Source organism: Curtobacterium sp. PhB136 (assembly GCF_004346855.1).
GTDB lineage: Bacteria > Actinomycetota > Actinomycetes > Actinomycetales > Microbacteriaceae > Curtobacterium.
Genome location: NZ_SMGH01000004.1, coordinates 290420 through 346747, shown reverse-complemented (window position 1 = coordinate 346747; position 56328 = coordinate 290420). Strand labels below are relative to the sequence as shown.

Annotated in this window: 55 protein-coding genes and 1 CRISPR repeat array (2 of these 56 only partly in view); of the genes, 40 read left to right on the top strand and 15 right to left on the bottom strand. The window is 71.4% G+C overall.

The features are described from left to right. Nucleotides 1-1449, bottom strand: the 5' portion of a protein-coding gene (locus tag EDF27_RS01685; RefSeq protein WP_123655360.1) for a threonine/serine exporter family protein. 69 nt of this gene lie to the left of the window's left edge; only the first 1449 of its 1518 coding nucleotides appear in the window; its start codon is at nucleotides 1447-1449; its stop codon lies off the left edge, out of view. Between the two features lie 70 nt (nucleotides 1450-1519). On the opposite strand from EDF27_RS01685, the gene EDF27_RS01680 reads away from it, so the two are divergent. After that, on the top strand, nucleotides 1520-2224 hold the full coding sequence (locus EDF27_RS01680) for a hypothetical protein (protein WP_123701196.1): 705 nt from the start codon (nucleotides 1520-1522) through the stop codon (nucleotides 2222-2224). On the opposite strand, the gene EDF27_RS01675 is transcribed toward EDF27_RS01680, so the two are convergent. Next, nucleotides 2202-2459 (bottom strand): hypothetical protein, encoded by a 258-nt coding sequence (locus EDF27_RS01675; RefSeq protein ID WP_123701197.1) that lies wholly within the window; start codon nucleotides 2457-2459, stop codon nucleotides 2202-2204. The genes EDF27_RS01680 and EDF27_RS01675 overlap by 23 nt on opposite strands. Nucleotides 2460-2559: 100 nt before the next feature. After that, nucleotides 2560-3000 (bottom strand): OsmC family protein, encoded by a 441-nt coding sequence (locus EDF27_RS01670; protein ID WP_123655363.1) that lies wholly within the window; start codon nucleotides 2998-3000, stop codon nucleotides 2560-2562. Between the two features lie 120 nt (nucleotides 3001-3120). Between EDF27_RS01670 and EDF27_RS01665 the strand changes: the two genes are divergently transcribed. Together EDF27_RS01665 and EDF27_RS01660 are read left to right on the top strand one after the other, a co-directional pair. Next, on the top strand, nucleotides 3121-3702 hold the full coding sequence (locus EDF27_RS01665; protein WP_132046926.1) for a DUF805 domain-containing protein: 582 nt from the start codon (nucleotides 3121-3123) through the stop codon (nucleotides 3700-3702). Nucleotides 3703-3825: 123 nt separating this feature from the next. Continuing rightward, nucleotides 3826-4869, top strand: coding sequence for an NAD(P)-dependent alcohol dehydrogenase (locus EDF27_RS01660; protein WP_132046924.1), 1044 nt, complete (start codon nucleotides 3826-3828; stop codon nucleotides 4867-4869). Between the two features lie 2 nt (nucleotides 4870-4871). Here EDF27_RS01660 and EDF27_RS01655 read toward each other — a convergent pair whose 3' ends face one another. Next, nucleotides 4872-5663 (bottom strand): sulfite exporter TauE/SafE family protein, encoded by a 792-nt coding sequence (locus EDF27_RS01655; RefSeq protein WP_123701199.1) that lies wholly within the window; start codon nucleotides 5661-5663, stop codon nucleotides 4872-4874. 77 nt (nucleotides 5664-5740) lie between these two features. Between EDF27_RS01655 and EDF27_RS01650 the strand changes: the two genes are divergently transcribed. After that, nucleotides 5741-6511: a helix-turn-helix transcriptional regulator gene (locus tag EDF27_RS01650; RefSeq protein ID WP_132046922.1), complete on the top strand. Its 771-nt coding sequence runs from the start codon at nucleotides 5741-5743 to the stop codon at nucleotides 6509-6511. A 6-nt stretch (nucleotides 6512-6517) separates the two neighbouring features. Here EDF27_RS01650 and EDF27_RS01645 read toward each other — a convergent pair whose 3' ends face one another. The 6 genes from EDF27_RS01645 to EDF27_RS01620 form a co-directional block, all read right to left on the bottom strand. Continuing rightward, nucleotides 6518-7219: a GntR family transcriptional regulator gene (locus EDF27_RS01645; RefSeq protein ID WP_243698172.1), complete on the bottom strand. Its 702-nt coding sequence runs from the start codon at nucleotides 7217-7219 to the stop codon at nucleotides 6518-6520. A gap of 31 nt (nucleotides 7220-7250) precedes the next feature. Beyond that, nucleotides 7251-8867, bottom strand: a complete 1617-nt coding sequence (locus EDF27_RS01640; RefSeq protein ID WP_132046920.1) for an ABC transporter ATP-binding protein — start codon at nucleotides 8865-8867, stop codon at nucleotides 7251-7253. Beyond that, entirely contained in the window at nucleotides 8851-10743 is a 1893-nt protein-coding gene (locus tag EDF27_RS01635; protein WP_132047767.1) for a gamma-glutamyltransferase, read from the bottom strand. The genes EDF27_RS01640 and EDF27_RS01635 overlap by 17 nt, the downstream gene beginning before the upstream one ends. 76 nt (nucleotides 10744-10819) lie before the next feature. Then, on the bottom strand, nucleotides 10820-11695 hold the full coding sequence (locus EDF27_RS01630; protein WP_123655370.1) for an ABC transporter permease: 876 nt from the start codon (nucleotides 11693-11695) through the stop codon (nucleotides 10820-10822). Continuing rightward, nucleotides 11692-12645, bottom strand: a complete 954-nt coding sequence (locus EDF27_RS01625; RefSeq protein ID WP_123655371.1) for an ABC transporter permease — start codon at nucleotides 12643-12645, stop codon at nucleotides 11692-11694. Before EDF27_RS01625 ends, EDF27_RS01630 begins: the two co-directional genes overlap by 4 nt. After that, nucleotides 12642-14300 (bottom strand): ABC transporter substrate-binding protein, encoded by a 1659-nt coding sequence (locus EDF27_RS01620; protein ID WP_132046918.1) that lies wholly within the window; start codon nucleotides 14298-14300, stop codon nucleotides 12642-12644. The genes EDF27_RS01625 and EDF27_RS01620 overlap by 4 nt, the downstream gene beginning before the upstream one ends. Nucleotides 14301-14568: 268 nt before the next feature. Between EDF27_RS01620 and EDF27_RS01615 the strand changes: the two genes are divergently transcribed. The 3 genes from EDF27_RS01615 to EDF27_RS01605 all read left to right on the top strand — a co-directional run bounded on the left by EDF27_RS01615 (nucleotide 14569) and on the right by EDF27_RS01605 (nucleotide 17650). After that, on the top strand, nucleotides 14569-15762 hold the full coding sequence (locus tag EDF27_RS01615; protein WP_132046916.1) for a peptidoglycan DD-metalloendopeptidase family protein: 1194 nt from the start codon (nucleotides 14569-14571) through the stop codon (nucleotides 15760-15762). A gap of 425 nt (nucleotides 15763-16187) precedes the next feature. After that, a complete protein-coding gene (locus EDF27_RS01610) occupies nucleotides 16188-17024 on the top strand; it encodes a sulfite exporter TauE/SafE family protein (protein ID WP_132046914.1) in 837 nt (278 codons plus the stop codon). Then, a complete protein-coding gene (locus EDF27_RS01605) occupies nucleotides 17021-17650 on the top strand; it encodes a DNA alkylation repair protein (RefSeq protein WP_165931312.1) in 630 nt (209 codons plus the stop codon). Before EDF27_RS01610 ends, EDF27_RS01605 begins: the two co-directional genes overlap by 4 nt. A 19-nt stretch (nucleotides 17651-17669) precedes the next feature. Here EDF27_RS01605 and EDF27_RS01600 read toward each other — a convergent pair whose 3' ends face one another. Continuing rightward, a complete protein-coding gene (locus tag EDF27_RS01600; RefSeq protein ID WP_132046910.1) occupies nucleotides 17670-18035 on the bottom strand; it encodes a nuclear transport factor 2 family protein in 366 nt (121 codons plus the stop codon). A gap of 45 nt (nucleotides 18036-18080) precedes the next feature. Here EDF27_RS01600 and EDF27_RS01595 point away from each other — a divergent pair, with 45 nt between their 5' ends. The 5 genes from EDF27_RS01595 to EDF27_RS01575 all read left to right on the top strand — a co-directional run bounded on the left by EDF27_RS01595 (nucleotide 18081) and on the right by EDF27_RS01575 (nucleotide 22381). Then, entirely contained in the window at nucleotides 18081-18968 is an 888-nt protein-coding gene (locus EDF27_RS01595; RefSeq protein WP_132046908.1) for an aminoglycoside phosphotransferase family protein, read from the top strand. A gap of 64 nt (nucleotides 18969-19032) precedes the next feature. Further along, nucleotides 19033-20235: a zinc-dependent alcohol dehydrogenase gene (locus EDF27_RS01590; RefSeq protein WP_132046906.1), complete on the top strand. Its 1203-nt coding sequence runs from the start codon at nucleotides 19033-19035 to the stop codon at nucleotides 20233-20235. Then, on the top strand, nucleotides 20232-21260 hold the full coding sequence (locus EDF27_RS01585) for an NAD-dependent epimerase/dehydratase family protein (protein ID WP_132046904.1): 1029 nt from the start codon (nucleotides 20232-20234) through the stop codon (nucleotides 21258-21260). The genes EDF27_RS01590 and EDF27_RS01585 overlap by 4 nt, the downstream gene beginning before the upstream one ends. A 9-nt stretch (nucleotides 21261-21269) precedes the next feature. Beyond that, complete coding sequence (locus EDF27_RS01580; RefSeq protein ID WP_123701211.1) at nucleotides 21270-21674, top strand: DUF6314 family protein; 405 nt, start codon at nucleotides 21270-21272, stop codon at nucleotides 21672-21674. A gap of 29 nt (nucleotides 21675-21703) precedes the next feature. Beyond that, on the top strand, nucleotides 21704-22381 hold the full coding sequence (locus EDF27_RS01575; RefSeq protein ID WP_123655384.1) for a pentapeptide repeat-containing protein: 678 nt from the start codon (nucleotides 21704-21706) through the stop codon (nucleotides 22379-22381). Here EDF27_RS01575 and EDF27_RS01570 read toward each other — a convergent pair. Continuing rightward, nucleotides 22366-23352, bottom strand: coding sequence for an NAD(P)/FAD-dependent oxidoreductase (locus EDF27_RS01570; RefSeq protein WP_132046902.1), 987 nt, complete (start codon nucleotides 23350-23352; stop codon nucleotides 22366-22368). The genes EDF27_RS01575 and EDF27_RS01570 overlap by 16 nt on opposite strands. 66 nt (nucleotides 23353-23418) lie before the next feature. Here EDF27_RS01570 and EDF27_RS01565 point away from each other — a divergent pair, with 66 nt between their 5' ends. The 8 genes from EDF27_RS01565 to EDF27_RS01530 all read left to right on the top strand — a co-directional run bounded on the left by EDF27_RS01565 (nucleotide 23419) and on the right by EDF27_RS01530 (nucleotide 29674). Continuing rightward, nucleotides 23419-24027: a helix-turn-helix transcriptional regulator gene (locus EDF27_RS01565; RefSeq protein ID WP_132046900.1), complete on the top strand. Its 609-nt coding sequence runs from the start codon at nucleotides 23419-23421 to the stop codon at nucleotides 24025-24027. A gap of 111 nt (nucleotides 24028-24138) precedes the next feature. Continuing rightward, complete coding sequence (locus EDF27_RS01560; RefSeq protein ID WP_123655387.1) at nucleotides 24139-24921, top strand: hypothetical protein; 783 nt, start codon at nucleotides 24139-24141, stop codon at nucleotides 24919-24921. Next, entirely contained in the window at nucleotides 24918-25361 is a 444-nt protein-coding gene (locus EDF27_RS01555; RefSeq protein ID WP_165931310.1) for a phage holin family protein, read from the top strand. The genes EDF27_RS01560 and EDF27_RS01555 overlap by 4 nt, the downstream gene beginning before the upstream one ends. Further along, nucleotides 25358-25930 (top strand): DUF3618 domain-containing protein, encoded by a 573-nt coding sequence (locus EDF27_RS01550; protein ID WP_132046898.1) that lies wholly within the window; start codon nucleotides 25358-25360, stop codon nucleotides 25928-25930. Before EDF27_RS01555 ends, EDF27_RS01550 begins: the two co-directional genes overlap by 4 nt. Before the next feature lie 139 nt (nucleotides 25931-26069). Next, nucleotides 26070-26756 carry an HAD family hydrolase gene (locus tag EDF27_RS01545; protein ID WP_123655390.1) on the top strand — a complete coding sequence of 229 codons (687 nt, stop codon included), beginning with the start codon at nucleotides 26070-26072 and terminating at the stop codon, nucleotides 26754-26756. A gap of 70 nt (nucleotides 26757-26826) precedes the next feature. Then, complete coding sequence (locus EDF27_RS01540; protein WP_243698171.1) at nucleotides 26827-27309, top strand: GNAT family N-acetyltransferase; 483 nt, start codon at nucleotides 26827-26829, stop codon at nucleotides 27307-27309. Nucleotides 27310-27365: 56 nt separating this feature from the next. Next, nucleotides 27366-27986 (top strand): TetR/AcrR family transcriptional regulator, encoded by a 621-nt coding sequence (locus EDF27_RS19520; RefSeq protein WP_165931309.1) that lies wholly within the window; start codon nucleotides 27366-27368, stop codon nucleotides 27984-27986. Beyond that, a complete protein-coding gene (locus EDF27_RS01530; RefSeq protein ID WP_132046896.1) occupies nucleotides 27983-29674 on the top strand; it encodes an MDR family MFS transporter in 1692 nt (563 codons plus the stop codon). The genes EDF27_RS19520 and EDF27_RS01530 overlap by 4 nt, the downstream gene beginning before the upstream one ends. Nucleotides 29675-30045: 371 nt before the next feature. Here EDF27_RS01530 and EDF27_RS01525 read toward each other — a convergent pair whose 3' ends face one another. Continuing rightward, on the bottom strand, nucleotides 30046-31044 hold the full coding sequence (locus EDF27_RS01525; protein ID WP_243698170.1) for a LacI family DNA-binding transcriptional regulator: 999 nt from the start codon (nucleotides 31042-31044) through the stop codon (nucleotides 30046-30048). Nucleotides 31045-31207: 163 nt separating this feature from the next. On the opposite strand from EDF27_RS01525, the gene EDF27_RS01520 reads away from it, so the two are divergent. The 15 genes from EDF27_RS01520 to EDF27_RS01440 all read left to right on the top strand — a co-directional run bounded on the left by EDF27_RS01520 (nucleotide 31208) and on the right by EDF27_RS01440 (nucleotide 49477). Beyond that, nucleotides 31208-32227 (top strand): nucleoside hydrolase, encoded by a 1020-nt coding sequence (locus EDF27_RS01520; protein WP_132046894.1) that lies wholly within the window; start codon nucleotides 31208-31210, stop codon nucleotides 32225-32227. A 5-nt stretch (nucleotides 32228-32232) separates the two neighbouring features. Further along, entirely contained in the window at nucleotides 32233-33663 is a 1431-nt protein-coding gene (locus EDF27_RS01515; RefSeq protein WP_132046892.1) for an MFS transporter, read from the top strand. Further along, a complete protein-coding gene (locus EDF27_RS01510) occupies nucleotides 33660-34520 on the top strand; it encodes a ribokinase (RefSeq protein ID WP_132046890.1) in 861 nt (286 codons plus the stop codon). The genes EDF27_RS01515 and EDF27_RS01510 overlap by 4 nt, the downstream gene beginning before the upstream one ends. Nucleotides 34521-34550: 30 nt before the next feature. Continuing rightward, the gene (locus tag EDF27_RS01505; RefSeq protein ID WP_123701218.1) at nucleotides 34551-35486 is read left to right on the top strand and encodes a Ppx/GppA phosphatase family protein; all 936 of its coding nucleotides are present in this window, start codon (nucleotides 34551-34553) and stop codon (nucleotides 35484-35486) included. 436 nt (nucleotides 35487-35922) lie between these two features. Next, entirely contained in the window at nucleotides 35923-36828 is a 906-nt protein-coding gene (locus EDF27_RS01495) for an ABC transporter ATP-binding protein (protein ID WP_123701220.1), read from the top strand. A 50-nt stretch (nucleotides 36829-36878) separates the two neighbouring features. Beyond that, nucleotides 36879-37664: an ABC transporter permease gene (locus EDF27_RS01490; RefSeq protein WP_207909547.1), complete on the top strand. Its 786-nt coding sequence runs from the start codon at nucleotides 36879-36881 to the stop codon at nucleotides 37662-37664. Between the two features lie 51 nt (nucleotides 37665-37715). Beyond that, a complete protein-coding gene (locus EDF27_RS01485) occupies nucleotides 37716-40175 on the top strand; it encodes a lantibiotic dehydratase (protein ID WP_165931308.1) in 2460 nt (819 codons plus the stop codon). 2 nt (nucleotides 40176-40177) lie between these two features. Beyond that, nucleotides 40178-41308 carry a lantibiotic dehydratase C-terminal domain-containing protein gene (locus tag EDF27_RS01480; protein WP_132046886.1) on the top strand — a complete coding sequence of 377 codons (1131 nt, stop codon included), beginning with the start codon at nucleotides 40178-40180 and terminating at the stop codon, nucleotides 41306-41308. A gap of 4 nt (nucleotides 41309-41312) precedes the next feature. Next, nucleotides 41313-42899: a hypothetical protein gene (locus EDF27_RS01475; RefSeq protein WP_132046884.1), complete on the top strand. Its 1587-nt coding sequence runs from the start codon at nucleotides 41313-41315 to the stop codon at nucleotides 42897-42899. Between the two features lie 11 nt (nucleotides 42900-42910). Beyond that, nucleotides 42911-44605: a TOMM precursor leader peptide-binding protein gene (locus EDF27_RS01470; protein WP_165931307.1), complete on the top strand. Its 1695-nt coding sequence runs from the start codon at nucleotides 42911-42913 to the stop codon at nucleotides 44603-44605. 773 nt (nucleotides 44606-45378) lie between these two features. Next, nucleotides 45379-45840, top strand: coding sequence for a hypothetical protein (locus tag EDF27_RS01465; protein WP_132046880.1), 462 nt, complete (start codon nucleotides 45379-45381; stop codon nucleotides 45838-45840). Beyond that, nucleotides 45837-47546, top strand: a complete 1710-nt coding sequence (locus EDF27_RS01460; RefSeq protein WP_132046878.1) for a lantibiotic dehydratase C-terminal domain-containing protein — start codon at nucleotides 45837-45839, stop codon at nucleotides 47544-47546. Before EDF27_RS01465 ends, EDF27_RS01460 begins: the two co-directional genes overlap by 4 nt. After that, nucleotides 47539-47718, top strand: a complete 180-nt coding sequence (locus tag EDF27_RS01455; RefSeq protein ID WP_123701227.1) for a hypothetical protein — start codon at nucleotides 47539-47541, stop codon at nucleotides 47716-47718. Before EDF27_RS01460 ends, EDF27_RS01455 begins: the two co-directional genes overlap by 8 nt. Before the next feature lie 80 nt (nucleotides 47719-47798). Then, entirely contained in the window at nucleotides 47799-48896 is a 1098-nt protein-coding gene (locus EDF27_RS01450; RefSeq protein WP_165931306.1) for a M20/M25/M40 family metallo-hydrolase, read from the top strand. A 356-nt stretch (nucleotides 48897-49252) separates the two neighbouring features. Further along, nucleotides 49253-49477, top strand: a complete 225-nt coding sequence (locus EDF27_RS01440) for a hypothetical protein (RefSeq protein WP_132046874.1) — start codon at nucleotides 49253-49255, stop codon at nucleotides 49475-49477. Between the two features lie 10 nt (nucleotides 49478-49487). Here the strand turns inward: EDF27_RS01440 and EDF27_RS01435 are convergent, their stop codons facing one another. Next, nucleotides 49488-50108: an antibiotic biosynthesis monooxygenase gene (locus EDF27_RS01435; protein WP_123701231.1), complete on the bottom strand. Its 621-nt coding sequence runs from the start codon at nucleotides 50106-50108 to the stop codon at nucleotides 49488-49490. Between the two features lie 59 nt (nucleotides 50109-50167). Here EDF27_RS01435 and EDF27_RS01430 point away from each other — a divergent pair, with 59 nt between their 5' ends. Further along, nucleotides 50168-50671: a DUF6328 family protein gene (locus EDF27_RS01430; RefSeq protein WP_132046872.1), complete on the top strand. Its 504-nt coding sequence runs from the start codon at nucleotides 50168-50170 to the stop codon at nucleotides 50669-50671. On the opposite strand, the gene EDF27_RS01425 is transcribed toward EDF27_RS01430, so the two are convergent. Beyond that, complete coding sequence (locus EDF27_RS01425) at nucleotides 50668-51660, bottom strand: Ku protein (protein WP_123701233.1); 993 nt, start codon at nucleotides 51658-51660, stop codon at nucleotides 50668-50670. The two genes, EDF27_RS01430 and EDF27_RS01425, sit on opposite strands and share 4 nt — an antisense overlap. 103 nt (nucleotides 51661-51763) lie before the next feature. On the opposite strand from EDF27_RS01425, the gene EDF27_RS01420 reads away from it, so the two are divergent. From EDF27_RS01420 to EDF27_RS19515, 4 genes are all read left to right on the top strand, one after another. Continuing rightward, the gene (locus EDF27_RS01420) at nucleotides 51764-52321 is read left to right on the top strand and encodes a hypothetical protein (RefSeq protein WP_132046870.1); all 558 of its coding nucleotides are present in this window, start codon (nucleotides 51764-51766) and stop codon (nucleotides 52319-52321) included. Nucleotides 52322-52355: 34 nt separating this feature from the next. Then, nucleotides 52356-53246, top strand: a complete 891-nt coding sequence (locus EDF27_RS01415; RefSeq protein ID WP_123701235.1) for an SDR family oxidoreductase — start codon at nucleotides 52356-52358, stop codon at nucleotides 53244-53246. Further along, the gene (locus tag EDF27_RS01410) at nucleotides 53243-55807 is read left to right on the top strand and encodes an ATP-dependent DNA ligase (RefSeq protein WP_132046868.1); all 2565 of its coding nucleotides are present in this window, start codon (nucleotides 53243-53245) and stop codon (nucleotides 55805-55807) included. The genes EDF27_RS01415 and EDF27_RS01410 overlap by 4 nt, the downstream gene beginning before the upstream one ends. A gap of 148 nt (nucleotides 55808-55955) precedes the next feature. After that, the gene (locus tag EDF27_RS19515; RefSeq protein ID WP_165931305.1) at nucleotides 55956-56111 is read left to right on the top strand and encodes a hypothetical protein; all 156 of its coding nucleotides are present in this window, start codon (nucleotides 55956-55958) and stop codon (nucleotides 56109-56111) included. 64 nt (nucleotides 56112-56175) lie between these two features. Beyond that, nucleotides 56176-56328: direct repeats of the CRISPR family, unit length 31 nt; unit sequence GGGGAGTGCCCTTCTGGACACGTCCGCTCTG; it runs 93 nt beyond the window's last position.

Genomic DNA, 56328 nt, shown 5'->3' with positions numbered 1-56328 from the left:
GATGGCCGTCGTGTCGTTGTGGACCGAGTGCACCACCACCCGGCGCGACCGGCGGAGCGCACGTCGGGCACCCGGCGTCGCGAAGAGCCCGCCGAGCACGAGCCCCGCGCCGATCGCGAGTGCCACCGACACCGCGGCGACGAAGTCGAGCGCCGCACTCGACGTGCCGGACATGAAGTTCAGGAGCGCGTTCGACACGGCGACACCGGGGAGCAGTGCCCCGCAGAACGCCGGCACCGCGATCGCAGCGACGGCGGTCCGCATCCGCACGGCCGCGTAGGTCGAGAGCACGCCGAGCAGGACCGCGGCGACGAACGTCGCACCGAGCAGCGGGAACCCGAGCTGCCGCAGCCCCCAGAGTGCTGCCCCCGCGGCGACCGAGAACACCACCGCGACGGGGATGACCCGGGCGCTCGCCTGTTGCACGAAGCAGTTCGCCCCCGCCGACACCACCGTCAGCGAGAGCGACGCCCAGAGCGGCAGCGTCTGCGTGACGATGCCGGACGGGTCCACCTCGAGGTGGAGCCACTTCGTCAGCGCGATGCCGGCCGGTACCCCGACGACGATCGCCGCGATGATCAGCCCGATGTAGAAGGCGCGCGCGACGGCCATCGCCCGGAACCCCGAGATCGCGTCCTGCGCCCACGTCACGAGTGACGGGTGCGGGAGCAGCAGCACGACGAGGGCGGCGACCATCGTGGCCGCGCCGCCCGGGTGCAGGACCCCGACGCCGATCGCCAGGGTGCCGAGCGCCGACGCCACGGCGCCCTGTGCCCCGGAGACGAAGAACTGCGGGTAGCCGCGGCCGGTCAGCCATCGCCCGGAGACGATGATGCCGAGCATCAGCACGAACGCGCCGACGCCGGCACGCCATCCACCGCCGGCCTGCATCGCGATCGACGTCCCGAGGATCGACAACCCGACGTCGGCCGTCCAGGTGGGCCAGCGGGAGGGCATCCGCAGCACCGCGACGAGCGCGCTCACCGCCGAGGTCATGTCGCGTTCGTCGTGGATGACGTCGTCGACGATCTGGTTCGCCCACGCCAGCCGGTTCAGGTCCGAGCCGTCGGAGCGCACCGTGCGCATCTTGACGAGCATCGGGGCATCCGACGGCGCGTACTGGATCGTCACGGAGCTCCCCGTGAAGTCGAGTTCCAGCGGAGCCAGGTTCCACTTCGTGGCCACGGCGACCAGGGCGATCTCGACGCTGCGGGTGTCCGCGCCCGATGCGAGCATCACCTCGGCCAGGTCGAGACAGAAGTCGACGATCTGCGCAGCGGTGTACTGCGCCGCCGTCTGCCGGTCCGGTTCGACGTGCTCGTAGATCGTGCCGCGGAGGCGTGCGCGGATGTCCCGGAGGTCGTGCTGCGCGACGCTGCGGGCACGTGCGCGGTGTGGGGGACGAGGAGGGCGGCCCGTCCGGGGAGCAGGGTGGAGCGGGTCGGCCATCAGCCCATTGTGCCTGCCGCCTCCAGCCGAGTCCGGGTGCGCGCTGAACGCGTCGCCTAGCCTGGTGCGCATGCCGCTGTCGTCTCCTGATCCGGACCTCGCCGTCGTCGGCGACCTGCCTGCGGGCGCGACGCACGTCGATGCCGACCGTCTCCTCCGAGACGCCGGCTGGACGCGCTGCGGGACGGGCGACTGGGCGTGGGCGCTCCGCTCGCCTGACGGCCGTTCCGTCGCCAGGATCAGCCCGTTCGACCCGGCCGCGCCGTACTCCGCAGCGCTCTACCGGTCGGCCGCGACCACCGGTCAGGTCCCGCTCCTGCTGGGGCACCGCGTGCTCGAGGGTGGCGGTGACCTCACGCTGATGGAGCACCTCGAACCGGTTCGGGAGGCTGAGGCTGCCGCGTTCCACCGGTCGATCGCGGCGCGGATGCCCGACGTCGCGGCGCTCGCCGCGCACATCGCGGCCGTGCACGCGCGCGGTGCGGTCGAGCAGCCGTGGTGGGGGCCGCTCGACGACAACCCGGCGAACGTCATGCGGGGCCGCGACGGCCGGCTGGTCGTCACCGACCTGTTCTACGCCGACGGCCCGGACCTCTACCGGACCGTGCTCGACGACCCCGACCGGGTCGTCCGGGCGTACCCCGAACACCTGCGCCGCTTCATGACCGAGCTCCCGCTGGCGAGTTCCGGCAGTTGGGCCGAGGGTGAGGCCGAGCGGATGCGTGCGGCGCTCGCTGCCGCCGACGCCCGACTCATCGGGACCGACGGACGGTGAGGCGCCCCGCCGCGAACGCGGCGACGACCGCCCCGAGGACGGCGACGGCGACGCCCGTCCAGAAGTGCCAGTTCGTCGATCCCGCGACGAAGGCGTAGTCCGACAGCGGGGCGTACGCGAACCAGCCGAAGGACGCCGGTGGTGCGGTCGCGGCGACGACCACGCCGACCACCAGGGCCAGCAGGCCGAGCCACAGGGTCGCGTGCGTCCAGGCGCGGCGCGGTCGGACCGTCATGGCTGTCAGCGTACCGAGTGGCGGACGGGGGCACCGAATGACGGACGGGAGGCGCGGTGCCAGCTGGCACCGCGCCTCCCGTCCGATCTGGTGGTGACGTCTACTGCTCGAAGGTCGCGTCGAGCGTGATCTCGACCCCGGTGAGTGCCTTGCTGACCGGGCAGGTCGCCTTGGCGTCCTCGGCGGCCTTGAGGAAGGTCGCCTCGTCGATGCCGGAGACCTCGCCGTGCACGGTGAGGGCGATGCCGGTGAGCTTGAACCCGCCGGCGCTGTCCGGGCCGAGGGAGACGTCGGCCTTGACGTCGAGGGCCTCGACGGTGCCGCCGGCCTCACCGAGGACCGCGGAGAACTGCATCGCGTAGCAGGCGGAGTGGGCTGCGGCGATGAGCTCCTCGGGGCTGGTGGTGCCACCGGCGTCCTCGGCGGCGCGCTTCGGGAAGGAGACGTCGTACGTGCCGACCTTCGAGCTGGAGAGTTCGACCTGGCCAGAGCCGTCGTTCAGGCCGCCGTTCCAAGCAGTGCGTGCGGTGCGCGTGGGCATGGCCGCTCCTTTCGTGTGGGGGTTCGGCCACGGGGTGGGCCGACGTGTCCGAGTCAATCGGAGAACGCACGTTCTCGCAACCGGCTCTCGGCGAAGACGCAGTCTCGGTAGGGTCGGGGCATGGGGGAAGCAACGACGTTCCGTGCCCGCGTGCGCACGCCCGGCGCGGTCCGCGACGCCGGGCCGGTCATCGCCCTGGTCCGGTTCTGGACGCAGGGCTGGCGGTTCCACGGGCGGGCGAGCCGCTCCGAGTTCTTCTGGCCGATGGCGGTCGAGCTGCTCGTCGTCGCGGTGTTCGTGGGGCTCCCGGTCTGGATGGGGACTCCGTGGCGGTGGGACGCCTACGCCGACCCCTTCGGGATCGTGCCCTCGCCGTCCGTGCACTTCTCGTTGTTCGGTGACCCGGCGCGCGGCGGCGAGTTCGGCTACGGCGAGGGGCCCCGCGTCGCGCCGAACCCGTGGGACGTCGTCGTGCTGCTCGGGCTCGCGGTCACCGCGGTCCCGCGGTGGTCGCTGCTCGTGCGGCGCCTGCACGACCGCGACCACACCGGGCTCTGGGTCCTGCTGCTGGTCCTCACCGGGCCGCTCGGGTGGCTCGTCGTGTCGGGCATGGTCTGCAGCCGGCCCCGAGCTCGCGGCGCCCGCTTCGACCGGACCCTGTGGGACGCCTACAAGCCGACTGCACGCCTTCCGGCCGGATAGGCAACAGGTGTAGTCTTGATTTCCGGATCGAGACGATCCGATCGCGACGCCGCGCGCCCCACCACGACGCCCCGACAGGTCGTTCAGACCCCGTCAACACCCGTCAACGGAGGAGAGGCAGCCATGCGCGCCGTCGTGTTCGAGCAGTACCAGACGTTCCCGTCCCTGCAGGACGTCCCCAAGCCCACGCCCGGCCCGGGGGAGGTGCTCCTCAAGGTCGCCGGTGCCGGCGCGTGCCACTCGGACGTCGCCGTCTACCGCGAGTTCCAGGCCGGCCAGCCCGGCGCGCAGGACCCGTCCTTCACGCTCGGGCACGAGAACTCCGGCTGGGTCGAGGCCGTCGGCGACGGGGTCACCGGCTTCACCGAGGGTGACGCCTACCTGGTCTACGGGCCGGTCGGCTGCGGCCACTGCAGCTATTGCTCGAAGGGGCAGGACACCTACTGCGAGAACGCCGCGACGAACCCGTACATGGGCATCGGTCTCGGCCGTGACGGCGGCATGGCGGAGTACGTCACGGTCCCCGCGCGCAACCTCGTGCCGCTCGGCGACGCCGACCCGATCGCGGCCGCGCCCCTCAGCGACGCCGCGCTCACGCCGTACCACGCGATCAAGAACTCGCTGCCGAACCTGGCGGGTGGCGGCAAGTACGCCCTCGTCGTCGGGCTCGGCGGGCTCGGCCAGATCGCCGTCCAGATCCTCACCGCCCTCACCGGTGCGACCGTCATCGCGACGGACATGAAGCCCGAGGCGATGGCTCGCGCCGCCGAGCGCGGTGCGATCACGGTGCCCGGCGGGCCGGACCAGGTCGCGGCGATCCGGGAGATCACCGGCGGCAAGGGCGTCGACGCGGCGTTCGACTTCGTCGGGGCGACGCCGACCATCACGACCGCGCAGGCGTCGATGGCCGTCGGTGGGCGTTTCACGGTGGTCGGCATCGCGGGCGGCACGACGGAGTGGAACTTCTTCTCGACGCCGTACGAGTCGACGATCACGAACACGTACTGGGGCACGATCGCGGACCTGCACGAGGTCGTCGCGATGTACCGCGCGGGGCAGATCGTCCCGGACATCGAGCGCTACTCGCTCGACGACGCGCTCGAGGCGTACCGCAAGCTCGAGGCCGGGGAGCTCTCCGGTCGCGCGGTGGTCGTCCCCTCCGCCTGACCTCACCCCACGGCGACCGCGACGCCCGCCGCACCCAGGAGCAGCACGTACCCCCACGCGTGCACTGCCTCCGGGATGCGCGGCGGGCGTCGCCGCAGCGCCACGATCACCGGCATCGCGCCGAGCAGGAGCGCCGCGGCGGCGGGCACGTCGACGGCCCCGACGAGCCCGGGGCACGCCGGGACGGCTCCGTGCACGAGCATCGTGACGAGGACCGCCGGCGCGGCGATCGCCAGGGTCAGCGGGTTCGCCAGGGCGGTCGCCACCGACATGGTCCCCCCGGCCCGCCGCAGCATCGGGACGGTCATCACGCTGCCGCCGACCCCGAGGAAGGCCGCGACCACACCGACCGGGAGGCCCAGCACCGTCCGCACGCTGGCGCCACCCGGCCTGCTCCCGGGCCCCAGGGCGTCGGGTCGGAGGAAGCCCGGCCGGACGAGCAGGTCCACGATCGTCGCGCCGACGTAGACGACGAAGCCCCAGCGGAGCAGCCCGTCCGGAGCGAACCGCGCCGCCGCCGCTCCGAGCGCCCCGCCGAGCACGAGCAGCACGAAGAGCCCGGTCCGGCCGCGGAGCCGTGCGAGCACGTCCCGGCGCGTGGACGCCGTCGCGACCGCGGCGTTGACGAGCATCACGAGCGCGGAGGTTGCCGTCGCGACCCGGACCGCGTCCCCGCCCATCGCCGCGTCCGCGACCGTGATGACGGGCACCGTCACGAACCCGCCGCCGAAGCCGAACAGCACGGTGGTGAGACCGACGAGCAGGCCGATGAGCGTGAGCACGAGGAACGTCATGGGTCCAGTCCACCGGTCGTGGGTCACGGCGAGCAATCGATGTTCGGCCCGAGACCTTCGAGCGTTAGCCTCGGTGCGTGCGCAACGTCCGGGTCGAGGAGCACGACCACCTGTCACGCGACGTGCTGCCCATCGGGACCGAGTACCCGCCCGACTTCCTGCTCGCTCGGCACGCGCACCGGCGGGCGCAGGTCCTCTACGGGGCGAGCGGCGTGATGCTCGTCGAGACGGACGAGGGCTCGTGGACCGTGCCGACCGACCGGGCGGTGCTCATCCCGCCCGGCGTCGAGCACAAGGTCCGGATGCTCGACGTCACCACGTGGAGCCTCTACGTCGAGCCGGACGCGGTGCCGTGGTGGCCGACCTCCTGCACGGTGGTCGAGGTCGGTCCGCTCCTCCGGGAACTCCTCCGCGCCGCGTTCGACCTGCCGCTCGAGTACGACCCCCACGGCCGGGACGGCGCCGTGCTGCGGCTCGCCCTGCAGGAACTGCAGCGTGTCGCGCCGCTCCCGCTGACCGTGGCGCTGCCGACGGCGGGCGCCCTCCGCGACCTCTGCCGCGCCTACCTGGCGGACCCGGACGTGCACGTGACGAACGCGGACTGGGCGCGCAGCGCCGCGGTCAGCGAACGCACCCTCGACCGGCGGTTCCGCGCGGCCCTGGGCGTGGGACCCGCGGCGTGGCGCACGCGCGCCCGACTGCTGGCGAGCCTCCCGGCGCTCCGCGACGCGACCGTGACGGAGGTCGCGAGCGGACTCGGGTACGCCTCACCCGCAGCGTTCACGGCGGCGTTCACGAAGGCCTTCGGATCGCCGCCGTCCCGGTTCCGCCGCGCAGCCCAGGCCTGAGCCGTCTCAGACCGCCGGGCCGTTCACGCGCAGTTCCGCGGCACGGTCGGGGGAGGACCGCGCGACGTAGCCGATCCGGCTCTCGCGGACGTGCCAGCCCATCTGCTCCGCCGCGGCCTCGGCGTCCCCGGCGTCGATCGCCCCGAGGATCCGCCGGTGCTCCGGCCACAGGCGCTTCCCGCGCGAGGACGTGTCCATCGCGTAGAGCCACTCGATCTTCCGGGAGAGCTGCCGGAGCAGGGTCGCGAGCGTCGCGCTGCCGGACAGCTCCGCGACGAGGAAGTGGAAGCGGTCGTTGAGGCCGACCAGGAGCGCGAGTTCGCCGCGGTCGACGGCGCCGTCCCCGGCGTCGAGCACCTCGCCGAGCTCCCGACGGACCCGCCACCAGTCCTCCGGCGGGGCATCGCCGTCGAACAGGGTGCGGGCGCGTGCGGCGGCGCGGCGGGCGGTGGCGATCTCGAGCGCTTCCCGGACGGCGAAGAGGTCGTCGGCCTCGTCGAACGGGATCGCCGCGATCCGGGATCCGGCGTTCGGCCGCGACACGACGAAGCCCTCGCCCTCGAGGCCTCGGAGCGCCTCGCGCACCGGCACCCGGGAGACGCCGTAGCGCTCCGCCAGGAACGCCTCGGTCACCCGGGTGCCGGGCGTCAGCTCGCCCGCCACGATGTCGCGGCGGATCGCGTCGAGGACTCCGGCACCGTTCAGCACGTGCACCAGCGTCTCACGGGCGGGCCTTCGCTCACGCGGTCTGCTCCGCGAGCGCCCGCCCGGGGATCGCGTCGAGCAGGTCGCGCGTGTACTGCTCCTGCGGTGCGTCGAAGACCTCGGCCACCGAACCCCGCTCGACGACCTTGCCCCGGCGCATCACCACGACGTCGTCCGCGATCCGGCGGACCACCCCGAGGTCGTGGGTGATGAACAGGTAGCTCAGCCCGAGCCGGTCCTGCAGGTCGTCGAGCAGGGCGAGGATCTGCTCCTGCAGGAGGACGTCGAGTGCGGACACCGCCTCGTCGAGGATGAGCACCTCGGGTTCGAGCGCGAGCGCCCGGGCGATCGCGACGCGCTGTCGCTGGCCGCCGGAGAGCTCGTTCGGGCGGAGCTGCGCGGCCGAGCGGGGCAGCGCGACCTGGTCGAGCAGCGTCGCCACCCGCTCGGTGCGTGCCGCGCGGTCGCCGATGCCGAACACCCGGAGCGGCTCGTCGATGATCCGCTCGATCGTCGACGTCGGGTCGAGCGAGCCGTAGGGGTCCTGGAACACCGGCTGCACCCGTCGGCGGATGGCCCGCCGCTCGGCCCCGCGTGCGGTCCCGATCGACGCCCCGTCCACCAGCGCGGTGCCGGAGGTCGGTGCCTCGAGCCCGAGCAGGATGCGCGCGACCGTCGTCTTGCCGGACCCGGACTCCCCGACCACCGCGGTCGTGGTGCCGCGCCGGACCGAGAACGAGACGCCGTCGGACGCCCGCAGGGTCCCCGCCCCACGGCCCCGGAGCCGGTACTCCTTCACGAGGTCGGTCACGACGAGGACCGGCTCCCCGGGGTCGGTCGGCTCCGGGGGCAGGCCGGAGAGCGCGGGCGCGGCGGCGATGAGGCGCTTCGTGTACTCGTGCTGCGGGTCCCGGAGGATCGTCTCCGGGGAACCCTGCTCGACGATCTCGCCGTCGAGCATCACGATCACCCGGTCGGTCCGGTCCGCGGCGACCCCGAGGTCGTGCGTCACGAACAGCAGCGTGGTGCCGTGCTGGTCGACGAGCGTCTGCAGGTGGTCGAGGATCTGCCGCTGCACCGTCACGTCGAGCGCGCTGGTCGGCTCGTCCGCGATGAGGAGCTCCGGCTGACGGGCGAGGGCGATCGCGATGAGGATGCGCTGCCGCATCCCGCCGGAGAACTCGTGCGGGTACTGGTCCGCCCGGCGCTCCGCCTCCGGGATGCCGGCCTCGGTCATCAGCGCGACGACTCGCTGCCGGATCGCCGCGCGACCGCGGACCCCGCCGGCGCGGAGCGTGTCGGCGATCTGCGCGCCGACCCGCATCGCCGGGTTGAGGTTCGTCGACGGGTCCTGCGGCACGAGCCCGATCCGGCCACCACGCACCCGGCGCATCGCGGTCTCGTCGGCGTTCGCGACGTCGAGGTCGCCGAGGCGGATCGACCCGCCGGTGATCGCGCCGGCGCCGGGGAGCAGGCGGAGCACCGCGGCGATGAGCGTCGACTTGCCGGAGCCGGACTGCCCGACGATCGCGACGCGCTCACCGCGCCGGACGTCGAGGTCGACACCGTGCAGGACCTCCCGGCCGCCGAAGGCGACGCGGAGGTCGCGGACGGACAGCAGCGGGGTCGTGGGGTCAGCGTCCAGTGGCATGGCCCTGTGCTCCTCTCGGGTTGGCGGCGGCACCGAGCACGCCGGTGGCGGGGTCGCGGGTCACGCACGACAGGCGTCCGAGCGCCCAGTCGCCCGCACGGGTGACGACGTGGCCGAGCTCCTCCAGCCCGGCGATCACGTCGTCGCCGAGCCGGTCCTCGACGACGACGCCGCCGGGGGTCCAGGTGCGGGGCCAGAACGACCCCGGGAACGACGTGGTGTGCAGCGCGGGTGCGTCGATCGCCTGCTGCGGGGAGTACCCGCCGACGATCGTGCGGAGCAGGAACAGCAGCTGCCACTGGTCCTGCTGGTCGCCGCCCGGGGACCCGAGTGCCATGACGGGCTCGCCGTCGCGCAGCACGAGCGTCGGGGTGAGCGTGGTGCGCGGGCGCTCACCGGGGCGGAGCGTCGACGCGGTGCCCTCCTCGAGCCAGGTCATCTGCATGCGGGTGCCGAGGCAGAAGCCGAGCTCGGGGATCGTGGGCGAGGACTGCAGCCAGCCACCGGACGGTGTCGCGCTGACGATGTTGCCCCAGCGGTCGACGACGTCGATGTGGCAGGTGTCGCCACGGGTCTCGCCGGTCTCCATCACGATCGGCTCGCCGCGGTCCTCGGTCAGGGGATCGTCCTCCGCGGGGACGGCGACGGGCTGGTCCCTCTCGGCGCCCGCGACGGGCTGGTCCCTCTCGGTGCCCGCGACGGGCTGGTCCTCCACGGTGCCCGCGACCGCGTCGCCGCGGGCACCGGGGACGGTGGGCTCGCCGACGCCGGCGACCGGTTCGCCCCGGGGCGTGTACGTCTCGCGGAGCGGCGGGAGCTCGCCGGGTGCGACGGACACCGACCCCGGACGGAGGTCGTGCGAGGCGCGCTCGCCGATCAGCGCACGACGGGCGTCCGTGTAGGCGTCGGAGAGCAGCTCGTCCATCGGGACGTCGCCGTCGCCGTAGTACACCTCGCGGTCGGCGAGCGCGAGCTTCTGCGCCTCGACGATCGTGTGCGCTCCCGCGACGGTGGACGGGTCGAGCAAGGCGTCGTCGAGCGGCTCGAGCAGCCGCAGGGTCTGCAGCAGTGCCGGCCCCTGGCCCCACGGCCCGGTCTTCGCGATCGTGCGACCACGGAACTCGGCGGTCGTCGCCGGCTCGTACGACGCCCGGAACGCGGCCATGTCCTCGGCACGGATGACGCCGGCGTGGTCGGTGCCCGACGCGTGGCGGTGCGGGGACCGGACGAAGCGGTCGATCGCCTCGGCGACGAACCCCTCGGCCCACGCATCGCGAGCCGCGTCGATCCGAGCCACCCGGTCGGGCCGGCCGGAGCCGGCGTCGACGAGGCGGTCGAGCACTGATGCCCACGTCTCGTTCCGGATGACGTCCCCCGGGGCCGGCACCGAGCCTCCCGGCAGCCACCGGTCCGCGGAGGACGGCCAGTGGTCCTGGAACAGTCCCCGCACCGTCGCGATCGTCGCGACCACGCGCGGTGCGACGGGGTGGCCGTCACGGGCGTACCCGATGCCGAAGGACAGCACGTCGCCGAGTTCCCACGTGCCGTGGTCGCGGAGCAGGAGGAGCCACCCGTCGACCGCTCCGGGGACGGCGGCGGCGAGCGCCCCGGCACCGGGGACCAGGTCGAGGCCCTCCGCGCGGAAGTGCGACGGTGTCGCTCCGGCCGGTGCCGGGCCCTGGCCCGTCAGGACCGTGGGGACCTGCTCTTCGGCGGTGGCGAACACCGCGGTCATGTCCCCGCCGGGGCCGTTGAGGTGCGGTTCGACGACGTGCAGGACGAAGGCGCCCGCGACGGCGGCGTCGAACGCGTTCCCGCCGCGCTCCAGGACGGCCTGGGCGGTGGACGTGGCGAGCCAGTGGGTCGACGCGGCCATCCCGAAGGTGCCCGCGAGGTCGGGGCGGGTCGTGTCGGCACTCGGGGTGACGAACGCGGGGTTGGTGCTCATGCGGTTACTTCCGGTCGGATGCGGTCGGGTCGAGGGCGTCGCGGAGCGCGTCCCCGAAGAGGTTGAAGCCGAGGCAGATCACGGCGATGGCGATGCCCGGGACGACCGCGGCCCACGGCGCCTGGCCGAGGTACTGCTGCGCGTCCGAGAGCATGATGCCGAGGCTCGGCGTCGGCGGCTGGATGCCGAGGCCGAGGAACGACAGCAGCGCCTCGCCGATCACCGCGACGGGCATGATCACCGTCGCCTGCACGATGATCGCGGAGACGCAGTTCGGCAGGACGTGCTGCGCGATGATCCGGGCACCACCGGCGTCGAGGGTCCTGGCACTGGTCACGAAGTCCGCACTCGTGATCCGCAGGGTCTCACCGCGGACGATGCGGATCATCGCGGGGACGTGCGAGACCCCGATCGCGATCACCGCGTTGGACAGGCTCGGACCGCTGATCGCGGCGAGCCCGACGGCGATGATGAGGAACGGGAACGCCAGGGCGACGTCGGTCAGCCGCGAGATGATCGCGTCCAGCCACTTCCAGTACCCGGCGAGCAGCCCGAGCGGGGTGCCGACCACGACGGCGACGAGCACCGAGAGCGCACCGACCACGAGCGAGACCTGCACGCCGTAGAGGGTGCGGGAGAGGATGTCGCGGCCGAGGTCGTCGGTACCCAGACCGAACCCGACGGTGAACGGCACCTGGAACGGCAGGTCGAAGTGCGTCTCCGTGGGGTCGTGCGGCGCGACGAGCGGTGCCGTGAGCGCGGCGAGCACCACGATCGCGAGCATGATGCCGCCGGTCAGGCCGAGCCGGTTCGCCCGGACCTGCTTCCAGACGCGGCCACGGCTCGAGCCGAGGTCGAAGTTCGTCGTCACGGCGGTCATCGGGAGCCTCCCACGCGGATCTTCGGGTTGATGACCGAGTACAGGACGTCCACGGCCAGGTTGATCACGACGTACCCGACGGTGATGACGAGCACGACGGCCTGGATCACCGGGTAGTCGCGGGTGAACACCGAGTCGAGCGTCAGCTTGCCGAACCCGGGCAGGGCGAAGATCCGCTCGGTGACGACCGCTCCGGAGATGAGCCCGCCGAGCTGCAGGCCGACGATCGTGACGACGACGATCATCGAGTTCCGCAGGCCGTACCGGAACAGCACCCGACCGCGGCCGAGGCCCTTCGCACGGGCCGTGCGGACGAAGTCCGTCTTCATCGTCTCGATCATCGACGCCCGGGTCTGCCGCATGATCACGGCCGCCAGGGACGTCCCGAGGATCAGCGCGGGCAGGGTCAGGTGGTAGAGCGCGCTCAGCGGGTTCGTCGTCATCGACACGTACCCGGAGGCCGGGAACCAGCCGAGGCCGGCCGCGAGCCAGACGATCGCGAGGATGCCGAGCCAGAAGTTCGGCACGCTGAGGCCGACGAGCGCGGCGGCGTTCGCCATCCACTCGGGCCAGCGCCCGCGGTACCGCTCGGCGATCGTGCCGAGCGCGACGCCGACGAGCACCGCGACGACGATCGCGTAGAGCGCGAGCCACAGCGTGACGGGCAGCGTCGAGCCGATGAGCTCCGTCACCGGGGTGCCGGTACGGGTCGAGCGGCCGAAGTCGCCGTGCAGCGCGTTGACCACGAACCGCCAGTACTGCACGAGGATCGAGTCGTCGAGGCCGAGCTGCTCGCGGACCGCGGCCAGGCGGGCGGGGCTCGCCTCCTCGCCGGCCAGGGCCAGGGCTGGGTCGCCCGGCAGCTGTCGGACCCCGACGAACACGACGATCGATGCGAGCACCAGGGTGATCGCCGACTGCCAGATGCGGGTCGTGACGTAGCGGATCACTTGCTCGTGCCTTCCACGAATGCAGCCTGGCTGAGCCGGACCACGCCGTCCGCGTACGTCGAGACGCCCGCGATGTCGTCCCGGACGCCGGTGATGCTCCGGGTCCGGTAGAGGTAGATGATCGGGTCGTCGCGCTGCACGATGGTCGTCATCTGCCCGTACAGGTCGGCGCGCTCCTGTTCGTCCGTGGACTGGGAGGCCCGGGTGATCAGGTCGTCCACCTCCGGGTTGCTGTAGCCGGCGTAGTTGTTGCCGCCGCCCGTGCTCAGGAACCCGCCGATGTTGCCGTGCGGGTCGACGCGTCCGGACCAGCCGAGCTGGAGCGCCTGGAAGTCACCGCGCGTCTGGTCGTCGAGGAGCGTCGTGTACTCCACCGGGGTGATCGTGATCGCGAACCCACCCGCCCGGGCCTGCGACTGCAGGGCCTGCGCGAACCGGACCGTGTCGGGGGTGTTCGTCACCTCCATCTCGATCGGGAACGGCTGCTGCACGCCCGCCTTCGCGAGGATCCGCTTCGCCTTGTCGGGGTCGTACGCGGGGCAGGCCTTGCTGGCGTCGCTCGCGAAGACGCTGGTGTTCGGCACCGGGGAGCAGGCGACGTCGGCCCAGCCGTGGAAGACGCTCTGCACGAGTTCGGCGCGGTTGATCGACATCGACAGCGCCCGGCGGACGTCGGCACGCTCGGCGAGCGGCGTGTCGATCTGCTTCGGGTCGGTGCCGACGCCGTCCTGGTTGCCGATGTTCACGGTGATGCCCTGGTACCCGAGCGACCCGGTGCGCAGGACGGTCAGGTCCTTCCGCGTCCGCAGGTCGTCGACGTCCTGCGTGGAGATCGTGTCCGCCACCTGCACGTCGCCCGACTTCAGGTTCGCGGCCCGGATGCTCGCGTCGGTGATGATCCGGTACGTGATCGTGTCGAAGTGCGCGGAGGAGGGGTCGTAGTACTCCGGGTCCTTCTCGACCGTGATCGAGGTCTGCGGGACGCGCTTCACGAACTTGTACGGGCCGACGCACACCGGGGCGTCCCCGAAGTCGTCGCCCTCGTCCGCGAGTGCCGCCGGCGACATCACCATGCCCGCGCGGTCCGCGAGCGCCGCGGTGATCGGGGCGAACGGTGTGGCGTACCGGAGCCGGACCGTGTGGTCGTCGACCGCGCTGACGTCCGTCACCGGGCCCATCTCGCTCTTCCGGCTGGAGTCGGCCTTGGTCAGGTTCCGCTCGAGCGTCGTGACCACCGCTGCTGCGTCGAACGGGGTGCCGTCGGCGAACCGGACACCGGTGCGGACCGGGAACGTCACGGTCTTCCCGCCGTCCGTCACCGTCGGCAGCGACGTCGCGAGCATCGGCACGATCGTGCCCTCCGCGTCGATGTCGTAGAGCTTCTGGCACATCGTCTCCATGACGTACCGGGTGTACAGCGACGAGGACGTCGTGGGGTCGAGGCGGTCCGGCTCGGCTGAGAGCGCCATCACGAGGTCGCCGCCCTCCTGGACCTGCTGGTCGCCGATGGCGGCGGTGGTGACGGTGCCCGCGGTGGTGCCGCCGGCCTTCGAGCGTTGGACGGGGACGCACGCCGTGAGCGCGAGCGTCGCTGCGATGACGACGGCCGGCAGTGCGAGGAGGGTGCGGCGGCGTCGGGGGCTGATCGGGGACATGGGGATCCTGATGCTGGTGGGGCTGTGGCGTTCCTTGTGGGATCGCGCTCAGGAGCGGGGTTGATTGCATACAATCATGGATCCGCGATCTCGTTTGTATACATTTTGTTTCGAGTGTGTGACGCGTCCTGCACATCGGGCAGCCCGTGACCAGCCCCCACGACTGGGGCTGTGTCGATCCGACACCCCTCGGTGACCATCGTTCGGCGGCCTGCACCGGGCAGTCCGCACGCGGCTCGTCAGGGAGAGCCGCCGACACAGGGGAACCATGCGCATCACCACGACCACGACCAGGACCAGGCTGGCCGCCGTCATCACCGCAGCGGTGATCGCCGTGACCGGCAGCATCGCCATCGCCGCACCGGCCGGAGCAGCCACCACTGCGCCGGCCCGGGCATCGACCGTCGTCTCGACGAGCGTCCCCGCAGGGACCAAGCTGCTGCCCGGCGACGTCATGACGTCGTCGAACGGCCAGTTCCGGCTCGTCATGCAGGGCGACGGCAACCTCGTCGAGTACGGGATCGGGAACGCCGTCCTCTGGGCGTCGAACACCGCGAAGTACCCCGGGGCCGTCGCGGTCGTCGGGACCGACGGTGTCTTCTCGATCCGCTCCGGCTCGAAGACCGTCGCGAAGTGGGGCACCTCCGGCCACGTCGGCTACGACTTCGGCGTGCTGCCCGACGGGTCGCTCCGGATGCGCGACTCCGTGAAGCGGACCATCTGGCAGCTCCAGAACTTCCAGGACCGCGTCACCGCCGGCAACGTCATCAAGCCCGGCACGGTGCTGCGCTCGGACGCGAGCTCCGCCCGGAAGTTCACGATGCAGGCCGACGGCAACCTGGTGCAGTACCTCAACGGCAAGGCCGCGTGGGCATCGCGCACCAACGGGCACCCGGGATCGTGGGCGTCCGTGCAGACCGACGGCAGCCTGGTCGTCTACGGACCCGACAACCGTGCGCTCTGGTCGTCGAAGACCACCACCGCCGGACGTGGTCAGCTCCTCGTGCAGGTCGACTCGAACGTCGTCCTCTACGGCAGCAAGGACACCCGGGTCTGGTCGACCCGCCCCGTCAGCGGCCTCCTCTGGCCGGTCGCGTCCACCCGGATCACCGGGAAGTTCGGCGACGACCGCGGTGCCGGGCACACCCCGCGCTACCACCAGGGCGCCGACGCGGGCGTCGTCACCGGCACCGCCGTGTACGGCTCGGGGAGCGGCACGGTCACCGAGACCGTCGCGAACAACGCGACGTTCGGCAACTACGTCGTCGTCAAGTACGGGCTGACGACGGTCCTCACCGCGCACCTCAGCAAGATCGAGGTGAAGAAGGGGCAGGTGGTGTCGTCGAAGACCGAGATCGCGAAGTCGGGCAACACCGGCCAGTCCACCGGCCCCCACGTGCACGTCGAGACGCGCGTCAACGGCACGCTCAAGGACCCCTTGACGCAGCTGCACTTCCGCTGACGCCGCGGGCCGTGCGCGGTGCGCTCGCGGTGCGCTCGCGGTGCGCGCGCGTCGCCCGCTTCCGCTGAGATCGCACTGTTCGTCGCCTCCTGAGACAGCAGGCGACAGAGCCTGCGATCTCAGCATCGGGTTCTCGGGGCGTCTCGCGCTCGACGTGACCAACCACCGGCCGGGAGGCTCGTGGCGGCCTGGCACCGCGCCTCCCGTCCGGGCCGTGGCGCGGTCCGGGTGCGCGGTACGGTCCGGGTGCGCGGTACGGTCCGGATCCGTGGCGCGGTCCGGGTGCGCGGTACGGTCCGGATCCGTGGTGCGGTCCGGGTGCGCACAACGGAACGCGATGCGCACCACGGGATCGCGTGGTGCGGACTGCCTTCGGTTGTGCGCCGGGCGCGCCCTGGCGCGACCCCGGCCGTACCCTGGACGGGATGAACTCCCGCGCCGCCCGACTCCTCGTGCTCGTGGCGATCGGCATCGCCGCTGGGGTCCTCTCCGGCCTGTTCGGGGTCGGCGGCGGCGTCATCGTGGTCCCGGCCCTGATGGCCTTCCTGCACGTGGACCAGCGCAGCGCCTCCGCGAGGTCCCTCGTGGCGATCGCCCCCGCGGCCGTCGTCGGCGCGATCACCTACGCGGTGCAGGGCGAGGTGCACTGGCTCGCGGCGCTGACACTGGCGGTCGGCAGTGTCGTCGGCGCCCCGATCGGTGCCCGCATGCTCCGCGCGATCTCGCTGCGGGTCCTGCCGTGGATCTTCGTCGGCTTCATCGTCGTGGTGCTGGTCTCCCTGTTCGCGAACACGCCCTCGCGTGAGGGGACGGTGCACTTCGGCCTGGTCGAGGCGCTCGTCCTGCTCGGCATCGGTCTGCTGTCCGGGGTGCTCTCCGGCCTGGTGGGCGTCGGCGGCGGGGTCGTGATCGTGCCCGGCATGGAACTCGCGCTCGGCGCCGGCGACCTGCTCGCGAAGGGCACCTCGCTGCTCACGATGGTCCCGACGACGGTGTCGGGGACCGTGGCGAACCTGCGGAAGGGCGCGGTGGACCTGCGCGTGGGCCTCACCGTCGGGATCACCGCGGCGGTCTGCTCCCCGGCCGGTGCGCTCCTCGCGCGGGCGGTCGATCCCCAGGTCGCGACGTGGTTGTTCGCCGGGTTCCTGGTGGTGGTCGCCGTGATCGTCGTGCGGCGGGGCCTCCGGACCGCGCGGGCAGCGGCGACGCCCGGCCCCGGCGGGCTCGAGGGTGCCGCCGAGGACCCGACGGGCACCCGGTGAGGGTGACGACCGCCGAGGACGTGCTCGCCGCGTTCGCCCGCACGCCCGGTGACGTCGCGGCGGCGCGACGCGTGGCCCGTGGGTTCGCGGACCTCGACGAGGGGGAGCGGTCCGCGCTGCTCTGGAGCGAGGACCCCGGCGCCCGGCTCCTGGCCGTCGTGCTCCTCGTCCAGGCGATGCGCCGCCGCCCGGACCCCGAGCTGGCCGAGGAGTACCTCGGCGCTGCGCGGGCGGAGCGCATCGACCGTGCCGACCTGGTGGACATCGCCGCGGAGGAACTCGTCGGCGCACCGATGGTCGGCGGCTCGACCGGGCCGCTGTTCGCCCTCGCGAAGTCCGACGTCGCGTGGGTGCGGCGGATCGCAGTGGTGGCGACGCTCGCGTTCGTGAAGCAGGGCGACGCCGACGTGCCGCTCGCCGTCGTGGGGCGACTGGTGCGTGAGCGCGGTGAGACCGTGCAGTCCGCGCTCGGGTGGGTCCTCCGCGAGGTCGGGAAGCGCGCCTCGGAGCCGGCGCTCGTCACGTTCCTGGAGCGCCAGGGACGGTTCCTGACGAAGGACGCCCTGGCGACGGCGACCGAACACCTGCCGACCGCGGACCGCGACCGCCTGCGCCAGACCCGCTAGGTCTGCTGCGCCAGACGCGCTAGGACTGCTGCGCCTCCGCGAGGATCGTCGTCAGGCGCGCGATCACCCCGTCCCGCACCTCGATGACGTCGACGCCGCGGACCTGCGGGTCGCCGACCGGGCCGAAGCCCCAGGCGAGTGCGCCGTGGGACGCGGAGACGTAGCGGCGCCCCTCTTCGACGAACTGGAAGGCACCCGGTGCGCCGTCGAGGAGGGCAGCGGCCTTGGCCTCGAGCGCGTCCCAGCCGGTCACGGTCTCGTCGGGGTCCACGAACGCCACGTCCGGGGCGAAGGTGCGTTCGATCGCCGCCCGCCGGGACTCGGTATCCCGGTTCCCGAACACGTCGTGGAGGTTCGCGGTCAGCAGCTCGGAGGTCGTCGCCATGCCCGGAGCCTAGACGGCCGGGCCGCGGACCGGGACGATGGGCGCATGCCGCACACCGAGGTGCCCGTCATCGACGCCGCGCTCGTCGAGCGCCTCGTCGCCGAGCAGTTCCCCACCTGGGCCGGGCTCCCCGTCGAGGAGGCGGTCCCGCAGGGCTGGGACAACCGCACGTTCCGGCTCGGGGACACGCTGTCGGTGCGGCTCCCGAGCGCCGCGGGCTACGTCCCCGCGGTGGAGAAGGAGCAGCGGGTCCTGCCGTACCTCGCGCCCCGGCTCGGCATCCCGGTGCCCGAACCCGTCGGCCTCGGACGGCCGGGCAGCGGCTACCCGTTCCCGTGGTCGGTGCGCCGGTGGTTGCCGGGCCGGGTCGCGGCCGGAGCGGACCCCGACCTGACGGCGCTCGCCGAGGACGTCGGCGCGGTCCTCCGGCAGCTCCGGACGGTCCCGCCGGCGGACGGTCCCGTCGCGGGAGCGCACTCGTTCCACCGTGGCGCACACCCGTCGGTCTACGGCGACGAGGTCGAGCGGGCACTCGCGGCGCTCGGGGACACGGTCGACCAGGCTGCGTGCCGGAGTGTCTGGGCAGCGGCGTGCGCGAGCAGGTGGGACCGACCGGGCGTCTGGTTCCACGGCGACGTCGCCCCGACGAACCTGCTGGTGGACGGGGCCGGGCGGCTCTCCGCGCTCATCGACTTCGGCACGTGCGGTGTCGGCGACCCGGCGTGCGACCTGGTGCTCGCGTGGACGTTCCTCGACCGGCCGGCCCGGCGGGTCTTCCGCGACGCCGTCGGTCTCGACGACGGCACCTGGGCGCGCGGACGCGGCTGGGCCCTCTGGAAGTCGCTCATCATGCTGGCCGGCAGCGCCGGTCCCGGTGACCGCGCTGGTCACGAGGCGGTCCTGGCCGCGGCCCTCGACGACCCGGCGCTGTGAAGCCGCCACGACGCGAGCGCGTAGACGGGAAGGCACACACACCGCGACGAGAGGAGCGCCCACCGTGCGCGCACTGACCTGGCAGGGCACCGAGAAGGTGTCCGTCGAGACCGTCCCCGATCCCACGGTCCAGGAGCCGACCGATGCGGTCGTCCGGATCACCTCGACCGCGATCTGCGGCTCCGACCTCCACCTGTACCGGGTCCTCGGCCCGTACATCGACAAGGGCGACGTCCTCGGCCACGAGCCGATGGGCGTGGTCGAGGCGGTCGGCAGCGCGGTCACCAACCTCAAGGTGGGCGACCGTGTCGTCGTCCCCTTCAACATCTCCTGCGGTCACTGCTGGATGTGCCAGCACGGCCTGCAGTCCCAGTGCGAGACCACCCAGGTGACGGAGTACGGCAGCGGCGCCGCGCTCTTCGGCTACACGAAGATGTACGGCCAGGTCCCCGGCGGCCAGGCCGAGTACCTCCGCGTGCCGCACGCCGACTACGGCCCCATCGTGATCCCGGACGACGGCACCCCGGACGACCGGTGGCTGTTCCTCAGTGACATCCTCCCGACGGCGTGGCAGGGCGTGCAGTACGCCGGCGTGCCCGAGGGCGGGACCCTCGCGGTGCTCGGCCTCGGCCCGGTCGGACAGTTCGCCGCCCGCATCGGCAAGCACCTCGGCTTCCGGGTGCTCGCCGTCGAGCCCGAGGCGGTGCGCCGTGACCTCGCCGCGAAGTACGGCGTCGAGACCTTCGACCTCGACAAGGACGTCGTCGCGCAGCTCGTCGACCTCACCGACGGTCGCGGACCGGACGGCGTCGTCGACGCGGTCGGCATGGAGGCGCACGGCAACGCGGTCGCCGGGTTCGCCCAGCGTGCCGCGGGCCTGCTGCCCGACAAGCTGGCGCAGAAGGCGATCGAGACCGCCGGGGTGGACCGGCTCGCAGCCGTGCACACCGCGATCGACCTCGTCCGCCGCGGCGGCACCGTCTCGCTGAGCGGTGTCTACGGCGGGATGGCCGACCCGATGCCGATGATGACGCTGTTCGACAAGCAGATCACCATCCGTGAGGGGCAGTGCAACGTGAAGCGCTGGGTCGACGACATCATGCCGCTCGTCTCCGACCCGTCGGACCCGCTCGGCACGCTCGACCTGACGAGCCACCGGGTCTCGCTCGAGGACGCGCCGCGCATGTACGAGGTCTTCCAGAAGAAGGAGGACGACTGCGTGAAGGTCGTGCTCGACCCGGCGATGGCCGCGTCGGCCGCCGCATGACCCGGGTCGTCGTCGTCGGTGCGACCGGCAACGTCGGGACGGCCGTGCTCCGCCGGCTCGCCGCGGAGCAGGACCTGCAGGTCGTCGGGGTCGCCCGGCGTCTGCCCGACGTGCACACCGCGCCGTACGGCGACGCGGTGTGGCACGCAGTCGACGTCGGCGCGCCCGATGCGGTGTCGCAGCTCGCCGCGGTGTTCCGTGGTGCCGACGCGGTGATCCACCTGGCGTGGGCGCTCCAGCCCACGCACGACATCCCCGCGCAGCACCGGACGAACGTGGTCGGGACGGCGAACGTCCTGGCCGCGGTCGCCGCTGCCGAGGTGCCGCAGGTCGTCGTCGCCTCGTCCGTCGGTGCGTACCGGGGCGTCGACGTCGACGGCAAGCGGGACCGCAAGGACGAGTCCTGGCCGGTCGACGGCATCCCGACGGCGACGTACGCGATCCACAAGGCGGAGAACGAGCGGGCCATGGACGCCTTCGCGCGGGAGCACCCGGAGGTCGTCGTGACGCGGCTGCGTCCCGGGCTGGTCTTCCAGCGTGCTGCCGCGGCGGAGATCCGTGGACTGTTCCTCGGGAAGCTCATCCCGATGCGCGCCGTCCGGTGGATCCAGTGGGCGGTCCTGCCGTTGCCGTACGCGTTCGTGTTCCAGGCGGTGCACGCCGACGACGTTGCGGACGCCTACTGGCGGGTGGTCGACCAGCGTGCGGGTGGCGCGTTCAACATCGCCGCCTCGCCGGTGCTCACCCCGCCGCGCATCGCCGCCGTCCTCGGCATGCGCGGCGCGGTCCGGGTACCGTTCCGGCTGATCCGCGGCATCGTGACGCTGACGTGGCTGCTCCGGATCCAGCCGACCGACGCCGGCTGGGTGGACATCGCGGCGTCCGTCCCGGTGATGTCGACCGAGCGTGCGCGCACGGAACTCGGTTGGGAGGCCCGGCACCGTTCCACGGACGCGCTCGGTGAGCTGGTGGCCGGGTTCGCGGACGGCACGAGCGTCCCGGGGTCGGGTCCCCTGCACGGGTAGCCTGGCCCGGTGCTGCCTCCGGACCTGCTCGGCGACTGGGCACTGGACCGCGCCGTGCTCGACCGCCGCGCGGGGACGACCGGTCGCGTGACCGGGACGACACTGCTCCGAGCGGTGGACGACTCGACGGTGTCGTGGACGGAGACCGGCACGATGGCGTTCGACGGCCGCTCGACACCGGTCTCCCGGGAGCTCCTGGTGCGCCGCACCGGGGACGACCGCTGGACCGTCCACTTCGCCGACGGCAGGCCGTTCCACGACTGGGTGTGGGGCACCACCGTGGTGCACGACTGCGCGCCGGACGAGTACACGGGCGTGCTCGCGGGGGACGTCGACCGGTGGACGGTCCGATGGGAGGCGCGCGGTCCCGCGAAGGACTACCGCCTCGACAGCGTGCTCACCCCGGCGCGCTGAACGTCGGCCGCACCCGACAGACTGGGTGCATGGCACGCACCTCCGGCAAGTCCTCCGGCACCGACGCTCCTCGGATCACCCTCACCGAACCCGGTGACCTGACCGACTGGGCGCCCGGCCCCGGCGACGTGCTCACCGGGGACCGCATCGACGGGCGCCGGATCGCGTCGCTCGACATCGCGGGGGAGCGGCTGCCCGACCTCGAGATCGAGGAGTGCGTCGTCGAAGAACTCCACGCCGACGGGGCGGACCTCCGGGGCGTGCGGGTCCACGACACCGTGATCGAAGCGCTCGACGCCCCGGTGCTCCGCGCGTCGAGCAGCTCCTGGCGTGAAGTCCGGATCGGCGGCGGACGGGTCGGCTCCGCGGAGCTGTACGACTCCGGGCTGAACGGCGTCGAGTTCGTCGGGATGAAGCTCGGGTTCGTGAACCTCCGCGGTGCGACCGTCACCGACGTGGTGTTCCGCGACTGCGTCATCGACGAGCTCGACATCGCCGACGCCCGGCTGCTGCGGGTGTCGTTCGAGGGCACCCGGATCCGTGCGGCCGAGGGCTCGAACACCCGCATCGACCACGTGGACCTGCGCGGCGCCGACCTCGACCGGGTCGAACGACTCGAGGGTTTCCGCGGCGCGACGATCGCGGCGGACCAGCTCTACACGCTCGCCCCGTTGCTCGCCGCGCAGGCCGGCTACCGCGTGGAGTAGGCAGACACCCCGGACCGCGCGAGCGCGGCGGCGAGGTCGGCCTGCACCAGGTCGCCGTGGACCGCGGCGCCCGCCTGGGTGCCGGCAGCGGCCGACGCGATGACCGTCGCCATCGGGGACGCCACGTTCCCCGCGGCCCAGACCCCGCGCACGGAGGTCTGCCCCATGGCGTCGACCGTGACGGCGCCGGCCACCCGGAAGTCGCCCATCCGGAAGTCCTCGGCGACGAGTCCGATCCCCTCGAGGCCGTCGACCCGTGCCTCGGCGGTGCTCGCAGCAGCCAGGGCGTCGAGGTCCACGACGGAACCGTCGCCGAGCACCACGCCCGTCAGCACGCCGTCCGTCGACAGCACCCGGGCCACCGCGCCGTCGATCACGTTGATGCCCCGGGCGTCGAAACCGGCACGGGCGGTGTCGTCGACGAGGCCGGGCTCGGTCGCGAACACCGTCACGTGCTCGCTCAGCGCGCGCCACAGCAACGCCTGGTGCGCCCCGAACGGCGTCGTCACGAGCACCCCGATGCGGCGGTCGCGGATCTCCCACCCGTGGCAGAACGGGCAGTGCACGACGCCGCGGCCCCACTGCTCCGCGAGCCCCGGCACGTCCGGCAGGACGTCCACGGCGCCGGAGGCGACGACGACCCGACGGGCGTGCACCTGTTCGCCGGAGTCGAGGGTGGCCGTGAAGCCGACCGGGTCGCCGTCGGGGACGGGCGTGGCGGACGTGGCCACGAGCCTCCCGGCCATGACGTCGACGCCGTACCGCGCGACCTCGTCCCGACCGGTCCTGGTGAGGTCCCGTGGAGGCGTCGCCTCCTGCCCGAGGTAGTTGTGGACGCCCGCCGCCGGGGCGTTGCGGGGTTCGTCCGCGTCCACCACCAGCACGGATCGGCGGGACCGGCCGAGGATGAGGGCTGCTGAGAGGCCGGCGGCTCCGCCGCCGATGACGATCACGTCGTAGTTGTCACGCATGCCGACATCGTGCGGTGTGGGTGCGCATCCGGCAACGATCCTTGCCGGTCTGGCAACATGGCCGGCATGGACCACGGACGGGAGGCCCGCCCCACCCCGCGCACGACGGCCGAGGTGGTCGACGGGGTCGGGCCGCGACTGCGCACCCTGCGGCAGCGACGTGACGTCACGCTCGCGGCCCTCGCGACGGAGACGGGCATCTCGGTGTCGACGCTCTCGCGGCTCGAGTCGGGACAGCGGAAGCCGACCCTCGAGCTCCTGCTGCCGCTGGCGCGGGCGTACCAGGTGCCGCTCGACGACCTCGTCGGAGCGCCGCGGACCGGCGACCCGCGGGTGCACCTGCAGCCCGAGGTGCACGGCGGCCGCGTGGTGGTGCCCCTCACCCGGCGGACCGGTGGCGTGCGGTCGTTCAAGCAGCTGTTCCCGCCGAACTCGGCCGGCGGCGAACCCGACCTGCGGACGCACGAGGGGTACGAGTGGCTCTACGTGCTGTCCGGGCGGCTCCGGCTGCTCCTCGGGGAACGCGACCTCGACCTCGGGCCCGGCGAGGTCGTGGAGTTCGACACCCACACGCCGCACTGGATCGGCAACGTCACCGACGAGGTCACCGAGGTGCTCTGCCTGTACGGGCCGCAGGGGGAGCGGGCACACGTGCGGGCGCGGCCCGTGCGCTGAGCCCGGTGCGCTCCGAGGCCATCCTGGGCCGTTGACCATCGAGCAGCGCGCATGGTCGGTCGGTACCGCCGCGGGTGCAGCGCCCGCGGTCATCGATCCGGAAGGCCCACCATGACGACGACCCCACCCGGGAACGACTCCGGGACCCCGATCCACGACCGGACGGCCGCTGCGGACGGCCACGAGATCCGCCCGGGTGTGACCGTGCCCTCCTGGGCGAACACCACCCCGCTCGACCGAGGCCGCGACGCGGACCTCGCCGCAGACCCCGTCGATGACCTGACCGTCGACGAGGCGTTCGACCCGGTCCCCGCGAACGAGCAGCTGCCCGCGACGCCGAGTGCGGCCGGCAGCGGCGGCGACGGCAGCGGGAAGGCCGACGCGGCCAAGGGTGCAGCCCAGGACGTCGCCGGTGACGCGAAGGCCAAGGCGTCCGACGTCGCCGGCACCGCCAAGGAGCAGGCGTCCAAGGTCGCGTCCGAGGCGACCGACCACGCCAAGCAGCTCTACGGCCAGGCGTCCGAGAACCTCAAGCAACAGGCAGCCGAACAGCAGCAGCGTGCCGCGGGCGGACTGCGCAGCATCAGCGACCAGCTCGGCCGCATGGCGGAGAACGACGACGAGCAGGGCGTTGCGTCGAAGGTCGTCCGTGACCTGTCCGGCCGTGCGAACTCGGTCGCCGGGTTCCTCGAGAACCGTGACCCGGGTTCGCTCCTCGACGAGGTGAAGTCCTTCGCGGCGAAGCGCCCGGGCACGTTCATCGCGCTCGCCGCGGGCGCCGGGATCCTCGCCGGGCGGCTCACGAAGGCGCTCGCGACCGAGGTCAAGCACGAGAAGGAAGCCGACATCACCGGCGACGGCACCACCGGCACCGGGACCGGGAGCGGCGTATGAGCCACACCGTCCCCGGCGCGACACCGACGGGTGAACCGACCCCCGAGGAACGCGCCGCGAGCACTCCGCTCGGCGAACTCCTGACCGACGTCTCCCGCGACATCTCCAGCCTGTTCCGGCAGGAGGTCGCGCTGGCGAAGGCCGAGATCACCGAGTCCGCGAAGAAGGCGGGCAAGGGCGCAGGCATGTTCGGCGGCGCGGGCCTGACCGCGCTGTTCGCCCTGCTGTTCCTGTCGATCGCCGCCTGGTGGGGTCTCGGCTACCTCATCGGCAACGCGTGGTCGGCAGTCGTGATCGCGGTGGTCTACGCGATCGTCGCCGGCATCCTCGCGCTGCTGGGACGCAAGCAGATGCAGCAGATCAAGGGTGTTCCCCAGACCGTGGAGACGGCCAAGGAGATCCCCGACGCACTGAAGCCCAACACCGGGAGGAACGCATGAGCACGCCAGACGAGATCCGCAGAGAGATCGAACAGACACGGGGGACCCTGGGTTCCGACGTCGACGCACTCGCCGACAAGGTCAGCCCGTCCTCGATCGCCCACCGCCAGACCGAGAAGGTGAAGAGCCGGTTCCAGGGCGTCCGCGACTCCGTGATGGGCGCGGCGGACTCGGCACGGTCGAGTGCCCCGGGGTCCGCCCCGGGTGCGACCGACCAGGCGAAGGACGTCGCCCAGCGTGGCGTCGAGAAGGCCAAGGGCAACCCGCTCGCCGTCGGGCTGATCGCGTTCGGCGCCGGCTGGCTCGCATCGTCGCTCATCCCGACCTCGTCCAAGGAGGAGGAGCTGGCCGGTGAGCTCAAGGACCACGCAGCACCCCTCGTCGACGAGGTCAAGGAGCAGGCGAAGGACGTCGGTTCGCAGCTCGGTGACGTCGCGAAGGAGCACGCGCAGGACCTCAAGGGGACCGCGCAGGACGCGGCCCAGACCGTCAAGGACGAGGCGCAGGGCGCCGCGTCCGACGTGGAGGACCACGCGCAGCAGTCCGCGGACGACGTCCGCGGGGCCTGAGGCCGGACGACGGCACGGACGGGAGGCACGGTGCCAGCTGGCACCGTGCCTCCCGTCCGTCGCCTGGTCGCGGCTCGGTCGTCTGGTCGCGTCGCGCTCGCTGGACCGGTCCCGAGCACGTCGGGAGTTCGCTGGACGGATGGCAGACGCTCCCACGACCGCAGTCCTGTTCGACATCGACGGCACGCTCGTCGACTCCAACTACGCCCACGTCGACGCCTGGTGGCGCGCGTTCCGGGCGATCGGGGCCTCAGTGGACGCCTGGCGCATCCACCGGGCGATCGGGATGGACTCCTCGCGGCTCCTCGAGGAGCTGCTGCCGGATGCCTCCGACGACGAGCGCGACACCGCGAAGCAGCACCACACGGCGTACTACGCCGAGCACATGCCGTTCCTGCGCCCGCTGCCGGGTGCCCGTGACCTGCTCGAGGCCGTCGCGTCCCGTGGGCACGCGGTGGTGCTCGCGACGAGCGCCCCGGCGTCCGAGCTCGAACGGCTCCGCGAGGTGCTCGATGTCGAGCAGTGGATCACCGCGGTGACGAGTTCCGAGGACGTGGACGAGGCCAAGCCGGCCCCCGGGATCATGCAGGTCGCGCTGGACAAGGTCGGGGTCGAGCCGTCCCGTGCGGTGATGGTGGGTGACGCGATGTGGGACGTGGAGGCCTCCTCGAAGGTCGGGATCCCGTGCGTCTCGGTGATGACCGGCGGGATCGGCGGCGACGAGCTGCGGGAGGCGGGCGCCGCTGCGGTGTACGACGACGCGGCGGCGTTGCTCGCGGGACTCGACGACTCGCCGATCGGCGCACTCGACCAACCGGCTCCGTGAGCGTTCGCGGCCTCCACGGGAACCGGTGGGGTTCGCTCGCTCCTGCTCGGTCGTGGGAGGATCGTCGATCGTGATCACGATCGAACGCGTCAGCTGGGACGACCCTCGCGGAGTCGTCCTCCGTGCCCGCATGGACGAGGAGATGCACGAGCGGTACGGCTCCTCGGCCGGTGACGAGGACCCGGCCGTCACCGAGGAACGGAACCGCGCGCTCGCGGTCGATCCCTCCACGGTCATCACCTCGCTGCTCGCGATCGACGAGTCCGGCGAGGCCGTCGGCCACATCGCCGTCCGCCGTCTCCGCGACGAGGTCGAGCTGAAGCGCCTCATCGTGCTGTCCTCCGCCCGCGGGAAGGGTGCGGCGACCGCGCTGCTCGACGAGTGCGAGCGGGTCGGCCGTGAGCAGGGGGCCGCGCGGCTCATCCTGCAGACCGGGGACAAGCAGCCGGACGCGGTCGCGCTCTACGAGAAGACCGGTTGGCGTGCGATCCCGGTCTACGAGCCGTACGCGGCGACGATGCCCTGGTCGTTCTGCTTCGACAAGGCCCTGTAGCTGGGAACTCTCCACGAGGAATTGCACTCTGGTGACCGGAGTGCAATTCTTGCTCGGTGAGCACCGCTGAACGCACCCGCGCGCTGCGTCGACGCATGATCGTCGAAGCACGTCGGTCGACCGTGGCCGACGGTCTGCACGGGTTCACGATCGAGCAGCTCTGCGAGACCGTCGGAGTCTCCCGTCGCACGTTCTTCAACCACTTCGCCTCGAAGGAAGACGCCGTCCTCGGCATCGAACTCAACGCGAACGTCGACATGCTGCTGGCCTACGCCCGCGGCGAAGTGGTCCCGGCGACCCTCGACCCGCTCACGTCCGTCGTCGCGCTCGCCGTCGAACAGGTGCGCACCGTCGGACTCGACCGCGCGGACGAAGCCCTCGTCCGCCGGGTCTTCGAGCGTGAACCGGCGCTCGTCGCCCGGTTCCTCTCGGCGACCGACGTGCAGCTCGCCAAGGTCGCGGAAGCGGTGCGGGAACGCTTCGGCTGGACCGTCCCCGACGATCCGCGCGCCCGGCTCGTGACCGAGTCCGCTGCGGGGCTGCTCCGCGTGACCGCCGCCGACTACTTCGACGACGACTACGACGAGTCGACGGGCGCACCGTTCGACGAACTGCTCACCACGAACCTCCGCCTCATGAGGGCGGCCATCACCACCGGACAGGACGACACCCCATGAGCACCTCAGCGCCGCGCACCGCCAAGCGCGCACGCCCGGGCAGCGACGGACCACTGCTGCTGACCCAGCGCCGCATCTGGATCATCTTCTCCGCCCTCATCGCCGGGATGCTGCTCTCCAGCCTCGACCAGACCATCGTGTCGACCGCGATGCCGACCATCGTCGGCGACCTCGGTGGCGTCGCGCACCAGGCGTGGATCACGACCGGGTACCTGCTGGCATCCACGATCGTGATGCCCATCTACGGCAAGTTCGGTGACGTCATCGGCCGCCGCAACCTGTTCCTCGTGGCGATCGCGCTCTTCACGCTGGCGTCGCTCGGCTGCGCGATGTCGACCGGCTTCTGGCAGTTCGTGGTGTTCCGCGCGCTGCAGGGCCTCGGCGGTGGCGGTCTGATGATCCTGTCCCAGGCGATCATCGCGGACATCGTCCCCGCGTCCGAGCGCGGCAAGTACCTCGGCCCGCTCGGCGCGATCTTCGGCCTCTCCGCCGTCGGTGGCCCGCTCCTCGGCGGGTTCTTCGTCGACCACATGACGTGGCACTGGGCGTTCTGGATCAACATCCCGGTGGGGATCGCGGCGTTCGCCGTCGCCTGGTTCGCGCTGACCCTGCCGAGCAAGAAGGCGACCAAGCGCATCGACGTCCTCGGCGTCGCGCTGCTGTCGGCGACGACCGCGTGCCTGGTGTTCTTCACCGAGTTCGGCGGCAACAGCGACCACGGCTGGGGTGCGCTCGAGACCTGGGCGTGGGGCGCCGGGTTCATCGTCGCGGCAGCGCTGTTCGTCCTGACCGAAGCGCGGGCCCAGGACCCGATCATCCCGCTGTCGTTCTTCCGGAACCGCACGTTCGTCACCGCCACGGCGATCGGCTTCGTGCTCGGGCTCGGCATGTTCGCCGCGATCGGCTTCGTCCCGACGTTCCTGCAGATGGCGTCGGGCACCTCGGCCGCCGTCTCCGGGCTCCTGATGCTGCCGATGATGGTCGGCCTGATGGGCACCTCGATCCTCTCCGGCACGCTCATCACGAAGACGGGCCGGTACCGGGCGTTCCCGATCATCGGCACGATCGTCGTCGGCCTGGCGATGCTCGGGATGACGACGCTCGCCGCAGCCACCCCGATCTGGCTGATCTGCGTGTACCTGTTCGTGTTCGGCGCCGGCCTCGGTCTGATCATGCAGGTCGTGGTCCTCGTGGCGCAGAACGCCGTCGCGCCGGAGCACGTCGGCACGGCGACCTCGACGAACAACTACTTCCGCGAGGTCGGCGCCTCCCTCGGCGTCGCCGTCTTCGGTGCGATCTTCACCTCGCGCCTGACCGAGTCCCTGACCGACGTCTTCACGAGCGCCGGCGGCAGTGCGTCGCAGGCGGCGAGTGCGAGCGCGAGCATCGACCCGACGCAGCTCACGAAGCTGCCCGAGGCGGTGCAGGACGGCATCGTGAACGCCTACGCCGACTCGCTGTCCCCGGTGTTCTGGTACCTGCTGCCGTTCATCGCGGTGGCGCTCGTGCTCGCGCTGTTCATCCCGCAGATGAAGCTCGCGGACGTGGCCGGCATGGTCGCCCGCGGCGAGGCGGTCGGTGGCGCCGAGGCGGACGAGCTCGAGCGTGCGCAGCGCGGCGCGGAGCGTCCGACGGAGTCGGTCGGCTCCGCCACGGGGTCGGTCCCGACGACCCGGCACGACGAGTAGTCGTCACCATCCACGGACGGGAGGCCCGGTGCCAGCTGGCACCGGGCCTCCCGTCCGTCTGCGGTCGCGCGCGCCCGCGGCTCGCTCGCGCCTGCGATGCGACAACGCCGTTGTCGTACGACAGCGAGCATGTCGTCGTTCAGCGTGTGCAACTGTTGCGGACGCAAGGTGCGACGAGGTCGTTGTCGTACGGCTGCGAGGACGTCGTCACTCGGCGCGCGCAACCGTTGCGCACGGAACTCTTGCGTGTGCAAGGTACGACAACGCCGTTGTCGTACGACAGCGAGCATGTCGTACCGCGTCGGCTGCCGGAGCGGACGCGGCGCACGGACGACGCGCACGCGCACGGTGCGCGCGCCCGGCGCAGCGCGTCAGGCGCCGGTGCTCGCGCGGGGGATGAGCCGCGTGGGGAGCGCCGGCGACGGCGCCGAGGTGCCGTCGAGCGTCGCGAGCAGCCGGAGTGCTGCGGCCCGGCCGAGGTCGGCGCCCGGGAGTGCCACGCTCGTCAGCGCCGGTGCGGTGACCGACGAGGACGGCAGGTCGTCGAACCCTGCGACGGCGAGGCCTCCCGGAACCGCGACGCCCCGGGCCCCCGCGACCCGGAGCACCCCGTACGCCAGGGTGTCCGCCGCGGCGACCACGGCCGTGACGCCCTCGGCGAGCCAGTCGTCGACCACCCCGTCGACCGCGGCCGCAGCGGCGTCGATCGTCAGGTCGGCCTGGGCGCGCGTCCGGGACACCGTGATGCCGGCGGCGGTGCAGGCGTCCTCGAACAGGGACCGGCGGACGGCGAACGTCGTCGCCCGTGACGTCCCGTCGAGGTACGCGACGCGCCGGTGTCCGGCGGCGGCGAGGTGTGCGACGAGCGCCGACACCCCGGACGAGAGGTCGTAGTTGACGGCGTCGGCGCCTCCCGGGGCGTCGAGCAGCACGACGGGGACGCTCGCGGACATCGACTCACCCGCGGCGGGGGCGTCGACGAGGATCCCGGCGGGCCGCAGCCGCTCGAAGCGCCGGACGTCCGCGTCGACCGGTTGCGCGCCGCGCTCGGTGACGGAGAGCACGAGCTGGAAGCGGTCCCCGACGGTGTCCCGGACGCCGCGGATGACCTCGGCGAAGAACGGGTTCGACAGGTCCGGCGCGATGAGGACGACCAGGTCGCCACTGCCGCGCGCGAGGGAGCTGGCGGCGTGGTCGACGACGTAGCCGAGCTCCTCGACCGCGTCGCGGACCCGTGTGGCGATCGGGATCGACACACGGCCGCGGTCCTTGCCGTTCACGACGAGCGAGACGGTCGCGATGCTCGTCCCGGCGCGCTCGGCGACCATCGCCGCGGTGACACGACGGCTGTTCCGGGGAGGGGGTGCCACGCGTCGATGCTACCGAGCGGACCCGCAGGACTTGACGTCAAGCGTTTGATGATGTGTGATGTCAAACGCTTGACGCGGCGTGCATGGCGCGTCAGGCCACCGACACCACCGGCGAGCCCGACACCACGGCGACGACCGGAATCCCCAGCGAAGTGGAGCACCAGTGCCCGAGAAGATCATCCTCGACTGCGACCCCGGTCACGACGACGCCGTCGCGATCCTCCTGGCCCACGGCAACCCGGACATCGAGCTCCTCGCCGTGACGACCGTCGTCGGCAACCAGACCCTGCCGAAGGTCACCCGGAACGCCCTCGCCGTGGCCCGCATCGCCGGCATCACCGGTGTCCCGTTCGCCGCCGGCGCCGACCGGCCGCTGCTCCGCGAGATCGAGGTCGCCGAGGGCATCCACGGCGAGAGCGGCCTCGACGGACCGATGCTGCCTGAGCCGTCGTTCGAGCTCGACGAGCGGCACGCGGTCGACCTCATCATCGAGACCGTGATGGCGCACGAGCCCGGCACCGTCACCCTCGTGCCGACCGGCGGGCTGACGAACATCGCCCTCGCCGCCCGCAAGGAGCCCCGCATCGTCGAGCGCGTCAAGCAGGTCGTGCTCATGGGCGGCGGCGTGCACGTCGGCAACTGGAGCCCGGTCGCCGAGTTCAACATCGTGATCGACCCCGAGGCCGCCTCGATCGTCTTCGACGCCGGCTGGGACGTCGTCATGGTCGGCCTCGACCTGACGCACCAGGCCCTCGCCACCCCCGAGGTCGCGGCGCGCATCGCGGCCGTCGGCACCGGCCCGGCAGCGTTCGTCGGCGAGCTGCTGGACTTCTTCGGCCAGACCTACAAGGACGCGCAGGGCTTCGACGCCCCGCCGGTCCACGACCCCTGCGCCGTCGCGTACGTCATCGACCCGACGGTCGTCCGTGCCGTGAAGGTCCCGATCCACGTCGAGACCCAGGGCACGCTGACCCTCGGCATGACCGTCGCCGACTTCCGTGCCCCCGCCCCGGATGACTGCCGCACGAGCGCCGCGATGGAGCTCGACCACGGCCGCTTCTGGGACCTCGTCGTCGACGCCCTCGAGCGCATCGGCGAGACCCCCGACACCGGCTGGACGCCCCGCGCAGCCGCCACCGCCGTCGAAGCCGGCACCACCGTCACCACCACCGAGAAGGCCTGACGCACATGACCACCTCATCGACGAAGAAGTCGATCGGCGCACTCACCGCCGCGCTCCTCGCAGCCTGCATCGCGTTCCAGCTGAACGCGAGCATGCTCAGCCCCGCCCTGGTCACCATGGCGAGGGAGCTCCACACCGACGACGCGACGATCGGGCTCTCGCAGACCCTGTACTTCACGCTCGCCGCGCTGTTCTCGCTGTTCCTGCCGCGCCTGTCCGACATCGTCGGCCGCAAGCGCGTCCTGGTCGGCATGCTCGCCGTGATGCTCGTCGGCAGCATCGTCGCGGCGCTCGCGGTGAACGTCCCGATGCTGTTCACCGGCCGCATCATCCAGGGCGTCACCGGTCCGGTCGTCCCGATCTGCCTCCTGGTCCTCCGCAACGAGATCGCCGACCCGAAGCGCTACGGCGCGGCGCTCGGTCTGCTCACCGCGGTCAACGGTGGCATCGCCGGGATCGACTCGCTCGCCGGTGGGTGGATCGCCACGAACTTCGGGTTCCGCGGCATCTTCTGGGTGATCGCCGTCGTCACGGTGATCGCGCTCGCGATGGTGGCCGTGTGGGGCGTCGAGTCGAAGCCGTCCGCGGGCACCCGGATGGACTGGATCGGGGTGGTGCCGCTCGTCGTCTCGGTCGGCGCACTCCTCACCGCCTTCAACGAGGCCGGGAAGCTCGGCGCCGCGAACCCGCTCGTCGTCATCGGCGGGATCGTCGTCGCGCTGGCTGCGTTCGCCGTGTTCTGGGCGGTGGAGTCCCGCGTCAAGGAGCCGCTCGTCGAGACCCGGTTCCTGAAGCGCCGGGCGACGTGGGCGCTCCTCGCGACGACCTTCCTCACGATGACCGGTGTCTTCGCCGTCGTGAACGGCCTCGTCACGTCGCTGGCGCAGAACCCGGACGCCGGCTTCGGGATGGAGGCCGACCTCGCCTCCCTGGTGTTCCTCACGCCGTACGCGTTGGTCGGGTGGATCGTCGGCCCGTTCGCCGGTCGCCTCGCCCCGACGATCGGCTACCGCGCGATCCTGCGTGTCGGCCTGATCGGCAGCATCGTCGCGACGCTGCTGATGGCGTTCGTCGGCGTGCACTCCCTGCCGGTCCTCGTTGCCGCGACCGTCCTGATCGGCATCACCTACGCGGGCATCGCGAACATCATCCTGAACGGCCTCGGCATCGTCCTGTCCCCGGACTCGAACCCGGGCTTCCTGCCCGGCCTGAACGCGGGTGCGTTCAACCTCGGCGCCGGCGTCAGCTTCGCCGTGCTGCCGGCCCTGCAGATCGCCCTCGGCGTCGGCGGGTCAGCGGGGACCGCCGGCTACTCCGGTGGGATGCTGCTCGGTGCCGTGATCACGATCGCCGCCCTGGCGACGTCGTTCCTGATCCCCCGTCCGGAGAGCGCCGAGACCACGTCCGTCGCCCCGCAGAAGGAGACCGTCCGTTGACCGACACCATCGTGATCGTCGGGTCGCTGAACGCGGACCTGGTGGTCCGCACCGACCGCTTCCCGAAGCCCGGTGAGACCCTGCACGGGTCCGACCTCGCCACCCTGCCCGGGGGCAAGTCCGCCAACCAGGCGGTGGCCGCCGGGAGGCTCGGGGGCACGGTGCGCATGATCGGCGCGGTCGGCGACGACGGGAACGGTGCGCTGCTCCGCGACTCCGTCGCGGCCGCGGGTGCGGACACCACGCACGTCGCCGTCCGGGAGGGCGTGGCCACCGGCACCGCCGTCATCACCGTGGACGCGCACGGGGAGAACACCATCGTGATCTCCGGCGGCGCGAACGCCACGCTGACGCCGGATGACGTCCCTGCCGACGCCTTCACGGGCGCCGCGGTGCTCGGGCTCTGCCTCGAGGTCTCGATCGACGTGGTCCTCGCCGCCGCCCGTGCCGCGCACGACGCCGGGGTCACGGTCCTGACGAACCTGTCCCCGTTCGGCGACGTGCCCCGCGAGCTCCTCGACCTCACCGACGTGTTGCTGGTGAACGAGCACGAGGCCGCCGAGCTCGGCGACCACGGCGTCGCCCGCTCGATCGTCACCCGGGGTGGCGACGGCAGCGTCGTGCACGACGGCGATGCCGAGCCCGTCGAGGTCCCGGCGATCCCGGTCGAGGCCGTCGACACCACGGGCTGCGGCGACGCGTTCATGGGTGCCGTGGCGCTCCGGCTCGCCGCCGGTGACTCCCTCGTCGACGCGGCACGGTTCGCCGCCGGGGTCGGGGCGTACGCCGCGACCGGGGCCGGGGCGCAGGCGTCGTACCCGACCACCGACCAGCTCGAGGCGTTCCTGCGGGCGTAGGAACAGCCTCCCGGCTTGTATCTTGCAGACATGCGCGTGGGAGTCCTCGACATCGGGTCCAACACCGGCCACCTCCTGGTGGTCGACGCCCACGGCGGCGCCGCGCCGCTGCCGGCGTCGTCGTACAAGCAGCCGCTCCGCCTCGCCGAGCACCTCGACGAGCGCGGGGCGGTCACGCAGTTCGGCATCGACGCGCTGACCGACTTCGTGTCGGAGTCGGTGCGCGTCGCCGAGGAGCGCGGCTGCGAGGACATGCTCGGGTTCGCGACGTCGGCCGTCCGTGACGCCGTGAACTCCGAAGCGGTCCTCGCCCACGTCGAGGACCGCACCGGGGTCGAGCTCGCCGTGCTCTCCGGCTCGGACGAGGCCCGGCTGACGTTCCTGGCCGTGCGCCGCTGGTTCGGCTGGTCCGCCGGCCGGCTCGCGGTGTTCGACATCGGCGGCGGCTCGCTCGAGATCGCCGGCGGTGCGGACGAGGCGCCCGACGTGGCGTGGTCGATGCCGATCGGGGCGGCCCGGCTCGCGCGGTCGTTCTTCGCGTCGGGCACCCCGACCGCGGACGACGTCCGTCGGATCCGGCACGAGATCCGTGTCGAGATCGCCCGCGACGCCGGCAAGCTCCTGCGCTCCGGGGCGCCCGACCGGGCCGTGGCGACCTCGAAGACGTTCCGGTCGATCGCGCGGATCTGCGGAGCCGCGCCGTCGGGTGCCGGGCCGCTCGTGCCGCGGTCGCTCGACGGGGCGGTCCTCCGACAGCAGCTACCGGCGCTGCTCGCGATGTCGGTCGAGGAGCTCGCGACGCTCCCCGGTGTCTCCGAGAGCCGCGCCCACCAGATCGTGCCGGGAGCGCTCGTCGCGGAGGCGTGCCTGGACATCTTCGACCTGCCGTCGTTGGAGATCTGCCCGTGGGCGCTGCGCGAGGGCGTGATCCTGGAGCGCCTCGACCAGCTGTCGGTGCTGGTCTGACGCGACTTGACGTCGCACTCCAACGCTGGCACCGCACCTGAGCCGGCTCGTCGTCACGAATGAACCGGTGCACTTCGCAAGTTCTTATGTCTACGGTTGACGTGAAGTGAGAACGCCAATATGTTAACGGCCAGGGGAACTGGATTGGCCGGTTCCGCGGCTAAAGGGATTCCAGCATGGAGCGAAACTCAATCATTGATCTGCCAGACCTCGACTTCAGTGGTCTCGAGGTCTTGTCCGTCCGTGAAGCGGTCGCCGTGCCCGAGACCGGGGCGACGAGTGGGAGCAGCAGCTGCACCTCGACTTCCTGCTGTGGGAGCAGCTCGTGCTGCTCGTCGGGGTCCTGCGGCTGATCCGGCGTGCGGGGCTGTCGTTCGCGTGAGAGCGCCGCATTGATCAGATCACCGACGATTCAGCAACCAGACGGGACCGATCCATGGCCGCCATCACAGCCGATGGGCTGACCAAGAGCTACCGCGGGGTCGAGGTGCTCAGGGCACTCGACGTCGTCGTCGAAGATGGAAGCGTCGCCGCCTTCCTCGGACCGAACGGCGCAGGCAAGACCACGCTCGTCGAGATCCTCGAAGGGCACCGGGGGCGTGACTCTGGATCGGTGTCGGTCCTCGGGTACGACCCCGGACACGTCGTGGACTTCCGACGGCTCAGGATGGTCATCGGCGTCGTCATGCAGCAGACGCTCCTCGAGCCCGCGCTGACGCCGCGCGACCTGCTCCTCCGGCAGGCCAGCTACTACTCGGACCCCGTGCCGCTCGCAGAATCAGTGAGCCGCTTCGGCCTCGACGAGTTCGCGCGCAAGCCGGTCCGGTCCCTGTCCGGCGGTATGCGACGTCGTCTCGACCTTGCGTTGGCGTTCGTCGGCCGCCCACGGATCCTGTTCCTCGACGAACCGTCGACCGGCCTGGACCCGATCTCACGACACTCGATCCGCGGGCTGATCGCCGACTCGAACCGGGCCGGGGTGACCGTGGTGCTCACATCCCACGACCTCGACGAGGTCCAGCAGCTGGCCGACGCCGTGCACATCCTCCGCGACGGCCACTTCGCCGCGAGCGGCAGCCCACGAGACATCGTGAAGCTGTCAGCGGCCCCCGGACGGGTCGAGTTCGATCTCCCCGTCGGCGAACGCGAGCTGCTCCCAGCCGGAGCCATCCGAGTCGGCGAGCGCCTCCGGTACGTCACGCCGTCTCACGGTGAACTCCTCGAACAGCTGCGATCGTGGGAAGCCTCGACGGGGCACAACCTCGGTGACCTGACGATCGCCGCACCCACCCTCGACGATGCATACGTCAAGCTCGTCGGTGCACCGGAGGTCTCCGCGTGACGATCGCATCAGCCGCTGGAAAGCGACACAAGTTCGCGAAGAGTTTTCTCTTGCACACGCGATCAGAATTCGTCGACTTCTGGATGTCGGTCATTTCCCTCGCGTTCATCGTGCTCATGCCCGTCATGTTCTACGTCGTGTTCGGAGTCGCATTCCTGAGTGCTGCGGACAGCATTCGTTCCGTGAACGGTGCGGAGATCCGACAGGCAAACCTCAGTTACGCAGGCGTGCTCACGTTCGCGTTGATGTCGGTGACGTTCGCGAACGTCGCGATCGGCCTGGCGATCCGCCGCGAACACGGCTTGTTCCGTCGGTTCCGGACGACGCCGGTACCGCCGTGGGTCGTCATGGGTGCGTTCCTCGTGAACATCTTCGTCACCCTGGTCATCGTGCTCGCGGTGGTGTCCGCGATCGGGTTCCTCGGCCTGCGGGTCACGATGGACCCCAACCGCATCGTGCCGCTCGTCGTGACTGCAGTGACTGGCTTCATCGCCCTGTCGCCAATCGGCGTGGCGCTCTCGCTGCTCCCGCCGAACGCCGACGCGGCAGTCCCGATCGTCAACGGCATCTTCTTCCCGCTCGCGTTCCTGTCGGGCGCGTTCATCACGGTGCCACTCGGTGCCTTCGTCGACGCCATCGTCCCCTACCTCCCCGGCGCACCGCTCTTCCAGCTTTTCGCTGCGGTCTTCTCCGAGGGAGCGTTCGTCTGGGACGGTCGACAAGTGCTGATCCTGCTTTGCTGGGCCGTCATCGGCATCGTCCTGTCCGGCGCCTTCTTCCGGTGGGCATCCGAACGCGAGCCTCGGGGCTTCACCCGCAGGAAGTCAGCCGAGTAAGCCATGTTCACGGAGGGACAGACGGTGCGGGTCGATCTCACACCGCGATGGATGGTGCGCGAGAACACGTATCGGTACCGAGTACTCCGGCACGAGGGGGGCGCGGAACTGGACCGTCGACTGGCTGAGATCCACGAAGGGTCCGCTCAACGCGAGGCACTGCGCGACGCGACGATCAGCGAACTAGAACGGCTCATCCCGCTGCTCGACGGGGCGAGCAGACGGCAGGCACTCGCGGCGAAGCGTGCGGTCCACAAAGCTGCGACGACGCTCCCGACGATCGGGCCGGAGCTGTTCGACGCGGCTCCGCTGACGTCCGCATGGTCGCGGAACACGCAGCGCATGGCCGAGTCGGCGTGCGCCGTCGACGAGCTCGAGGAGCGGGACCTGGCGTCCGAACGCGCGGTCCTCTCAGCCTGGGCCCGGGACGACCGTGTCCGGCAGAGCGTCGCGATGACCAGCACCGTGCTCCTGCACGCCCTGCGTGGCAGCGCTCGTGGGGGCAGCCCGGACAAGCGGGGGCGCAAGTCCGAACCCGCATTGGTGCAGTACTTCTCGCGATCGACGCTCCGCGTGAGTCCGTTCTCGCGCTACACGGCGGTCGACGTCCGTGCACTCGGAGACCTGCCCTCCGACGACGTTCATGGGCTCCGTAGTGCCGTGGCGGTGAAGAGGCTACTGACACGGCACGCGGTGCGTAGAGCGACGTCCGACCCGGCCAACGTCGACCACGTCGTCTGGACTGCACCACCCGGTGCGGAACTGGTGGGTGGCACCCTGACGTTCCGCCGTCGCAGCTGGGTCACGCCTGGTCTGGGCGCTCGCCTCGACGCGTTCCGCGAGGTCGACGTCTCGTGGCCCGTGCCGGAGGCATGGCGGTCGACCGTCGCTGTGCTCCTGGCGACCCCGCCCGGGTCTCTGCGTGACCTGGCGGCCCGGATCAGCAGTGACGCCACGCACCAATTCGAGACCGTGCACTCAGGCCTCGCGGAATTCGCCTCCAGAGGGCTCCTCGTCCCGGTCGCTCCGGTCTCGGAGCAGGATCCGAACTTCGAGGTCTCATTGCTCGATGCGCTCCGCGCATGGCCAGGCGCCGGTGCCCAGGACCTCGTCGTTGCCCTGCGGTTGACGCACCAGCTGACCGCGGGGTTCGGAGAGCTCGGGGATGCGGAAAGAACAGCGCGTCTCGAGACCCTGGAGCGCGCCTGGTCCACCGCGGTCGGCGCTGCGGTCACGGCGCCGATCGTCGAGGACTCCTACGTCACCACTTCGGCGTCCGTCCCGTCCCCAGACAGATGGCGCGACCCGATCGGCGCTCTCGCACCGTTGCTCACAGCAGTCGACGATCAGCGCCTGTTGTCGACGGCGCTCGAAGCCACGTTCGTGGCCCAGTACGGCGAAGGCGGTGTCTGCACCGACATCAGGCGCTTCGCCAGGAAGACCGCCGGGGCGTTCCCGCTGGCGCAACGGCTCCTGGCTGGTGACATTGACGGCGTGCCCTCGACGGCTGTCCGTCGGCTGCTCGACGCGAGAGCAATGGCCGTCCGGCACCTGAACGAGCTGTCGCGAGTCGATGCGACAGAAGTTTCCATCGATCAGGCGGTCCTCGATGCGTTGGCGAGCACCCTCCCGGACGCCGAGATCGCCCGACGCCGCACCGTGGCAGTGTTCGGCCAGGTCGCCGGAGACCGCTTCGTCGTCAACCACCTCTACGGCGGACGACTGCGGTACTTCAGCCGGTACCTGCGCCAGCTCGACCCCGAGCACACCGAGGCGCTCCGGAGCCACCTCCGCTCCCAGACGGACGGAGCCCTCACTCTGCAGTTGCGCCCCACCCTCGGGTTCAACGCCAACCTCTCGCCGTTGCTCACGGAGGCCGAACTCGTCCTCGACGACGACGTCCCCCACGGCACCGACACCCGACGGATCGACGACCTCGCCATCGTGCACGGGCCCACGGGCCTCACGGTCGTCGAACGTGCATCGGGACGAGCGGTCGAGATGGTCTACACCGGGTTCCTGGTGCCGCACGCGCTCCCGGCGACCGAGATGCTGCTCGCGATGATCGCTGAGGCGCCCTTCTACGGGTTCGGGGACGTCAGCATGGACCTGCACCGCCGTGGACCGACCGCTCGAGCTCCTCGGATCGTGCACGAGCGCTTGGTCCTGTTCCGCCGCCGGTGGGCACTCGACCCGAGCACGCTGCTCAAGCGGGCCGACGAGTCGTCCGCGCAGCACTTCCGACGGCTCGACGCCGACCGGCGAGCCGCGCAGATGCCATCGCAGGTGTTCTTCCGTGCGTTGCGTGGTAGCCACGCCACACCGATGGAACGAGCTATGAGCCCCAAGCCGCAGCACCACGACTTCCTCAGCAGGCTCCACACTTCGACCATCCGCCGCCGCCTGGGGGACCTCGGACCGATGGTGATGGCGGAGGAACTCCTCCCCGAACCGACGTCGGGCACCGCTGCATCCGAGACCTTCTTCGAAGCCACGATCACCGGGGACTGACCATGACGACCACCACCATCCGGGTCGACCACCGTGCCGAACCCTCACGCTTGATCAGCGATGGGATCCTCGCCTTCCTGCCGCAGCTCCGCGACGTCGAGGTCTGGTTGCAGGTGCACTGGCTCTTCGGTCCGCACATCCTCGTCAACGTCAGCGGCAGCCAGTCAGCGGTGGACGACGCGCAGGCTCGCTTGGTCGCGCGCGTGTCGGCGTGGCTGGCTGAGTCGCCGTCCAGTGTGGACTTCGACGAGGCGGCGTATGTCGAACGCTCCCGGGAACTCGGCCGGCTCGAGCTCGTTCCGGGGCCGCACGCGCCGCTCCGACCGGACAACCAGGTCGAAGTCGTCGACCGACGGCTCGACACCTTCATCCGGGACAAAGCGGTGTTCGAGGCGAAGGGGAGGGTCCTTGCGCGTGCGATGCGCGACCCGTGCTTCGTGCAGATGACGAAGCGGTCCGCCGCACAGAACGCCGACTCGGTGTACATGGCGATGTGCATCATCGCGACGTCGTACCCGAAGTGGGGTCTCGTCTCCGGATACCAGGCTTTCCTGTCGCACTGGAAGGAGCAGCTCCACTGGTCGGACCCGTCCGGGCACGCTGAGTCGGTCCTGCGTGCGTCGTTCCAGCGACAGCAGGACGGCCTCGTGCGACGTCTGCAGGATGTCCACAGCGGGGTGTCACCGACCGGCGACGACGGCGTGTTCTGGGCGGAGTGGCGAGCAGCCGCGAGCGAGGAGGCGGATCGACTGGCCGCCGGCGAGCAGGTCCTCCCGTACCCGCTGCCTGAACGGCACGAACGCGCGGTGTCGATCGACGACGACACGGGACGCCGCTGGTCCGGTTCGGACGAGCGCGGGTACAGCGACTTTCACGCGCAGTTTCGACGACTCGACTTCACGAGGCTCGGCAACGGCACGGACTTCGCCGCGTACCGCTACCTGATCAACTGCTTCTTCGACCTCTTGCCGCTCATGGGCGTGACCCCGGCGCAGCGGTACACGCTCGCCTTCTACCTGACGGAGGCGGCGCAGATCGTGGTCGGTGAGACGTGGCAGGAGACGATCGATCGGGCGATCGCCAGGCAAGAAGGCCTGGCGGACGCTACGCCGACGTTGCCGTGGAAGGGCTGACGACATGGACCGGCAACTCGGATCGGTGACCGCGACCGGTGTACAGCTGCGTGCCACGGTGTCGAGCCGTGACATGGAGGGGCGCGGAGTGGCGATCAGCGCCGGCGGATCGGCGGTGGTCATCAACGGCGTGCACGGTGTGACGCTGTGGCATGCCGTAGAACCGCACCTGCGGCGCGGTGTCGACCCCGCGGACTTCGTGGCGACGCTCCCCGCCAGCGCGCGGTCGACGGTGCGTTCGCTGATGAGCGAGCTCGGGGACCACGGGCTCCTGGTGGGGTACGAGGCCGAGGACGACGCTGCTGCGGCGCACCCGGCGATCGACTTCCTCCGACGCGTCTCACGTGCACCGTTGGCCGCCGCACGCCGAACCGCGTCGACGTCGCTCACGATCACCGGCGCGACGGACGACCTCGCGGACGCGCTCGCCGCACAGCTCGTTCTCTGCGGCTTCGCGGCCGTCGAGTTCGATGGCGTCGACGACCGACTCGGGCACGCCCCGGTCGTGATCCGCGGGGCGGACGATCAGGGCCGGCGTACGCTCGTCCTGATCGGCGCACGCGCGGGATCCTGTGCCGTCGGACCGATCGACGGGCCCGTCGATGACACCGCAGGAGCAGACTTCCGACGCTGGGCGACTGACGCGCCGTCCTCGATCGGTCCGAACTGGGCGGCGTTGGTCGCCGGTCAGACTGCGCTCGCCGCGCTGCGGGCCATGGACACCACGTCCGACGCATCGACGGGGAACACATACGTCACCTCGACGGCAGAGCTCGTCGCCGAACCTCGGCCGTTCACCGCGTTCGCCAACCGAGTGGAACCCGAGGCGCTCCGTGTCGCCGAACTCGCGGTCGCGCCCGGACCGGAGACGTCCGTGCCCGACACGCTCTCGTCCATGGAAGCGTTGTGGGACCCGGTGTTCGGCGTCGTGTCCGGTGCGGTTCCGGCCGCGCTGCCACAGCAGCCCGTGGGTCTCGCCGTCTCCGGGGACGCACGGGTGATCGGCATCGGCACGTCGACTGCTCAGGCGCGGCTCGACGCCGTCGCGGAGGAGCTCGGGAGCGCGTGGCGTTCCCTCACGCTGCCCAGTGTTCCGCTCGGCCACCTGGGTGTCGGGCCGACGACGACCGACGCTGCTGCGACGGCCTTCGTCGCTCTGCTCGAAGCGGACGAGGGCGCCCGGCGGGGTGTCGTCACGACGTCCGGTGGTGCCGCGATCACGAGCACCGCCCGCTGGCTCGCATCGGCGGCGGTCCTGATCCTGGGCCGCGAGGTCTCGGTCGAGTCGACCTGGCTCACCGGGCGGTGGTCGGGGATCGCTCGCGTGGTCGCGGACCTCGGCGACGGTGCTCAGGGCGTCGCGTACGGACTGCGCGTGGAACGTGCCGCCGAGGGGGCGCTGCTCCGAGCCGTTGGGCGGGCGCAGTGCGGTGACACCGCGCGGACGTCGCCGCTCGGTGCCCTCTGGTCGGGCAACCGTGAGCTGCTCGGGTGGCCCGGGCTCGAGGGCGCCGTGCAGTTCTCGCGTCTGCACGCCGGCGGCTGGGACGAGCACGGCGCTTTGGCCGTGACTGCGGAGGCCGTCTCGTGAACGGGGCAGCGGTGGCCGAGCCCGTCGGCCCACCTGTCCGACGGTTCGCTGACCTGCTGATCATCGGCCCGGACCCCACACCGCACGAGGCAGGGTGCGGCGAGTGCGCCGAACGCTGGGCTCTCGACGTGCGCCCGCAGGCTGTGCCGGCAGCCGGGGCACGGTCCGCTGCCCTGCTCCAGCAGCTGACCGCACGACTGAGGAGCCTGCCGTTGCCGTCCGGCCATGCCATGGTCCTCGACACGTCGGACGGCTCGTCATCGGTGCACAACATCACGCCGCACAGCGAGTGCTCGCGGTGCGCCCCCCTCATCCGGGCATCGGTACCGGCGCGGTGGGACCTCCGTTCGCCGCAGCCGCCCCTCGCCGGTGGCCTCCGGACGCGCGCGCTGGACGGGCAGAGCCTACGAGATGAACTCGTCGACTGGCGGTTCGGGCCGATCGCGCACCTGTACCGAGACGAGGAATCGCCGTTCCCGCTCATGACCGCCGAGGCCATCGCACCCGGGTTCGCCCACCGCGAAGGTGGGTACGGGCGGGCCGGCAGCTTCGCAGCGAGTGAGGTGCCCGCTCTGCTCGAAGGCGTCGAGCGAGTGCTCGGCGGGCATCGACAGCCGTCGGCTCGGACCGTGCGGGCGTCCTGGGAAGCGCTCGGGGACCAGGCGCTGGACCCGAGGTCGCTGGCGGATCACACGCCGGAGACGTACGAGCGGGCGGACTCCCCGTTCCGGCGGTTCGATCCGACCGAGGAGATGGACTGGGTCGAGGGCTGGTGGCTCTCGCACGACCAACCGGTCCTCGTGCCGGCGCAGCTCGTCTACTGGCATGAGAACGCTGGGACCGATGCGCTGCTGTACGAATCGTCGAACGGCTGTGCGGTCGGTGGTTCGATCGAGGAGGCCGCCCTGCACGGGTACTTCGAGATCGTGGAACGCGACGCCTTCCTCCTGACCTGGTACGGGCGCTTGCGCCTCCGGGAGATCGACATCAGCGGTGAGTCCGCGTTGGCGGACACCCTGCTCCGTGTCGAACGCGACGGGCTCCGGCTCCGGGTCCTCGACGCGACGAGCGACCTCGGGATCCCGGTGGCCATCGCCATCGTCACGGCACCGGACGAGCTCGTCCGTGCCGGGCGTGCTCCGGCGTTCTCTCTGGCTGCGGGAGCGCATCCGTCGGGCGACCGAGCGATCGCTGCGGCGATCGAGGAGTGCGTGACGAACGCGCTCATGTACCCGAAATGGGTCACGATGCGCGAGTCCGTTCGTGTGGACCATTACCGCCCAATGCTCCACGACCACGAGCTCGTGCACGTCCTCGAGGACCACACCGGCATGCACGGACTCCCGGAGGCACGCGAACTCTGGGGGTTCCTCGATGATCCGAGTGGTCGGCTGTCACTCGACGAGTTCCTCGCGCGGGGGCGGCCCGCTCCCGAGGACGTCACTGCCGAGTTGCGGCACCACGTCGACGTCGCAGCTCGCGTCGGCGTGACCGTCCTCGCGGTCGACCAGAGCACCCCGCACCTTCGTGACGTGGGGGTGTTCGCGGTGAAGGTGATCGCCCCGGGGACCATGCCTATGACCTTCGGGCACCTGAACCGTCGTATCGACAACGTGCCTCGGCTGGCGCGAGCAGCGTCCATCATCCACGGCGCGGTCCCGGCCGGAACTTGGGGGGAAACTCCGCCCCCTCACCCGTTCCCGTGAACCGGCAGGGATGGGGGAGCGCCGGCCAGGCGCTCTGGGACGCGGGCCCCGGTCGGGACGTCGGGACGGTCCGGACGCTCTTCGAGCACGATCGACACGTCGCCGGCTTGTCGACCGAGGACGGACGCGCCGGAACGCTAGCGGGTGCGGTGGAACGGCTCCAGCGCCGTACCGAGTCGTCGCACGAGCCCGGTGCCGACTGGCGGACAACGGTCCTGGCGGCCGTCTGGGAGGCGCATAGGACCCGGCGCGTCGCGCCGGACGACCGGTACGTCGCCCATCGCGCCTACCCCGCACCGCGAGGGATCTTCGCCGCGGACGCGGTCCTCGAGGTGGAGGACCCTATCGGCACCCGTCAGGTCCGGTTCGGTCCGCTCGGCGCCGGCCAGCCGTCTCCGCCCGAGTATCCGTGGGCATCGGCACACCTCGGGTTCGACGTGGACCCGGCTCGCTACCCGACCCCGTACGGAGGGCTCCGGGCGACCCTCGCCGACCTCGAATCAGGGCACCTCGCAGCGACGGTCGCCCTCTGCGCGCGCCGCGCCGGTATTCCCACTGCGCTCCTACGCCGCACGGGTAGCGATGCGCACGCATCGTACCGACTCCGTTTCCTCCCCGAGGGACCGTCAGAGCCGTTGCTCGACCGGTGTGTCGACACAGCGGCAGCGGGCACGGCGAGCGACCTGCGAACGTGGCTTGACCAGCGGTCGAGCGGCCGATCGAGTGAGAACCTCGTCACCAGCGGTTCCGTCACAGACGAGCAAGCCGAGGCTGTGCACCGAGCACTGCGTGCCGGACTCGAGCTCGTCGGGGAGCACGTGCCGGACGGTGGCATCCGACTCCTGGCCCACGGCGCTGACCCCGGGTCGATCGACGCCGTGCGGGTCGTCGACCTGGGGGCGTCGGACAGCGGACGCACCCTTCGCGGCCGCCCCCGAATGACGTCGTCGCGCGGGATCACCTTCGTGGTCCAGCCGCGGCTCCTCGCGGGGCTGCACGGCTCGCAGACGCACCGCGTCATCCCGTTCCTGCTGGGCTGGATCGCGCAGTGGGGGTGTCTGGCGGCGGCGGGGATCGGCATCGCGTCGCGCCCGGCCCGGAACCACGACGAGGTCGAGTGGGCGGATGCGCTCGGCGCCGACCCGAACGCGGTGATCGGATACCAGCTGTGGCTGCGGACGATGCCGGTCGAGGTCCAGGGCGTTCCGTGGTCGACGAGGGGAATCAGGCTGTGAACACGACGTGGCGCACTGCGCACATCTACCTGCACAACTCGACGGCGACCCTGTCGGAGTTCATCGCCGACACCGTCGTCCCGTCGGTCCGCGGATTCGCGCCCACGGACTGGCACTTCGTCCGGTACTGGTGGGGAGGACCGCACCTGCGCGTCAGGATGCGCGGGGTCGGGGCGTCCGCCCACGCAGAATGGGTCCGCGGCGTGCGCGCCGCGCTGCCGCCCGCTGAGCTGCACCTGGACGAAGCGTCGTTCAGTCGCGAGTTCACGAGTACCTCGCCGGTCGGATGGCACGAGCACGGCCAGATCGTGGTCGACGTGCCCTACGAAGCCGAACTCGCGCGGTACGGCGGGGCGGCGGCGATGGCGTTGTCGGAGCGAGCGTTCACGCTGGTGAGCCAGATCGCGGGAGCGCTGCTCGCGTCCCGCCCGGGCAGCGCCGAGCTGCGACTGATAGCGACCGACGCGATGACGCTCGCGATGCACGCGCTCGGGCTGGACGGTCATGGCGGTGCCCGCTCAGCGCACCGGTACTTCGGCTCGTGGGACTTCGTGGGGGAACAGCAGACCAGCGGCCCGGAAGCCCGGCGCGCAGCCGACGCGACCTTCGACGTCGATCCGGATCGGTGGCTGCAGCGGAAGGACGCCGTCATCCGGTCCGCCGGAGACGGGTCCGACACCTGGAGAGCGTCCCTGTTCCGCCTTTTCTCCAGCCTCGTCACCGACCTGGAGGCACTTCGTGCTCGTGGCGATGAGCTGGAGAACAGCGTGGCCGGCGTGCTCTGGAGCCAGGTCCACATGTTCTGCAACCGACTCGGGGTGCCCGTCTCCGATGAACGCATCGCCGCGTGGCTCACCGCGTCGCAGTGGCGGGGGCCGGTCGACCGTCGGTACTTCAACGATGACTCCGCCGCGCCCGACCGGCACTACCTCCGAGCGAGCGGATACCGCCGGGAACGGATGGCCACGGACCAGATGCCGCGCTTCGACGTGGGCCTCCCCGCGCCGGACCTCGGCCGGCGCCAGGTCACCACGCTGCCGGAGTCTCAGGGTGACCCCGGGCTCGGTGCGGTCCTCACCCGCAGACGGAGCACCTACGGGTCGTACGGCACGACGCTGTCGGCGGCGGTCCTCGGTGGCCTCCTGCGATCCGCGATCGGCGAGGTGCCGGAAGGACCGGCGGTGCCCGTACGACCGCAGATAGCGCGGCGGGCGTACCCAAGCCCGAGTGCGGCGTACGCGGTCGACGCGTTCGTGATCGTCCGCGACGTCGTGGGTGTCGAGGCGGGCTGCTACCGGTACGACGCCGCGCGACACGCTCTCGAACGGTGGGTGGACGTGCCAACCGACCAGGAACTCGCGCGGTGGTCGCCCTCGTTCAGCGACACCGCGGGCACACCGCTCGCGGTCGAGTACGACACCGTCCCGGTGATCGTCGCCTTGGCGCCCAGGCTCGACGACCTGCGCGCGAAGTACGGGCAGCGGGCGCTGCGGCTGACCCTGCTCGAAGCGGGGCACATGAGCCAGAACCTCATCCTGGTGTCCACCGCGCTCAACATGCCGAGCGTCCCCATGTCGGCGTACGACGACGACGCCGTGAACGAGTGCCTGCACCTCGACGGTGTCGGAGCGTTCACAGCCGCGATCATCCCGATCGGGGCGCCGAAGAAGACCACTGCGATCGAAGGGAACACAGCACATGAATGACGACGAGAAGGACCTGCAGTACGCGAGCATCGGCATCGCCTCGGTGGGCTTCGCCGTGGCGGGTCTGGCACTCGGCATGATCGCGCGGCGTCCGGGCATCGGTGCGGTGCTGGGTGCTGCGGTCGGACTCTTCTGGCGGTGCCGGGCGCTCGCGTCCCGGGTGCGCTCGTGAAGCCCGTCCCACGTGGATTGACCGTCGCTCGCGGAGCGTTCGCCCGGCTGCACGCCTGTCCGGAACCTGCCGGGCACGAGGTGCAGACGAGCGCCGTCGTCGCCGAACTTTGCCGCGACCTCGGCGCGACGGTGACGGCCGGGGTCGGCGGGCACGGCGTGGTTGCCCGCGTCGGGACCGGGGAACCGGTCATCGTCCTGCGTGCGGAACTGGATGCGCTCGCGACGAGCGGCGGTGCCGATCATCTGTGTGGACACGACCTGCACGCCGCAGCAGTCATCGGCGCGCTCGCCGCGCTGCGTTCAGGTGAGGTGCGTCGGACGGGCACCGTGCGCGCGATCTTCCAACCGACCGAGGAGACGGGGACCGGGGCGGCCGCGATGGTGCGCGCTGGGATCGACCAGCTCGTGCCGACCCCCACTGTCCTGCTCGCGCAGCACTCGTCGCCGCTCCCTCACGACATGGTGGCGTTCCGGCCCGGGCCGATCACGTCGTGGAACGAGACGGTGTCCGTCGACCTGGCCGCCCCCGGGGGGCATCCGGGTCTCATCGGTAATGAACGAAACGCGCTCAGCGTCGCCTTCTGCCGTCTCGTGGACGCCGTGCACCCCGGGATCGGGCAGGTCACCCAGGCACGGCTTGGCGGGTCGGCGGAGAACGCGCTCCCGAACAGTGCCACGGTGACGGTCGACCTCCGTGCAGCGGACGAACAGTCGCTCACCGCTCGTCGGCAGGCGCTCGGACGCGTGCTCGACGTCGTCGTCGCCGACAGCGTCGTGTACTCCACGGCGGCGACGCGGACCTTCGACGGTGCCAGCAACGACCCGGACGCCGCTGCCCTGCTGTATCGCGCGTTCCTCGAGCACGGACGCAGCGCTGTCTTGATGCCTGGGCCGTCGGGGACCTCAGACGACGTCGGGGTGCTTGCGAACGCGCTTGGTGCCCCACTCGTCTACTGGTTCTGGGGTGTGTCCGAAAGCTCCCGGATGCCGCCGGAGGACCAAGCGGTACTGGCGGCAGGCCGGGCTCCGGTCAGCGTGCCCGCCAACCACTCTCCGCTTTTCTCGGCGTCCGACCGGTCGCTCGAGAGCGGACTGCTGAACCTGCTGATCGCGCTGTCAGCATGGGGCTCGCCACGGACCATCCGAGGCGAGACGCATTTTGATGGACCGGTGTGAGCGCGCTCCTCGCCAGTCGAAACCACCGAAGGGAACGACTATGTCCGGATCCATGCTTGAGCTGCCTGACCTCGACTTCGACGGGCTGGAGGTGTTATCGGTGCGCGAGGCTGTCGCGGTGCCCGAGACCGGGGCGACGAGCGGCAGCAGCAGTTGCACGTCGACGTCGTGCTGCGGCAGCAGCTCGTGCTGTTCAGCCGGCTCCTGCGGCTGAGACGAGGAGACCGAGGCGGGGAGTACGCGCTCCCCGCCTCGGTCGGGTCCAGCCAAGGCAAGCGGAATCAGGTCGTGGCATCGGTGTCACCGGATAGCACAAAAGCGGGCTTGAACCGACGGATGGATGGGTACGAGAATTCATGACGGATTGGACTGGGATGCTCTGGGTACTGGTGCCGGTGACGGCGATCATCTGTGGGGTCGTGTACTCGATCGCCCGGCTGAAGTGGGGGGCGGACCGCGGTCAGGGTGACTGGGCGCCCGCCGAACGCAACGCGGCGGCGCAGCGTGAACTCGCGAGCACCCTCGCGAGCATGGAGCGACGCCTCGACGGCATCGAGCGGATCCTGCGGCAGGTGGACTGAACGGGCTCTGTCACCTCGAGCGACCGGCTGGGGTGGCAGCGGGTGCGAGCAGCCAGGGGCGGATCAGTTTCGTAACGAAGGGCAGCACCCAGAACGTCATGATCGGCGTGAGCACGGCCGTCGTGATCAGGACCCGAGGCAGGATCGCGACGTGTGCGAACGCGGGGACGAGCCACGCCATCAGGTACGTGAATGCCAGGTTCACCGGGAAGAAGCCGAGCCAGATGCTCACCGCCTGCTTCCACCGCGGCGGGGCGCTCGACGACGGGGTGTCCTCGGGGACGTCGAACCAGCCCTCGATCCCGGTGCGCTTCTCGACACGGGACTCCACCACGAGGTCCCTGCCGAGGTCGAGCCACCGCAGCCGGTCGTCGGAGTTCTCCCACGTGGCGAGGGAGTCGTGGTCGGCGAACCGGTAGAGCATGTGCCACTCGCGGGACTGTGCACGGGAGCGGACCCATCCGGAGCCGAGGAAGCCGGGGTAGCGGTTCGCGAGGTTCACCCCGGACTGCACCCACCGGGTGACCTCGGGGATGCGCTCGGGTTCGACGAGACGGGTGATGGACACGGTGACGGGCGGGCCTGCGGTCTCGGGTGACGACTGCAGGCTCCCTGGCTCTTGTGGAGTCATGGGACCAGTGTCGCCGAACCGTGTTTCACGCTCGTGACGCGCTGGGTAGGTTCGGGGGCATGAGCACGGGCGGCACGGGATCGGACACGGAGCGGGGGCGGCACGAGACCCCGACGGAGCGCTGGGACCGGAACTGGGTCGACATCCAGCAGGAGCTCCGCATCGTGCAGACCGGGACGCAGATCCTCGCGGGGTTCCTGCTCACGCTGCCGTTCCAGCAGCGCTTCACGTCGTTGACGGACCGCCAGGAGACGATCTACCTGGTCCTCGTCGTCCTGGCGGTCGTGGTCACCGTCGTCGCACTCTCCGCCGTGGCCACCCACCGCCTGGTGTTCCGGCAGCGGCAGAAGCACGACCTGGTGCGCGCCGGGAACGTCATCCTCATCGTCACGCTGATCGCCAGTGCACTGCTGTTCTCCGGCACCGTGCTGTTCGTGTTCGACGTGGTGCTCGGGGGCATCGGCGGCATCGTCGGCGGCGCGGCGGTGTTCATCGGGACCGGCGTGCTCTGGACCTCGCTGCCGTTCGCCCTGCGGCGGACCGCCCGGGACGAGACCGACTAGCTCGCCTTCTTCTTCGCCGTGGTGGACTTCGCCGCGGGCTTCTTCGCCGGCGCCTTCTTCGCAGCTGCTGCCTGCTTCGCCGGCTCCTTCTTCGCAGCTGGTGCCTTCTTCGTGGCCGGCGCCCGCTTCGTGTCGGAACCCGATGCTCCGGACCCGGACCCGGACGACCGCGAGCTCGACGACGAACGCGACCCCGAGCCTCCCGTCCGCTTCTTGTCCACGGACGCACGCAAGGCGGCCATCAGGTCGATCACGTCGCCGCCCTCGTCGTCGGACTCCGGCTGCTCCCCGAACGTCTTCTCGGTGTCGATGTCGTCACCCGACTCGAGCTTGGCGTCGATGAGCTGCTGCAGCTCGACCTGGTACTCGTCGGTGTAGCGGTCCGGATCGAAGTCCGTGGACATGCTCTCGACGAGGGACGACGACATCTTCAGCTCGTTCGCACTCACCTTCACCGACGTGTCGAGGGCCTTGAAGTCGGCGGCCCTGACCTCGTCGCCCCAGAGCAGCCCCTGCAGGAGCAGGACGTCGTCGTGCACGCGGAGCACACCGAGCCGGGTCTTCTGCCGTAGCGTGAACTGCACGATCGCGAGACGGTCCGTCTCCTCGAGCGTCTTCCGGAGCAGGACGTAGGCCTTGGGCGAGCGGGAGTCCGGCTCCAGGTAGTACGTCTTCTCGAACATCATCGGGTCGACCTGGTCGACCGGCACGAACTCGAGCACCTCGATCTCGTGGGACTGCTCCTGCGGGAGCTTCTTGAAGTCGTCGGCGGTGAGGACCACCGTCTTCTCGCCGTCGTCGTACGCGCGCTCGATGTCGGCGTACTCGACCTCGTGCCCGAGCTCGCAGACGCGCTTGTAGCGGATGCGGGCCTTGTCCTCGTCGTGGACCTGGTGCATCGAGACGTCGTGCGTCTCCGTGGCGGCGTAGACCTTGATCGGCACGTTGACCAGCCCGAACGCGATGGAGCCCTTCCAGATCGACCTCATGGGCACATGATGCCCGTGTCCAGCCGGTCGCGTGCGGATCTCCGGGCGATCCGGAGGCTGCGGGGAGCGGACGCCGTCCGTGCCGAGCGGTACCGTCGGGCACATGGTGGGGCACCGGGGAGACGTCGATCGGGGTGCCCTGTGGCGGCTCGCACTCGCCGCGGTGTCCGGACCGGCGGCGTGGCTGGCGGTCGGGCTCCTCTACGGTGCGGTCGGCCGCGACCCGTCTGCCGGGTTCCTGATCGGCGGCGCCGTCGTCCTCCTCGTGCTCGCCCCGGTCGGGACGTGGTGGGGATGGCAGCGCCGCGGCGGACGGCTCGCGGTGGTCGAGACCCGGCAGTGGATCAGGAGCGGTACCGTCCCGGACGACGTCCCCGATGCTGTCTGGCGGCCGCGTGTGGCCCAGCGGCAGGACGACTTGACGATGGGACTCGTCGCCGCGGCGCTGGGCGTGGTGATCGTGGCGCTGAGCGTGGGCTCGGCCGTCACGGGGTCGCCGACGGCGTGGATCAGTGCGGCGATCTGGACCGGGCTCGCGACGCAGCAGGCCGTGACGTGGGCGCGGTGGCGTCGGCCGGTCGCCGCACTGCTGGCACGCCCCTCCCTCCCTGTCCACAGCGACGTTCCGAGGGGTGTTCCTCCACAGGAGTCGTCGAACTGAACCGCCGCGCGGCCTCCGCGAGCACGATGGGCGCATGAGCCAGCTCGACAAGGACGACCCCCGGACGAAGTACGCGCGCCCGCCGTTCCCCGCGCAGACGCAGCAGGGGTCCGGGCGTGCCAGCGAGATGGACCCGCCGCCGGACCACGGCGAGACGAGCTACCTCGGCACCGGTCGGATGCCGGGCTACCGGGTGCTCGTCACGGGTGCGGACTCCGGGATCGGCCGAGCGGCGGCGATCGCGATGGCGAAGGAAGGCGCGGACGTCGCGCTGAACGCCCTGCCCGAGGAGATCGACGACCTGACCGAGGTCCGGGACCTCATCGCCGACCTCGGACGGAACGCCGTGATGCTGCCCGGCGACCTCACCGACGAGGACTTCTGCACCGAACTCGTCCGCACCGCCGTCAGTGAGCTCGGCGGGCTCGACGCGCTCGTGCTCGTCGCCGGCGCGCAGCAGGTGCACGACGACGTCACCGAGCAGTCGACGGCGGACTTCGACCGCACGATGAAGACCAACGTCTACGCGATGTTCTGGCTGGTCCGTGCGGCCGTGCCGCACATGGCCCCGGGGAGCGCGATCGTCACCACGAGCTCGGTGTCCGCGTACGAACCGCAGGCCCGGATGATCGACTACGCGGCCACGAAGGCGGCGATCATCACCTACACGAACGGCCTCGCACGGCAGCTCGCGGCGAAGGGGATCCGGGCCAACACCGTCGTCCCGGGGCCGGTGTGGACGCCGCTGCAGCCGATCAGCTACCCGGGCGACGAGATCGCGGCGTACGGCCAGGCCACCCCGTTCGGCCGTCCGGCGCAGCCCGTGGAGCTCGGCAGCGCCTACGTCTACCTCGCCGGGCCCGAGTCGTCGTACACGTCCGGCACGACGCTGACGGTGGCGGGAGCGACCGGGGTGGCGCTGTGAGCCCGGCGCGGCCGAGCACCGTCGCGCGCAAGACGACGGTCCTGGTGGGGGACCGGCGGCTCGCGCTGACGAACCTCGACAAGGTGCTCTACCCGGAGACCGGCACGACGAAGGGGCGCGTGATCGAGTACTACGAGCGCGTTGCCCCGTGGATGATCCCGCACGTCAAGGACCGACCGGTGACCCGGAAGCGGTGGGCGAACGGCGTCGACGGCAAGGTCTTCTTCGAGAAGAACCTGCCCGACTCCGCGCCGGACTGGGTCCGTCACCACACGATCCAGCACTCCGAGCACGACAACGAGTACCCGATCGTGGACGACCTGCCGACGCTCGTGTGGATGGCGCAGCAGGCCGCGCTCGAACTCCACGTGCCGCAGTGGCGCTTCGGCCCGCGGGGCGCGCAGCAGAACCCGGACCGGCTGGTGCTCGACCTCGACCCCGGGGAAGGCGTCGGTCTCGCCGAGTGCGTGGAGGTGGCGGTCGCCGCGCGCGAAGTGTTGCAGGGCATGGGGCTCGACCCCTACCCGGTGACGTCGGGCTCGAAGGGCATCCACCTGTACGCGGCGCTCGACGGCCGCTCCGCGACGAAGCACGTGTCCGAGGTCGCTCACGAGCTCGCGAAGGCACTCGAGCAGGACATGCCGGACCTGGTCCTGTCGTCGATGAGTCGCGCCGAGCGGAAGGGCAAGGTGTTCGTCGACTGGTCGCAGAACAACGGCAACAAGACCACGATCGCGCCGTACTCGCTCCGCGGGCGTTCGCACCCGACCGTCGCCGCACCGCGCACGTGGAAGGAACTCACCGAGAAGGGGCTGGCCCAGCTGACATTGGACGAGGTCCTCGAGCGGGTGGAGGACCGCGGCGACTTCCTGCACCCGGTTGCGGCCGCGTCGTTGGCCGTCGGCAGGGCCGACGAGGGGCACTGGGACAGCGACCGGACCCAGCAGGCGAACGACGCGGAACGGCAGGACCGAGCCGGAGGCCCGGCGAACGACCGCCTGTCGACCTACCGTGCGAAGCGGGATGCGTCCAAGACCCCCGAACCGGTCCCGCAGGACGCGCCGACGGTCCGGAAGGACGGCACCCCGACCTTCGTCATCCAGGAGCACCACGCCACCCGGGACCACTACGACTTCCGCCTCGAGCACGACGGCGTGCTCGTCAGCTGGGCGCTGCCGAAGGGCGAGCCGACGGACCCGGGGAAGAACCACCTCGCCGTCATGACCGAGGACCACCCACTCGAGTACGGCGGCTTCGAGGGCACCATCCCGAAGGACGAGTACGGCGGCGGGACCGTCACCATCTGGGACGACGGCACGTACGCGCTCGAGAAGTGGCGCGAGGGCGAAGAGGTCATCGTCACGCTGCACGGACGGACGAACGGCAACCGCCGCCTCGCGATCCTGCACACGCGCGGTCGTGGTCGCGGGCGGGACGGCGACGAGAAGAACTGGCTCATCCACCTGACGAAGGAGCAGCCGGACCCCACGGCCGACGCGTCAGGGGGGACGCCCGCTCCCCGCGCTCCCCGCACCGCCGGTCACTCGGCCGGGCGCGACGACGACGGTCGCGAGCGGATCGCGGGAGCTGCGAGTTCCTCCACCGACCCCGTCGAGCGCCGCACCATGCAGGCGACCCTCGCGAAGGGCGAGCCGACGCTGGACACCGGAGCGTGGGCGTTCGAGATGAAGTGGGACGGCGTCCGTGCGCTCGCCACGGTCCGGGGCGGCTCGGTGTCGCTCCGGAGCCGGAACGGCAACGACCTGACGGCGCAGTACCCCGAGCTCCAGGAACTCGGCGAGCGGGCCGGCGTCGACGGGGTCTTCGACGGTGAGATCGTCGCGCTCGACGACCGCGGACGACCGAGCTTCCAGCTGTTGCAGAACCGGATGGGACTGACCAAGAAGCGGGAGGTCGACGCCGCGCGTGAACGCACCCCGGTGCGGTTGCTGCTCTTCGACGTGCTCGAAGCGGACGGGCACGACCTGACCCGGCTCGCGTACGACAACCGTCGGGAAGCCCTCGAGACCGTCGTCGAGCCCGGCGGGGCGATCGACGTGCCGAAGGCGTACGAGGGCGACCTCGACCGAGCCATGGCGGACTCCGAGGCCGAGGGGCTCGAGGGTGTCGTGGCGAAGAAGCGCTCCTCCCGCTACGCCGAGGGCCGGCGCTCCGAGGCATGGCTGAAGCTCAAGCACCACGCCACGCAAGAGGTCGTGGTCGCCGGGTGGAAGCCCGGGAGCGGTCGGCGTGCGGGCGGCGTCGGGTCCCTGCTCCTCGGGATCCCCGGCGACGACGGTCTGCAGTACGTCGGCAAGGTCGGGACCGGCTTCCGTGACCGTGACCTCGACGAGATCGCGAGCGTCCTCCGGCCGCTGGAGCGGAAGACGTCACCCCTCGTCGACGTCCCGAGACCGGACGCCCGTGACGCCCACTGGGTCACGCCCGAACGCGTCGGTGAGGTCGAGTTCGCGGAGTGGACCGCTGACGGACGGCTCCGGCAGCCGTCGTGGCGGGGCTGGCGCCTCGACAAGTCGCCGGAGGACGTCGTCCGAGAGTGAGCGCGCACTCGTCGCATGCATCCGCATGAGGTCCGCTGGAGGCGAACTTCCGTCCCCCGTCCGGCTCCCGGGCGGGGGACGAATTCGTGACGATCACTGAGGAAAACCCGCGTGACTGTTACGTTCCTCGGGACGAAAGGGCGTGGCGATGAGCGCGAGCAACTACCTGCCACCGTTCACTCCGGAGGAGCGCGTCGCGATCTCGGGGGACCAGGCGACGCGGAAGCCGATCGACCCGGGTGCGGTGATCACGGACTCCGAGGTGACGTACGCGGACTTCCTCGGCGACGAGGTCGACGACTGATCCGCACCATCAGCGCTGACGCTGACGCTGACGCTGGTCGTGGGGACGGCCCGTGCACCGGATCAGGGAGTGCCCTTCTGGACACGTCCGCTCTGGCGGGACGGCCCGCGCACCGGATCGGGGAGTGCCCTTCTGGACACGTCCGCTCTGGCGGGACGGCCCGCGCACCGGATCGGGGAGTGCCCTTCTGGACACGTCCGCTCTGGCGGGACGGCCC

Excerpts from the sequence above, each read along its gene's own strand:
- EDF27_RS01435 (WP_123701231.1), bottom strand. The coding sequence starts at position 50,108 with ATGACTCCACAAGAGCCAGGGAGCCTGCAGTCGTCACCCGAGACCGCA.
- EDF27_RS01420 (WP_132046870.1), top strand. The coding sequence starts at position 51,764 with ATGGTGGGGCACCGGGGAGACGTCGATCGGGGTGCCCTGTGGCGGCTC.
- EDF27_RS01430 (WP_132046872.1), top strand. The coding sequence starts at position 50,168 with ATGAGCACGGGCGGCACGGGATCGGACACGGAGCGGGGGCGGCACGAG.
- EDF27_RS01570 (WP_132046902.1), bottom strand. The coding sequence starts at position 23,352 with ATGCGTGACAACTACGACGTGATCGTCATCGGCGGCGGAGCCGCCGGC.
- EDF27_RS01455 (WP_123701227.1), top strand. The coding sequence starts at position 47,539 with ATGAATGACGACGAGAAGGACCTGCAGTACGCGAGCATCGGCATCGCC.
- EDF27_RS01585 (WP_132046904.1), top strand. The coding sequence starts at position 20,232 with ATGACCCGGGTCGTCGTCGTCGGTGCGACCGGCAACGTCGGGACGGCC.
- EDF27_RS01555 (WP_165931310.1), top strand. The coding sequence starts at position 24,918 with ATGAGCCACACCGTCCCCGGCGCGACACCGACGGGTGAACCGACCCCC.
- EDF27_RS01440 (WP_132046874.1), top strand. The coding sequence starts at position 49,253 with ATGACGGATTGGACTGGGATGCTCTGGGTACTGGTGCCGGTGACGGCG.
- EDF27_RS01600 (WP_132046910.1), bottom strand. The coding sequence starts at position 18,035 with ATGGCGACGACCTCCGAGCTGCTGACCGCGAACCTCCACGACGTGTTC.
- EDF27_RS01480 (WP_132046886.1), top strand. The coding sequence starts at position 40,178 with ATGACGACCACCACCATCCGGGTCGACCACCGTGCCGAACCCTCACGC.
- EDF27_RS01575 (WP_123655384.1), top strand. The coding sequence starts at position 21,704 with ATGGCACGCACCTCCGGCAAGTCCTCCGGCACCGACGCTCCTCGGATC.
- EDF27_RS01560 (WP_123655387.1), top strand. The coding sequence starts at position 24,139 with ATGACGACGACCCCACCCGGGAACGACTCCGGGACCCCGATCCACGAC.
- EDF27_RS01415 (WP_123701235.1), top strand. The coding sequence starts at position 52,356 with ATGAGCCAGCTCGACAAGGACGACCCCCGGACGAAGTACGCGCGCCCG.
- EDF27_RS01475 (WP_132046884.1), top strand. The coding sequence starts at position 41,313 with ATGGACCGGCAACTCGGATCGGTGACCGCGACCGGTGTACAGCTGCGT.
- EDF27_RS01640 (WP_132046920.1), bottom strand. The coding sequence starts at position 8,867 with ATGCCACTGGACGCTGACCCCACGACCCCGCTGCTGTCCGTCCGCGAC.
- EDF27_RS01630 (WP_123655370.1), bottom strand. The coding sequence starts at position 11,695 with ATGACCGCCGTGACGACGAACTTCGACCTCGGCTCGAGCCGTGGCCGC.
- EDF27_RS01550 (WP_132046898.1), top strand. The coding sequence starts at position 25,358 with ATGAGCACGCCAGACGAGATCCGCAGAGAGATCGAACAGACACGGGGG.
- EDF27_RS01530 (WP_132046896.1), top strand. The coding sequence starts at position 27,983 with ATGAGCACCTCAGCGCCGCGCACCGCCAAGCGCGCACGCCCGGGCAGC.
- EDF27_RS01485 (WP_165931308.1), top strand. The coding sequence starts at position 37,716 with ATGGTGCGCGAGAACACGTATCGGTACCGAGTACTCCGGCACGAGGGG.
- EDF27_RS01670 (WP_123655363.1), bottom strand. The coding sequence starts at position 3,000 with ATGCCCACGCGCACCGCACGCACTGCTTGGAACGGCGGCCTGAACGAC.
- EDF27_RS01505 (WP_123701218.1), top strand. The coding sequence starts at position 34,551 with ATGCGCGTGGGAGTCCTCGACATCGGGTCCAACACCGGCCACCTCCTG.
- EDF27_RS01665 (WP_132046926.1), top strand. The coding sequence starts at position 3,121 with ATGGGGGAAGCAACGACGTTCCGTGCCCGCGTGCGCACGCCCGGCGCG.
- EDF27_RS01515 (WP_132046892.1), top strand. The coding sequence starts at position 32,233 with ATGACCACCTCATCGACGAAGAAGTCGATCGGCGCACTCACCGCCGCG.
- EDF27_RS01610 (WP_132046914.1), top strand. The coding sequence starts at position 16,188 with ATGAACTCCCGCGCCGCCCGACTCCTCGTGCTCGTGGCGATCGGCATC.
- EDF27_RS01495 (WP_123701220.1), top strand. The coding sequence starts at position 35,923 with ATGGCCGCCATCACAGCCGATGGGCTGACCAAGAGCTACCGCGGGGTC.
- EDF27_RS01635 (WP_132047767.1), bottom strand. The coding sequence starts at position 10,743 with ATGGCCGCGTCGACCCACTGGCTCGCCACGTCCACCGCCCAGGCCGTC.
- EDF27_RS01660 (WP_132046924.1), top strand. The coding sequence starts at position 3,826 with ATGCGCGCCGTCGTGTTCGAGCAGTACCAGACGTTCCCGTCCCTGCAG.
- EDF27_RS01675 (WP_123701197.1), bottom strand. The coding sequence starts at position 2,459 with ATGACGGTCCGACCGCGCCGCGCCTGGACGCACGCGACCCTGTGGCTC.
- EDF27_RS01425 (WP_123701233.1), bottom strand. The coding sequence starts at position 51,660 with ATGAGGTCGATCTGGAAGGGCTCCATCGCGTTCGGGCTGGTCAACGTG.
- EDF27_RS01655 (WP_123701199.1), bottom strand. The coding sequence starts at position 5,663 with ATGACGTTCCTCGTGCTCACGCTCATCGGCCTGCTCGTCGGTCTCACC.
- EDF27_RS19515 (WP_165931305.1), top strand. The coding sequence starts at position 55,956 with ATGAGCGCGAGCAACTACCTGCCACCGTTCACTCCGGAGGAGCGCGTC.
- EDF27_RS01595 (WP_132046908.1), top strand. The coding sequence starts at position 18,081 with ATGCCGCACACCGAGGTGCCCGTCATCGACGCCGCGCTCGTCGAGCGC.
- EDF27_RS01565 (WP_132046900.1), top strand. The coding sequence starts at position 23,419 with ATGGACCACGGACGGGAGGCCCGCCCCACCCCGCGCACGACGGCCGAG.
- EDF27_RS01680 (WP_123701196.1), top strand. The coding sequence starts at position 1,520 with ATGCCGCTGTCGTCTCCTGATCCGGACCTCGCCGTCGTCGGCGACCTG.
- EDF27_RS01545 (WP_123655390.1), top strand. The coding sequence starts at position 26,070 with ATGGCAGACGCTCCCACGACCGCAGTCCTGTTCGACATCGACGGCACG.
- EDF27_RS01620 (WP_132046918.1), bottom strand. The coding sequence starts at position 14,300 with ATGTCCCCGATCAGCCCCCGACGCCGCCGCACCCTCCTCGCACTGCCG.
- EDF27_RS01615 (WP_132046916.1), top strand. The coding sequence starts at position 14,569 with ATGCGCATCACCACGACCACGACCAGGACCAGGCTGGCCGCCGTCATC.